Annotated in this window: 53 protein-coding genes and 2 pseudogenes (1 of these 55 only partly in view); 38 read left to right on the top strand and 17 right to left on the bottom strand. The window is 59.0% G+C overall.

The annotated features are described in order from the left end of the window. Positions 1–213 carry the 3' portion of a hypothetical protein gene (locus tag AACY18_RS06520; RefSeq protein ID WP_339434103.1) on the top strand. 333 nt of this gene lie to the left of the window's left edge, so the window shows 213 of its 546 coding nt (coding positions 334–546); its start codon lies off the left edge, out of view; it ends in the stop codon at positions 211–213. Between the two features lie 41 nt (positions 214–254). Here the strand turns inward: AACY18_RS06520 and AACY18_RS06525 are convergent, their stop codons facing one another. Further along, the gene (locus AACY18_RS06525) at positions 255–890 is read right to left on the bottom strand and encodes a hypothetical protein (protein ID WP_339434102.1); all 636 of its coding nucleotides are present in this window, start codon (positions 888–890) and stop codon (positions 255–257) included. Between the two features lie 227 nt (positions 891–1,117). Here AACY18_RS06525 and AACY18_RS06530 point away from each other — a divergent pair, with 227 nt between their 5' ends. After that, positions 1,118–1,381 (top strand): hypothetical protein, encoded by a 264-nt coding sequence (locus AACY18_RS06530; protein WP_339464582.1) that lies wholly within the window; start codon positions 1,118–1,120, stop codon positions 1,379–1,381. On the opposite strand, the gene AACY18_RS06535 is transcribed toward AACY18_RS06530, so the two are convergent. The 6 genes and pseudogenes from AACY18_RS06535 to AACY18_RS06560 all read right to left on the bottom strand — a co-directional run bounded on the left by AACY18_RS06535 (position 1,353) and on the right by AACY18_RS06560 (position 6,924). Next, entirely contained in the window at positions 1,353–1,886 is a 534-nt protein-coding gene (locus AACY18_RS06535; protein ID WP_339464576.1) for a cysteine hydrolase family protein, read from the bottom strand. The genes AACY18_RS06530 and AACY18_RS06535 overlap by 29 nt on opposite strands. Before the next feature lie 67 nt (positions 1,887–1,953). Then, on the bottom strand, positions 1,954–3,681 hold the full coding sequence (gene ggt, locus AACY18_RS06540) for a gamma-glutamyltransferase (RefSeq protein ID WP_339434099.1): 1,728 nt from the start codon (positions 3,679–3,681) through the stop codon (positions 1,954–1,956). A gap of 197 nt (positions 3,682–3,878) precedes the next feature. Continuing rightward, the gene (locus AACY18_RS06545; RefSeq protein ID WP_339434098.1) at positions 3,879–4,469 is read right to left on the bottom strand and encodes an NUDIX domain-containing protein; all 591 of its coding nucleotides are present in this window, start codon (positions 4,467–4,469) and stop codon (positions 3,879–3,881) included. 114 nt (positions 4,470–4,583) lie between these two features. Beyond that, positions 4,584–5,585, bottom strand: a pseudogene (locus AACY18_RS06550) (chitinase); the annotation flags it as partial. Positions 5,586–5,628: 43 nt separating this feature from the next. Continuing rightward, on the bottom strand, positions 5,629–6,264 hold the full coding sequence (locus AACY18_RS06555; protein ID WP_339434096.1) for a lytic polysaccharide monooxygenase auxiliary activity family 9 protein: 636 nt from the start codon (positions 6,262–6,264) through the stop codon (positions 5,629–5,631). Between the two features lie 222 nt (positions 6,265–6,486). Then, the gene (locus tag AACY18_RS06560) at positions 6,487–6,924 is read right to left on the bottom strand and encodes a hemerythrin domain-containing protein (RefSeq protein ID WP_339434095.1); all 438 of its coding nucleotides are present in this window, start codon (positions 6,922–6,924) and stop codon (positions 6,487–6,489) included. A gap of 150 nt (positions 6,925–7,074) precedes the next feature. On the opposite strand from AACY18_RS06560, the gene AACY18_RS06565 reads away from it, so the two are divergent. After that, positions 7,075–7,500 (top strand): GNAT family N-acetyltransferase, encoded by a 426-nt coding sequence (locus AACY18_RS06565; protein WP_339434094.1) that lies wholly within the window; start codon positions 7,075–7,077, stop codon positions 7,498–7,500. Positions 7,501–7,585: 85 nt separating this feature from the next. Here AACY18_RS06565 and AACY18_RS06570 read toward each other — a convergent pair whose 3' ends face one another. Then, positions 7,586–7,936: a hypothetical protein gene (locus AACY18_RS06570; RefSeq protein WP_339434093.1), complete on the bottom strand. Its 351-nt coding sequence runs from the start codon at positions 7,934–7,936 to the stop codon at positions 7,586–7,588. A gap of 135 nt (positions 7,937–8,071) precedes the next feature. Here AACY18_RS06570 and AACY18_RS06575 point away from each other — a divergent pair, with 135 nt between their 5' ends. The 8 genes from AACY18_RS06575 to AACY18_RS06610 all read left to right on the top strand — a co-directional run bounded on the left by AACY18_RS06575 (position 8,072) and on the right by AACY18_RS06610 (position 12,709). Next, a complete protein-coding gene (locus tag AACY18_RS06575) occupies positions 8,072–8,401 on the top strand; it encodes a DUF6388 family protein (RefSeq protein ID WP_221730362.1) in 330 nt (109 codons plus the stop codon). Positions 8,402–8,426: 25 nt separating this feature from the next. Next, positions 8,427–9,131: a YoaK family protein gene (locus AACY18_RS06580; RefSeq protein ID WP_339434092.1), complete on the top strand. Its 705-nt coding sequence runs from the start codon at positions 8,427–8,429 to the stop codon at positions 9,129–9,131. A 111-nt stretch (positions 9,132–9,242) separates the two neighbouring features. Then, a complete protein-coding gene (gene tusD / locus AACY18_RS06585) occupies positions 9,243–9,635 on the top strand; it encodes a sulfurtransferase complex subunit TusD (RefSeq protein WP_339464577.1) in 393 nt (130 codons plus the stop codon). Between the two features lies 1 nt (position 9,636). Next, positions 9,637–9,993 (top strand): sulfurtransferase complex subunit TusC, encoded by a 357-nt coding sequence (tusC, locus tag AACY18_RS06590; RefSeq protein ID WP_339434090.1) that lies wholly within the window; start codon positions 9,637–9,639, stop codon positions 9,991–9,993. Then, a complete protein-coding gene (gene tusB / locus AACY18_RS06595; protein ID WP_339434089.1) occupies positions 9,993–10,286 on the top strand; it encodes a sulfurtransferase complex subunit TusB in 294 nt (97 codons plus the stop codon). The genes tusC and tusB overlap by 1 nt, the downstream gene beginning before the upstream one ends. Further along, on the top strand, positions 10,283–10,618 hold the full coding sequence (locus AACY18_RS06600; RefSeq protein ID WP_339434088.1) for a TusE/DsrC/DsvC family sulfur relay protein: 336 nt from the start codon (positions 10,283–10,285) through the stop codon (positions 10,616–10,618). The genes tusB and AACY18_RS06600 overlap by 4 nt, the downstream gene beginning before the upstream one ends. After that, the gene (locus tag AACY18_RS06605; RefSeq protein WP_339464578.1) at positions 10,615–11,616 is read left to right on the top strand and encodes a glycosyl transferase family protein; all 1,002 of its coding nucleotides are present in this window, start codon (positions 10,615–10,617) and stop codon (positions 11,614–11,616) included. The genes AACY18_RS06600 and AACY18_RS06605 overlap by 4 nt, the downstream gene beginning before the upstream one ends. Positions 11,617–11,707: 91 nt before the next feature. Further along, positions 11,708–12,709, top strand: a complete 1,002-nt coding sequence (locus tag AACY18_RS06610; RefSeq protein WP_339434086.1) for a glutathione S-transferase family protein — start codon at positions 11,708–11,710, stop codon at positions 12,707–12,709. A gap of 116 nt (positions 12,710–12,825) precedes the next feature. On the opposite strand, the gene cysG is transcribed toward AACY18_RS06610, so the two are convergent. The 6 genes from cysG to AACY18_RS06640 form a co-directional block, all read right to left on the bottom strand. Beyond that, positions 12,826–14,220, bottom strand: a complete 1,395-nt coding sequence (gene cysG, locus AACY18_RS06615) for a siroheme synthase CysG (RefSeq protein ID WP_339434085.1) — start codon at positions 14,218–14,220, stop codon at positions 12,826–12,828. Then, positions 14,221–15,501: a serine--tRNA ligase gene (serS, locus tag AACY18_RS06620; RefSeq protein ID WP_221730371.1), complete on the bottom strand. Its 1,281-nt coding sequence runs from the start codon at positions 15,499–15,501 to the stop codon at positions 14,221–14,223. It lies immediately after the preceding gene. 15 nt (positions 15,502–15,516) lie between these two features. Continuing rightward, entirely contained in the window at positions 15,517–15,891 is a 375-nt protein-coding gene (gene crcB / locus AACY18_RS06625; protein ID WP_339464579.1) for a fluoride efflux transporter CrcB, read from the bottom strand. Beyond that, the gene (locus AACY18_RS06630; RefSeq protein WP_339434083.1) at positions 15,891–17,213 is read right to left on the bottom strand and encodes a replication-associated recombination protein A; all 1,323 of its coding nucleotides are present in this window, start codon (positions 17,211–17,213) and stop codon (positions 15,891–15,893) included. The genes crcB and AACY18_RS06630 overlap by 1 nt, the downstream gene beginning before the upstream one ends. A gap of 57 nt (positions 17,214–17,270) precedes the next feature. After that, entirely contained in the window at positions 17,271–17,891 is a 621-nt protein-coding gene (lolA, locus tag AACY18_RS06635) for an outer membrane lipoprotein chaperone LolA (RefSeq protein ID WP_339434082.1), read from the bottom strand. 79 nt (positions 17,892–17,970) lie between these two features. After that, positions 17,971–20,379: a DNA translocase FtsK gene (locus tag AACY18_RS06640; protein ID WP_339434081.1), complete on the bottom strand. Its 2,409-nt coding sequence runs from the start codon at positions 20,377–20,379 to the stop codon at positions 17,971–17,973. A 536-nt stretch (positions 20,380–20,915) separates the two neighbouring features. Here AACY18_RS06640 and aat point away from each other — a divergent pair. From aat to infA, 3 genes are all read left to right on the top strand, one after another. Beyond that, the gene (gene aat, locus AACY18_RS06645; protein WP_339434080.1) at positions 20,916–21,596 is read left to right on the top strand and encodes a leucyl/phenylalanyl-tRNA--protein transferase; all 681 of its coding nucleotides are present in this window, start codon (positions 20,916–20,918) and stop codon (positions 21,594–21,596) included. Between the two features lie 57 nt (positions 21,597–21,653). Then, complete coding sequence (locus AACY18_RS06650) at positions 21,654–22,361, top strand: arginyltransferase (protein WP_339434079.1); 708 nt, start codon at positions 21,654–21,656, stop codon at positions 22,359–22,361. A 112-nt stretch (positions 22,362–22,473) separates the two neighbouring features. Beyond that, positions 22,474–22,692, top strand: a complete 219-nt coding sequence (infA, locus tag AACY18_RS06655; RefSeq protein WP_002553999.1) for a translation initiation factor IF-1 — start codon at positions 22,474–22,476, stop codon at positions 22,690–22,692. A gap of 809 nt (positions 22,693–23,501) precedes the next feature. Here the strand turns inward: infA and clpA are convergent. After that, positions 23,502–25,772 (bottom strand): ATP-dependent Clp protease ATP-binding subunit ClpA, encoded by a 2,271-nt coding sequence (clpA, locus tag AACY18_RS06660; protein ID WP_339434112.1) that lies wholly within the window; start codon positions 25,770–25,772, stop codon positions 23,502–23,504. A 30-nt stretch (positions 25,773–25,802) separates the two neighbouring features. Continuing rightward, entirely contained in the window at positions 25,803–26,186 is a 384-nt protein-coding gene (gene clpS, locus AACY18_RS06665) for an ATP-dependent Clp protease adapter ClpS (RefSeq protein ID WP_016987405.1), read from the bottom strand. A 224-nt stretch (positions 26,187–26,410) separates the two neighbouring features. Here clpS and AACY18_RS06670 point away from each other — a divergent pair, with 224 nt between their 5' ends. Continuing rightward, positions 26,411–26,698: a cold shock domain-containing protein gene (locus AACY18_RS06670; RefSeq protein WP_339434113.1), complete on the top strand. Its 288-nt coding sequence runs from the start codon at positions 26,411–26,413 to the stop codon at positions 26,696–26,698. 76 nt (positions 26,699–26,774) lie between these two features. On the opposite strand, the gene icd is transcribed toward AACY18_RS06670, so the two are convergent. Continuing rightward, entirely contained in the window at positions 26,775–28,031 is a 1,257-nt protein-coding gene (icd, locus tag AACY18_RS06675; RefSeq protein WP_221730380.1) for an NADP-dependent isocitrate dehydrogenase, read from the bottom strand. 480 nt (positions 28,032–28,511) lie between these two features. On the opposite strand from icd, the gene AACY18_RS06680 reads away from it, so the two are divergent. The 23 genes and pseudogenes from AACY18_RS06680 to AACY18_RS06790 all read left to right on the top strand — a co-directional run. Further along, complete coding sequence (locus AACY18_RS06680; RefSeq protein ID WP_339434114.1) at positions 28,512–30,737, top strand: NADP-dependent isocitrate dehydrogenase; 2,226 nt, start codon at positions 28,512–28,514, stop codon at positions 30,735–30,737. Between the two features lie 213 nt (positions 30,738–30,950). Continuing rightward, positions 30,951–31,397 (top strand): NUDIX hydrolase, encoded by a 447-nt coding sequence (locus AACY18_RS06685; RefSeq protein ID WP_339434115.1) that lies wholly within the window; start codon positions 30,951–30,953, stop codon positions 31,395–31,397. A gap of 59 nt (positions 31,398–31,456) precedes the next feature. Beyond that, complete coding sequence (gene mnmA / locus AACY18_RS06690; protein WP_339464580.1) at positions 31,457–32,581, top strand: tRNA 2-thiouridine(34) synthase MnmA; 1,125 nt, start codon at positions 31,457–31,459, stop codon at positions 32,579–32,581. Further along, entirely contained in the window at positions 32,578–33,201 is a 624-nt protein-coding gene (gene hflD / locus AACY18_RS06695) for a high frequency lysogenization protein HflD (protein WP_221730384.1), read from the top strand. Before mnmA ends, hflD begins: the two co-directional genes overlap by 4 nt. A gap of 127 nt (positions 33,202–33,328) precedes the next feature. Next, positions 33,329–34,699, top strand: a complete 1,371-nt coding sequence (gene purB, locus AACY18_RS06700) for an adenylosuccinate lyase (RefSeq protein WP_339434117.1) — start codon at positions 33,329–33,331, stop codon at positions 34,697–34,699. Between the two features lie 86 nt (positions 34,700–34,785). Beyond that, positions 34,786–35,955, top strand: a complete 1,170-nt coding sequence (locus AACY18_RS06705) for a ribosomal protein uL16 3-hydroxylase (RefSeq protein ID WP_339434118.1) — start codon at positions 34,786–34,788, stop codon at positions 35,953–35,955. Further along, on the top strand, positions 35,948–36,373 hold the full coding sequence (locus AACY18_RS06710) for a GNAT family N-acetyltransferase (RefSeq protein WP_007920197.1): 426 nt from the start codon (positions 35,948–35,950) through the stop codon (positions 36,371–36,373). The genes AACY18_RS06705 and AACY18_RS06710 overlap by 8 nt, the downstream gene beginning before the upstream one ends. A 239-nt stretch (positions 36,374–36,612) precedes the next feature. Beyond that, positions 36,613–37,350: a secretin N-terminal domain-containing protein gene (locus AACY18_RS06715; RefSeq protein WP_339434119.1), complete on the top strand. Its 738-nt coding sequence runs from the start codon at positions 36,613–36,615 to the stop codon at positions 37,348–37,350. 475 nt (positions 37,351–37,825) lie between these two features. Further along, positions 37,826–39,151: an isocitrate lyase gene (aceA, locus tag AACY18_RS06720; protein WP_016775277.1), complete on the top strand. Its 1,326-nt coding sequence runs from the start codon at positions 37,826–37,828 to the stop codon at positions 39,149–39,151. 553 nt (positions 39,152–39,704) lie between these two features. After that, positions 39,705–40,118, top strand: coding sequence for an NADH-quinone oxidoreductase subunit A (locus AACY18_RS06725; RefSeq protein ID WP_003223812.1), 414 nt, complete (start codon positions 39,705–39,707; stop codon positions 40,116–40,118). A gap of 10 nt (positions 40,119–40,128) precedes the next feature. Further along, positions 40,129–40,803 carry a NuoB/complex I 20 kDa subunit family protein gene (locus AACY18_RS06730; RefSeq protein ID WP_221730388.1) on the top strand — a complete coding sequence of 225 codons (675 nt, stop codon included), beginning with the start codon at positions 40,129–40,131 and terminating at the stop codon, positions 40,801–40,803. A gap of 73 nt (positions 40,804–40,876) precedes the next feature. Then, the gene (nuoC, locus tag AACY18_RS06735) at positions 40,877–42,661 is read left to right on the top strand and encodes an NADH-quinone oxidoreductase subunit C/D (RefSeq protein ID WP_339434120.1); all 1,785 of its coding nucleotides are present in this window, start codon (positions 40,877–40,879) and stop codon (positions 42,659–42,661) included. Positions 42,662–42,663: 2 nt separating this feature from the next. Then, complete coding sequence (gene nuoE / locus AACY18_RS06740; protein ID WP_007920186.1) at positions 42,664–43,161, top strand: NADH-quinone oxidoreductase subunit NuoE; 498 nt, start codon at positions 42,664–42,666, stop codon at positions 43,159–43,161. Next, positions 43,158–44,513: an NADH-quinone oxidoreductase subunit NuoF gene (gene nuoF / locus AACY18_RS06745; RefSeq protein ID WP_339464581.1), complete on the top strand. Its 1,356-nt coding sequence runs from the start codon at positions 43,158–43,160 to the stop codon at positions 44,511–44,513. Before nuoE ends, nuoF begins: the two co-directional genes overlap by 4 nt. Positions 44,514–44,649: 136 nt before the next feature. Continuing rightward, a complete protein-coding gene (nuoG, locus tag AACY18_RS06750; RefSeq protein ID WP_339434121.1) occupies positions 44,650–47,364 on the top strand; it encodes an NADH-quinone oxidoreductase subunit NuoG in 2,715 nt (904 codons plus the stop codon). Beyond that, positions 47,361–48,368 (top strand): NADH-quinone oxidoreductase subunit NuoH, encoded by a 1,008-nt coding sequence (gene nuoH / locus AACY18_RS06755; protein WP_339434122.1) that lies wholly within the window; start codon positions 47,361–47,363, stop codon positions 48,366–48,368. The genes nuoG and nuoH overlap by 4 nt, the downstream gene beginning before the upstream one ends. An 11-nt stretch (positions 48,369–48,379) precedes the next feature. Continuing rightward, a complete protein-coding gene (gene nuoI, locus AACY18_RS06760) occupies positions 48,380–48,928 on the top strand; it encodes an NADH-quinone oxidoreductase subunit NuoI (RefSeq protein ID WP_221610035.1) in 549 nt (182 codons plus the stop codon). A gap of 9 nt (positions 48,929–48,937) precedes the next feature. Next, positions 48,938–49,438 carry an NADH-quinone oxidoreductase subunit J gene (gene nuoJ / locus AACY18_RS06765; RefSeq protein ID WP_339434123.1) on the top strand — a complete coding sequence of 167 codons (501 nt, stop codon included), beginning with the start codon at positions 48,938–48,940 and terminating at the stop codon, positions 49,436–49,438. Positions 49,439–49,441: 3 nt separating this feature from the next. Further along, entirely contained in the window at positions 49,442–49,750 is a 309-nt protein-coding gene (gene nuoK / locus AACY18_RS06770) for an NADH-quinone oxidoreductase subunit NuoK (protein ID WP_003223790.1), read from the top strand. Next, positions 49,747–51,600 carry an NADH-quinone oxidoreductase subunit L gene (nuoL, locus tag AACY18_RS06775; protein WP_339434124.1) on the top strand — a complete coding sequence of 618 codons (1,854 nt, stop codon included), beginning with the start codon at positions 49,747–49,749 and terminating at the stop codon, positions 51,598–51,600. Before nuoK ends, nuoL begins: the two co-directional genes overlap by 4 nt. 39 nt (positions 51,601–51,639) lie before the next feature. After that, positions 51,640–53,172, top strand: a complete 1,533-nt coding sequence (nuoM, locus tag AACY18_RS06780) for an NADH-quinone oxidoreductase subunit M (protein ID WP_339434125.1) — start codon at positions 51,640–51,642, stop codon at positions 53,170–53,172. Between the two features lie 7 nt (positions 53,173–53,179). Continuing rightward, entirely contained in the window at positions 53,180–54,643 is a 1,464-nt protein-coding gene (gene nuoN / locus AACY18_RS06785; protein WP_008082842.1) for an NADH-quinone oxidoreductase subunit NuoN, read from the top strand. A 116-nt stretch (positions 54,644–54,759) separates the two neighbouring features. Beyond that, positions 54,760–54,906, top strand: a pseudogene (locus tag AACY18_RS06790) (IS5/IS1182 family transposase); the annotation flags it as partial.

The raw sequence follows: 54,906 nt of genomic DNA on the forward strand, positions 1-54,906 counted from the left end.
GGCACGGGTAACGGCAAACTGGCTGCGCGTTTCACCCTGCTCAACGGCAACGATGTGGTGTACGACGCGACCAAGGATGTCAGCAGCCAATGGAGCAGCAGCTTCTTCGGGTTTATTGCGATCCCGAACGCGGTCAACGCTTACAACCCGATGCTGCGTGACCTTCTGAAGGAACTGTACAGCGATCCGCAGTTCGTTCAGGCATTGAAGTAACAGACAAAAAAAGAGCCGCAATCGCGGCTCTTTTTTTGGCTTCAGGCCCGTGGGATTTGGGCTCCAAGTGATGAGTATTTCAGGCTGTTGCGCTCGACCATTTGCTTGAGCAGTGCGTTGACCTGGCGAGTGAAGGTGTCACTCATTGCCTCTTTAGGCGTGTTGGCCATCAGCGGGATGAACCAGATACCGAACCAGGTGCCAATTGCATCGTGATTGCTCGCGGTCGTCGTCGCCTGACCTTGATCATCGAGGGTTTCCAGGCTCATGGTGTACTGATCGGTGCCATAAGCCGGGATCACCATCATGCTGAAACCGCTGATGAACGCCAGCACCATTTGCCCACCATTAGGCGGATGGTTGTACACCTTCAAACGCAGGTTGTAGTCGCCCGGCTGCTTCTGAAATTCGTCCAGAGTGACACGGCCGAACAGGCCGGAGTCGGAGAGGATTTTCTGCAGTTGTGGCTTGAGTTGATCGCGCGCCTGCGGCACTTCAGTGGCAGAGGCACTTTTCGGCTCGCCCTGATAGAAATCGAAATCAACATAAACATTTGGCTTATTGGCGTAATTGGCCATCGACGGCAGTGTCACCGGCGCCACTTCATCTTGGGTGAAACTGGCGCAACCGCCCAGCGTGATGACCAGGCCCAGCGCCAGGACTTTCCCGAATTGCATAATGTCTGTCCCTCTGTAAACAATGCCGAATGATGGCAATACGCCTCCACCTCGGAAGCCGGGCGGATTCTAGAGCGCGCGACCGTTTGGGGAAAGACTGAATGGGAAAAACTGGCAAAAAATTTGTCTTCACTGATGCCAAACGAGCTGACTGATTCCAGACCAAGGAAAACCTTTACTGCAAAGTGCTGCCGGGTTTTGTCGAACCGCTGCGGGAAGCCTCGGCGGTGCTGCGCGAAAGCGATGATCCGCTGATCGGCTTGCGCGCCTATGTGGCGGCGCGAATTCGGATCGCTCGCGAGCATCCGTGCATCGCCGAAGTGTCCAGCGCTGAACGGCTGTTCGGCAGTCAGCAGTCGCCGGCTGAATGCCGTGATTGCTGCACGCCGAATCGCAGTGCAATGTTGAATGACCCACCGTTTTCGCGAGCAAGCCCGCTCCCACATGGACGACTCGGTGTGGCTAGAACACGATATCGACGGCAGGTTTGACGTCGACCCGCGCCACCGAACCGGTCAGGTGCGCGAGGTCTTTGTTATGTTCGGCAATGATGTCTTCAGCCTTCATGTTGCCGTTATCAAGGGTGGAATGAGCGTCCGAGGCCAGCACCACGTCGTAACCCAACTGATGGGCCTGGCGCACGGTAGCGTTGACGCAGTAGTCGGTTTGCAGGCCGCAGATCACCAGGCTTTCAAAGTCTTCGATCGGCAGCAGCTTGCTCAGATCGGTCTGATAGAAAGAGTCCGGTGTGGTTTTGCGTACTCGCAGATCGTTCGCCGAGGTCTCAAGCCCTTCGGCGAGTTGCCAGCCATCGGCGCCATGGGCCAGGGGGCTGTCGTTTTCCTCATGTTGAATGAACACCACCGGAACCCCTGACTGACGCGCGCGGGCGCTGAGGTCGTTGATGGTGTCGATCACGCGGAGGACGTCGTAGCACTGGTATTGGCCCGAGCACAGGGCACGCTGGACGTCGATGATCAGTAATGCGGTTGTCATGATGAGCCTTCCTTGATCAATCCTTGAGGCGGGGACGGACGCGAGCCCGCCCCCTTTTTTACGCCTTTCAGTAACCCAGCGACAACCCGGTATTGCGACGTGGGTCGTTGGCGCCGTAGAAACGGTTTTTCCCTACCGGCTGACCGCCCAGTGACGGCGCACCCACCAGGATCGCGGCAATGTGGTTGGCATCCTGCGGCCCGGCAAACTTGTGGCCCCAGCTCTCGAGGATTTTCTTCGTGTCCGGGCTGGCGGCGAAGTCTTCGAGGTTGGTTTCTTCCGGCATCCATTGCTGGTGAAAGCGCGGCGCATCGACCGCTTCCTGCAAGCCCATGCCGTAGTCGATGACGTTGAGCATGGTCAGCAAGGTGGCCGTGATGATGCGGCTGCCGCCCGGCGTGCCGACCACCATCACCACTTTGCCGTCCTTGGTGACGATGGTCGGGCTCATCGACGACAGCGGTGCCTTGCCCGGCGCAATGGCGTTGGCTTCTCCCTGTACCAGACCGTACATATTCGGCACGCCGACCTTGGAGGTGAAGTCGTCCATTTCGTCGTTGAGGATCACCCCGGTCTTGCTCGCCATCACGCCCGCGCCAAACCAGTCATTGAGAGTGTAAGTGACCGACACCGCATTGCCCCACTTGTCGACGATCGAATAGTGCGTGGTGTTGCTACCTTCATGGGGCGCCACGCCGGGTTTCAACTCAGCCGACACGCCGGCCTTCTGCGGCTGGATCGCATTGCGCAGTTGGGTCGCATAGTTTTTGTCCAACAGGTGCCCGATCGGATTCTTCACAAAATCCGGATCGCCGAGGTAGCTGTTGCGATCCACGTAAGCGTGACGCATCGCTTCGATCTGGTAGTGCATGCCTTGGGCCGAATGGAAGCCCAGATCCTTCATCGGATAGCCTTCAAGAATGTTCATGATCTCGCAGATCACCACACCGCCGGAGCTCGGTGGTGGTGCCGAAACCACGTGATAGCCTCGGTAATCGCACTCAATGGGCGCCAGCTCGCGCGTCTTGTATTGATCGAGGTCGGCCTGAGTGATGATGCCTTTGTTGGCCTGACTGGACGTGACGATGGCGTCGGCCACCCAGCCTTTATAGAAACCGTCGGCGCCTTTTTCGGAAATGGTGCGCAGGGTCTTGCCGAGGTCCTTCTGCACCAGTTTTTGCCCGACCTGCATCGGCTCGCCGTTGCTGAGGAAAATCGAGCCGGAATCACGCATGTCCTTTTTGAACACGTCGGTGGCGTATTCGAGCAGCTCGACGTCACCCTGCTCCAGCTCGAATCCGTCCTCGGCCAATTTAATCGCCGGGGCGATCATCTCCGTGCGTGGTTTGGTCCCGTACTTGCTCAGCGCCAATTCCATACCGGACACAGTGCCGGGCACGCCGACCGCCAGGTGCCCACGGGTACTCAGGTCGGGGATGACGTTACCTTCCTTGTCGAGGTACATGTTGGCGGTCGCGGCCAGTGGGGCTTTTTCGCGGAAATCGAGGAAGGTCTTGCGCCCGTCCGCCAATTGAATGGTCATGAAGCCGCCACCACCAAGATTGCCCGCAGCGGGATAAACCACCGCCAGCGCATAACCCACCGCCACCGCCGCATCCACCGCGTTACCGCCACTTTTCAATACATCGACGCCCACATGAGTGGCCAGGTGTTGCGCGGTCACCACCATGCCGTTTTCGGCGGCAACCGGCGCCACCGACGCGGCGTGAGCCATCACGCAACTGAGTGCCAGTGAGGTCGCAATCAGCGATTTGGTCAACGGTTCGTACTTCATGAGTCGATCTCTTTTTTGTTTTAGGGGCTGTGCAAAACAGAGGGGAACGCTTCAAACGCATCAAGCAGTATGGCCGGGTTTGCGCATTGCGCCTGCCCGCTCTCGGGCACAGCGCTGGCAAAAAATTCCAAGTCACTTTGCAGCCCACCCTCGCCAATACGGGGTCGCTCTGAAGCAACAGCAGGTTCGATCCGGGTTCAGGCAGCGAACAGGTTTTTCATCGCCGCATATTGCAATAGCATGATGGTCTTGGCATCGCAGATCTCGCCGCGATAAAACGCTGCCATCGCATCATCAAAAGACCACTCCAGCACGTCCAGTTCTTCCGTCTCTTCTTCCAGGCCCCCACCTTCGCTGACCTTCGATGCTGCATCGTATTCGGCAATGAAGAAGTGCAGTTTCTCGGTCACCGAGCCAGGACTCATGTACGCCTCGAACACCTTCTTCACTTCACTGACGCGATAGCCGGTTTCTTCCTCGGCCTCGGCACGAATCCGTTGTTCAGGGGCCTCACCTTCAAGTAACCCCGCCGCCACTTCGATCAACAAACCGTCATGGCCGTTGACAAACACCGGCAAGCGGAACTGACGGGTCAATACCACCGAACGCTTCTCGCGATTGAACAGCAGAATCGCTGCGCCATTACCCCGGTCATAGACCTCGCGAGTCTGGCGCTGCCACTCGCCGTTATTTCGGTGATAGTCGAAGGTGATTTTCTTCAATAGATACCAGTCGTGGGACAACACCTGAGTGTCGATGATATTGACCCGCTCGGCTGTGGTAGACATGGCGCCTGATCCCTTTTTCATCGGTAAGCAGCCATGGTCGAATAATCTCTGCAACAAAAAAAGCCCGGCAGCGCTACCGGGCTCACTCAGTTGCAACTAACTCGCAAGGGTTCCGTGAATCAGCGGCCCATAACGCCGGCTGAACTCCCAGTTGTACGGCACGCGGTCCTTGCTCACACCGTTGTCCCAGTTAACCGACCAAGTCATGAGGCCCTTGATCGGATGCCCCTTGATGGCCAGCCGTTTGAGCACGTTGCCCACCACGGTTTTGTCGATCACATAACCGGTGGCCGCCGCATCGACGTTGGCCGGCAGACCGATGACGAATTTGTCCGCCGCGATCTTCGTGAATCCCCGAGTCCCCGTCACCAGACTTTCGGTCAGGTAATACAGGAAGTCCTCCTTGAGCGCGTCGTTGTTCTGCGCGATCCACGCACCGGCACCGTTGTTGGCCTCAGGCACCCAGACCCCGTCGCCACCCTGGTTGTAGAACTGCGGGGCGATGAAGTCGTAGTAGCCTTCCAGCGCTTGCAGGTAGCCGACGTATTTGCCGGTGCTGGTGAGATACGGGAACTCCGGGGCCATGCTGATGATGAAGTGCTTGCCTTGGCCGGCGTAGTGATCCTTGACCAGTTTCAGCGCTGCCGGCAGCACCGTCTTGTTGGCAGCGAAATCAATCGCGCTCTGTTCAAGATCGATGTCCAGCCCATCAAAACCGTAGGTTTCCACCAGACGGATGATTTCATTGGCCAGCGGTTGCTCCTGACCGCTGCGCAACTCGATGTGCGCATCGGCGCCACCCAGGGAAATCAGGACGGCCCGCCCTTGACTGTTGAGCACGCCGACCTGGCGGCGGAACTCGGCATCGGAAACGTTGAATGGCTTGAAGGTCGGGATACCGTTGCCCCTCATGAAGGCCACGGCGACCACGTTGTATTCCTTGGGTACATCCTCCAGCGCGATGCTGGCGAATCGGCCCTGACGATACCCGTCGCTCGGCCCCGCCGGCCAGTTGTGCCAGAAGCCCATGAGGATTTTTTTACCGGCAATGCTCGGCATCAGCGCAGCAGCATCGCTCGCCGCGTTTTGCACCAGAGAAAAATCAATTTTTGACATGTTCTAATCCTTCAGAACGTGTGGGTTTGGCGACGTTGCGCCGTTATTTGAAGTCGACGTCGAAGGCCTGATAGAAAGCGTTGCCGGTGTTGGCGACGATCCACATCAGTACGATGACGTGATGCCCCTTCTTGTTCGTCGGAAGCTTTACCTCGTGGTTAACCTTGGCCTTCATCTCGGCCGAATGGCTGTAATACGGCACCTGAGTGTAGAAGTCTTCGAAGAACGGTTGCGCTTCCAGTTGGGCGCGGGTAATGCGTTGGTTCGAGTCCCAGCCATCCTTGGTGATCAGCCAGCGATAACCACGCGTAGTGTGCGGCGCGGTGTATTCCCACTTGATTTCCAGGGTCTGCCCCGGTGTGACATTGAGCAGCGGCCAGGCGAACGGACGACCGAGCTTTTTGCTCATTTCGTCGTTGGTGAAGTTCACGCAGTCGCGGGGATCGGTCTTGCCGCCGCTGAGAATGTAGCCGTCAGCAGGTGGCGCGACACTGTCAGAGTCGGTTTCGTAGGGCGCCGGAAACGGCCCGGCAGCCAGTGCCGGGAAGTTCTTGCCACCTTCCATTTCATTGACCTGCCAGGCACCGAGCAGTCCTTGCTCGATAGCGACCGCACCCCGGCTCGCCGGGGAAGTGACGCGACCGTGTCGCAGTTGGGTTTGTACTTGTGGTTGATTCATGTTTTTCACTCCGTTGATTTAAGAACTCTCCTTTGCGAGGAGAGGCCTTCAAGCTAACGGAGACGGATTTTTTGTCCATCGGCGGTTTTGTCGCAGTCAGACCGGGCATCATCGGTAAAGTGACCGAAACACTGGATATAAACACAGTGCATTGTGGCGACTCGTACTCGACACATAGCCAAAGGCGTACGCGTCGAGGTTACAAAATCGTGCATCTGCGACTCAAGGCAGTTGAGCCTGGAACTCCTTTTCGTACTGCCCGGCGAGCTGCTCTTTCTGTTTCTCGTCGAGCAACTTTCCGGCCATCTGGAAGAACTTCTGCTCCTCTTCCTCAAGGTGGTGGTGGACCTTGTCCGAGAGCTTTTTAGCCGTCGCCAGCCATGCCGGACTGGACATCTCGGTCTCGTCCAGTTCTTCCATCATTTCGTCCATTTCATGGTGCTCGGAAATGGCATGACGGCTGAGATCGACACCGTTGTCGAACTCCATCAGCGGGATGTAGAAGTGTCGCTCTTCAGCCGTTTCATGAGCTTGCAGTTCGGCTTTGAGCTGTTTGTAGGCCTCGACCCGCTCGGGGCTGTCGCCACTGGTCTTGACCAAGGCTTTGGCGTAGCTGCGCTGGCGGTCGTGGCTCTCGCGAAGGGCTTCGAAAATGTTCATGGGGTGTCCTCATCAACCGCGTGCTGGAATGACGCTGTAAATGGCTAGACCCCGGCGCGGGAGCGGTGGTTCCAGCGGTTTTAAACTGACGCTTGGAACACGACCACCAGGCAGGATAGTCTGGCGCCTTACTCCACAAGGAAGTCATGCATGAACTTGCGCATCGAGTTGTCAGAGAACCCGAACGAAGAACAACGCAACGCCATCCTGGCGCCGCTGCGTGCCCACAACGTCGCCAAAGCAGGCCCCTCGACACTGGAGCCCATTGCACTTTTGGTCCGTGACGAGCATGACGCGATCCTTGGCGGCCTGTATGGCCACACGTTCTATCGGTGGATGTTCATTGAACTGTTGGCGGTGCCGGAAGAGGGCCGCGGTCAGGGCATCGGCTCAAAATTGATGCAGATGGCCGAAGAGCTTGCGCGCAAGAAAGACTGCGTGGGGATCTGGCTGGACACCTTCTCGTTTCAGGCGCCTGAGTTTTACAAGAAAGTGGGCTATAGCGAGTGTGGCGAGATTACGGATTATCCGCTGGGGCACAAGCGGCACTTTTTCCAGAAGCGCCTTGTAGATTGAATTCAGTAGCGCTTTTGTAAGCAAGCCGCCCCACATTGAAAGGCATTTCAAAGGTGGGGCGGGCTTGCGACGCTTCAACCCACGATCAGAGACAAGTCGCCAACGCCGCCAAACGCCGCTTGGCGACAAAATCGTCCTTCTGCGCGTAATAATTCAGCGTCGTGCCCGATGGCCCCGTCAGCACATCGACAAACGACTCAGCCGAACGGGTATAAACCGTCGTGCCACCCTGCTGGCGCGATTCCAGATACGCGGCGGCATCCACGCCGAAAACCGCTTCATCCTGCCAGCCGAATTGCACGCACTGAGCCACTACTTTCTCCGCCTTGTCCGAAGTCAAAACCTTGTAAGGGGTTTTGGTGCGAGCATCGTTCATCGCGGAGCCCGCGCAACCGGCCAGCAGCGTCGCCGCCAGCGCTACCATCAAAATTCGCATTGCGTTCGCCCGTTCAGAAAAAAGCGGACTGTATCATCGCAGCAGCAGAAATCGTTCTGCTTTACTGCATTTATAGCGCGACATGCGCTGTCAGCTACGGCAACCTAAGGTCATCAGCCTCACAAAGGAAAACACATGGCGCCTACCGACCAGCGACATGAACATGCCCTGAAACTATTTCTCGACGCGCGGCCTGATTTGCGCGAAACCCTCGACCACCTCAATCCATTGCTGGCCCAGGCCAAAGGCGAAACCCAAGCGCAGTTTCGCGAAGAACGTCTGCACGAAGCCTACGAAGAGGAGGCAGAAAGCCTTGGCTTGTTCGCTTGGGAACTGACCTTGAAACTGACCGCCGATTCGCCTGAGGAGTATCAGGCGCAACGTCTGGAGGTACATCGTGAAGTCGCGGAGATGGCCGGCATGGAATGGCTGGAATACTGCGATCTGTATGGCATAGAACCCTAACCGCCGCTCAAGGACACTTTCGCCGATGCTGCCATCCGCCTCGACTCACCGCGCCAGCCCCGGCCATCTGCACAAGCAAAAATGGCGCGGGCGTGTGGGCCTGGCGCTGGTTGCCAGCCTGTCGGTACTGGCCGGGATGACCGACGCTATCGGCTTCATGGCCAGCGGCGACTTCGTTTCGTTCATGAGCGGCAACACCACCCGACTGGCGGTGGCGATCAGTGATGGCGATATCGGGCTGACCGTGCGCCTGGTGATTCTTGTCGTGACGTTCATTGTCGGTAATGCCTTGGGCGTGCTCGTCGCGCGTCTCGGCGGACGCCGGGCGCTGCCGCTGCTGCTCTGCATCGCCACCCTGCTCTGCGCGTCGGCGGCCTGGCCGTTTGACACGCAACTGCCGGCGCTGCTCGCAGCGATTATTGCGATGGGCATGCTCAACGCGTCCGTCGAAGAAGTGAACGGCCTACCGGTTGGGCTCACCTATGTCACCGGCGCGTTATCGCGGTTTGGACGCGGTCTGGGCCGATGGTTGCTCGGCGAGCGGCGCAGTGGCTGGCGCGTGCAGCTCGTGCCGTGGAGCGGGATGTTTGTCGGCGCAATTGTGGGCGCGGTGCTGGAACATCATTTAGGCCTCAAGGCAATGTTCGTCAGCGGTGTGCTGGCCGCGATGATCGGGCTGCTCTCTCTGAAAATCCCCAGGCGCTGGCAATTGGGTTACATGCCGCGCTGACGACTCAGCGTTTTTTGCCTGACACTTCGCTATCGCCAGCAGGCAACATCGATTTAGCCGCCTCGCCGATAAAGCTTTATCATGGCCGCAGTTTTGCTGATCGAGTCCGTCATGAAGTTCGCCATTGCGCTGTTTTCCGCCGCCCATGCGCCCTCCTCGCGCCGTGCCCTGCTGTTTGCGCAGGCCGCACTGGCCGCCGGGCATGAGATTGTCCGGCTGTTTTTCTATCAGGACGGCGTCTACAACGCCTGCGACGCGGTGGTCACCCCGCAGGACGAACTGGACGTGCCCAAGCAGTGGCGCGCTTTCATCAGCGAGCAACAACTGGACGGCGTGGTGTGCATCGCCGCGGCCCTGCGCCGAGGGGTGCTGAACGACGAAGAAGCCAAGCGCTATCAACGCGGCGCCGTCTCCGTCAGCGCACCGTGGGAACTGTCCGGCCTCGGCCAGTTGCATGACGCGGTGCAAGACGCTGACCGCCTGATCTGTTTTGGAGGTGCGTGAGATGGCCAAATCCTTGTTGATCGTCAGCCGCCAATCACCGTGGTCCGGCCCCGGCGCCCGCGAAGCGCTGGATATCGTGCTGGCGGGCGGTGCTTTCGATCTGCCGATCGGCCTGTTGTTTCTCGATGACGGCGTGCTGCAATTGGCCGCTGGACAAAACGCCAAGGCGCTGCAACAGAAAGACCTGAGCGCCAACCTGCAAGCGTTGCCGATGTTTGGCGTCGAAGAGCTGTTCTACTGCGCCGACAGCGCCAGTTCCCGTGGCCTCGCCGATCTATCGCTGGACGAAGCACAACCGCTCGCTGCCGAGCAAATCACCGCCCTTATTGACCGTTACGACCAGGTGATCACCCTCTGATGTCGACTTTGCATGTGTTGTCTCACTCACCATTCGGCGACGATCGCCTGACCAGTTGCCTGCGCGTGATCGGCAGCGCCGATGCATTGCTGTTGTCGGGGGACGCGGTGTACGCACTACAACCGAACACCGCGCCATTCACTGCACTGCAAAACCGTCAAATCAAGCTTTTCGTCTTGGCCGAAGACGCACAGGCCCGTGCTGTGCAGGTTCCGGACTGGGCGCAAGCGATCGATTATCCGGCCTTCGTCGAACTGTCGATCCAGCACGACAAGGTCAACAGTTGGCTATGAATTCCATGACCCTCGGCGATCGCGCCATCGATCTGGACAAAGACGGCTTTCTGGTTGATCTGAGCGATTGGTCTCACGATGTCGCCGCCGCCCTCGCCGCCGCCGAAGGCATCGAGTTGACGCCTGAACACTGGGAAATCCTCGAACTGCTGCGCAGCTTCTATGCCGAATTCCAGCTCTCGCCGGCCACTCGACCGCTGATCAAATACACCGCGTTAAAACTCGGACCGGACAAAGGCAACAGCCTGTACCTGAACCGATTGTTCAAAGGCACCCCCGCCAAACTCGCCGCGAAACTGGCGGGCCTGCCCAAACCGACGAATTGCTTATGACCGACTTTCCAGCGCTCACCCTCGAAACACCCGCCGAACATCCGTTCGCTCAATTTGTGCGAATTCTGGGCAAGGGTAAACGCGGCGCCCGCGATCTGACCCGTGAGGAAGCCCGCGAAGCCATGGGCATGGTGCTCGACGACAAGGTCGAAGACACCCAGCTCGGCGCGTTTCTGATGTTGCTGCGGCACAAGGAAGAAAGCGCCGAAGAAATGGCCGGTTTCACCGAGGCCCTGCGTGAGCGATTGCAGGCGCCGGCGCTGAATGTCGACCTGGACTGGCCGACCTACGCGGGCAAGAAACGTCATCTGCCGTGGTATCTGCTGGCGGCCAAGTGCCTGGCGCAGAACGGCATACGCATCTTCATGCACGGCGGCGGCGCGCACACCGCCGGACGTCTGTACAGCGAGCAATTGCTGGGCGAACTGAATATCCCGCTGTGCCGCAACTGGCAACAGGTCGCCGTCGCACTGGACAACGGCGGGCTGGCGTTCATGCCGCTGGTGGACTGGGCGGCGCCACTGCAACAGATGATCGACCTGCGCAACACGTTGGGGCTGCGCTCACCGATCCACTCGCTGGCGCGGATTCTCAATCCGCTGGGCGCACGTTGTGGGCTGCAAAGCATTTTCCACCCGGGCTATCAGGCGGTGCACCGCGATGCCAGTGGTTTACTCGGTGACACGGCGATTGTGGTCAAGGGTGATGGCGGCGAAATCGAGATCAACCCGGATGCCACCAGTCACCTGTACGGCACCACAGGCGGCGAGAGCTGGGACGAGGAATGGCCGCAAATGTCGACGCAACGTCATGTCAAACCAGCCTCGCTGGACGTCGATCATTTGAAAGCCGTGTGGCGCGGCGACGTCGTCGACAGCTATCCGCAGATGGCGTTGATCTCGACCATGGCGCTCGCCCTGCGCGGTCTCGGCCAGAGCCGTGAGCAGGCGTTCGAAACCGCCGAGCAATACTGGACTGCGCGGGATAAATCGATTTAACCGATCATTTGCGCCTGATCTTTGCGCTTTTTGTTCGAACTCATGGGAATAGACTCGACGCCAACGATTATTGGTTTCAGGAGCCTTGGACATGGGTTTATTAGTGGATGGCCTTTGGCAGGACAAGTGGTACGAAAGCACCAAGGACGGCGCGTTCCAGCGCGAACAGGCGCAGCGCCGGCACTGGGTCACCCCTGACGGCAAGCCCGGCCCTAGCGGTGAAGGTGGTTTTGCCGCCGAAGCCGGGCGCTATCACCTCTACGTTTCCCTCGCCTGTCCATGGGCGCATCGCACGCTGATTCTGCGCAAACTCAAAGGCCTGGAAAGTCTGATCGACGTCTCGGTAGTCAGTTGGTTGATGCTGGAGAACGGCTGGACCTTCGACACGTCGCTAGGCTCGACCGGTGACAAGCTCGATCACTTCGATTTCATGCACCAGCGCTACACCGCTGACACCGCCGACTACACCGGTCGCGTCACGGTGCCGGTGTTGTGGGACAAGAAACTCAAGCGCATCGTCAGTAACGAGTCAGCGGAGATCATCCGCATGTTCAACAGCGCCTTCGATGGTTTGACCGCCAACGACCTGGACTTCTACCCAGCGCCACTGCGCGGTGAAATCGATGCGCTGAATGAACGGATCTATCCCGCCGTGAACAACGGCGTATATCGCGCCGGGTTTGCCACGTCGCAACAAGCTTATGAAGAAGCGTTCGATGAGGTGTTTGCAGAACTGGATCATCTGGAGCGCGTGCTCGGTGCCAATCGCTATCTATCCGGCGAGTACCTGACGGAAGCAGATATCCGTTTGTTCACCACGTTGATTCGCTTTGATGCGGTCTATCACGGGCACTTCAAGTGCAACCTGCGGCGGATTGCCGACTACCCGAACCTGTCGAACTGGCTACGTGAGCTGTATCAGTGGCCGGGGATTGCCGAGACGGTGGATTTTCAGCACATCAAACATCACTACTACGGCAGTCACAAGACCATCAATCCGACGGGGGTTGTGCCGAAGGGGCCAGAGCAGGACTTCACTGAGGCCCATGATCGGGCGCGGTTGGGCGGGAAAGGGGTGTGGCAGAGGGGTTAGTTGATTCGGTGTTTTTGAGGGCCTCTTCGCGAGCAAACTCGCTCCCACACTAGATCTGTGTCGTTCACAAATCCAATGCGGGAGCGAGCTTGCTCGCGAATGAGACGACGCGGTCTTCAGACCTGCGCCTGAGCGCCCTCAAACCACGCCAGTTTCTCGCGCAGTTGCACCACTTCACCGACGATCACCAATGTCGGTGCATGCACTTCATGCTCTGCCACCATTCGCGGCAAGTCAGCCAGCGTGCCGGTGAAGACGCGCTGATTGACCGTGGTGCCCTGCTGAATCAGCGCTGCCGGGGTGTCCGCCGAGCGACCGTGCTTGATCAACTGCTCGCAAATCACCGGCAACCCCACCAGGCCCATGTAGAACACCAACGTCTGCGCCGGGGCGACGAGGTCGGCCCACGGCAGATCGGTGGATCCGTCCTTCAAATGCCCGGTGACAAAGCGCACTGACTGCGCGTAATCACGATGGGTCAGCGGAATCCCGGCGTACGCCGCACAACCGCTGGCTGCCGTGATACCGGGTACGACCTGGAATGGAATGCCGTGCGCGGCCAGCTCCTCGATCTCTTCGCCGCCACGGCCGAAGATAAACGGATCACCGCCCTTCAATCGCACGACTCGCTTGCCGGCCTTGGCCAGATCGACCAATTGCTGGTTGATCTGATCCTGCGGCACAGCGTGGTCGGCGCGACGCTTACCGACGTAAACCCGCTCGGCATCGCGACGGCACAGATCAAGAATGGCCGGTGCGACCAAACGGTCATACAGCACGACGTCAGCCTGTTGCATCAGACGCAGCGCACGGAAGGTCAGCAGATCGGGATCACCCGGCCCTGCTCCCACCAGATATACCTCACCCGTGGTGACGTCGGCCTCGCCATCGATCTTCGCTTGCAGCAGCCGCTCGGCCTCGGCGCCCTGCCCGGCCAGTTGCCGGTCGGCAATCGGCCCCTGAAACACGTCTTCCCAGAACCCGCGACGCTGCTGCACATCCGGAAAAAGGCTTTTGACCTGATTACGGAAACGCGCGGCGAGACCGGCCAGTTGTCCGTAGGTCGACGGAATCCAGGTTTCGATCTTGGCGCGGATCAACCGGGCCAACACCGGCGCATCGCCGCCGCTGGAGATCGCAACGATCAGCGGCGAGCGATCGACGATCGCCGGGAAGATCACGCTGCACAAGGCCGGGGCGTCGACCACGTTGACCGGCACGCAACGCCGATGGGCATCGGTGGAGACTTGTGCGTTGAGCGCTTCGTCATCCGTGGCAGCAATGATCAGCACGCAACCGTCCAGATCCGCTTCCGCGTAACCGCGAACCCGGCATTCGCCACCGCTGGCCACGACCAGCTCACGCAGCTGTGTTTCGATTTCAGGTGCAACCACCCGCAGCTGCGCACCGGCATCGGCCAGCAGGCGGGATTTGCGCAAGGCAATTTCCCCCCCGCCGACGACCAACACACGACTGCCGCGCAGGTTGTGAAACAGCGGCAGATATTTCATTTAGCCGATGACCTCAAGGCCACCCATGTAAGGCTTCAGCACGTCCGGCACGCGGATCGAACCGTCGGCCTGCTGATAGTTTTCCAGCACGGCAACCAGCGTGCGGCCAACAGCCAGACCGGAACCGTTGAGGGTGTGTACCAGTTCAGGCTTGCCGGTTTCCGGATTGCGGAACCGCGCTTGCATACGACGGGCCTGGAAATCGCCGCAGTTGGAGCACGACGAGATTTCGCGGTATTTGTCCTGGCTCGGAATCCACACTTCCAGGTCGTAAGTCTTGACGGCGCTGAAGCCCATGTCGCCGGTGCACAACGCCAGGGTGCGATACGGCAGACCGAGCAATTGCAGGACTTTTTCGGCGTTGGCGGTCAGGCCTTCCAGCGCTTGCATCGAGGTCGACGGCTCAACGATCTGGACCATTTCAACCTTGTCGAACTGGTGCTGACGGATCATGCCGCGGGTGTCACGGCCCGACGCACCGGCTTCGCTACGGAAGCAGGGTGTATGGGCGACGAACTTGATCGGCAACAGTTTCGAATCGACGATTTCGCCGGCGACGATGTTGGTCAGCGACACTTCCGCCGTCGGGATCAGGTACAGATCGGCTTCGCCTTCGCGAGCGATCTTGAACAGGTCTTCTTCGAACTTCGGCAATTGACCGGTACCTTGCAGCGCCGGAGCCTGAACCAGATAAGGCGTGTAAGCCTCTTCATAGCCGTGCTCGTTGACGTGCAGGTTGATCATGAACTGCGCCAGTGCGCGGTGCAGACGGGCGATCGGGCCACGCAGCAGGGCAAAACGTGCGCCGGACAGTTTGGCGGCGGTTTCAAAGTCCAGCCAGCCGAACTTTTCGCCCAAGGCGACGTGGTCCTGAACCGGGAAATCGAACGCGGTCGGAGTGCCCCAGCGGCGCACTTCAACGTTGTCATCTTCGTCTTTGCCGACCGGCACGGATTCGTGCGGCAGGTTCGGGATACCGAGCAGGATCGAGTCCAGTTCGGTCTGAATTGCGTCCAGCTCGACTTTGCCGGCGCTCAGTTCGCCCGCCATGCGCTCGACGTCCGCCATCAGCGGTGCGATGTCTTCGCCACGCTGTTTGGCCTGACCGATGGATTTGGAACGCGCGTTACGCTCAGCCTGCAATGCTTCGGTGCGGGTCTGGACGGTCTTGCGCTGTTCTTCCAGCGCTTCGATGCGCGCGGTATCCAGGGCAAAGCCACGGGAAGCCAGGCGGTCCGCTACGTCCTGAAGGTTGCTACGTAACAGTTTGGAATCGAGCATGTCGGTTTCTCGTTATCAAAGTTTGGTCAAAGACAGGCCAGCCCACGTTGCGAGCAGCCCGCCGAATACGCTGAGCGCCGCATAGCCCAGGGCCAGCGGCACTTGCCCGCTTTCCAGCAGGCGCACCGTATCCAGTGAAAAGGATGAAAAAGTCGTCAGCCCACCCAGGAAGCCAACGATCAACCCGGCACGCAACTCAATCGGCACGTCCGGGCGGATCAAAAACAGGCCGTACAACGCGCCAATCAGCAGACAGCCCACGATATTAACGGCCAGCGTCGCGGTATAGAAGTGCCGCGGCCAATTGGCATTGATCCAATTGCCGGTAACAAAGCGCAACAATGTACCGGCGGCCCCGCCGATGGAGACCGCAACTATCAATGGAATCACTATTTTCTCCGCTGTCTTGGGCTTAAACGGTCGAGTTGGGCAAGGTGATTGAGCTTCTCGCCGATCTTCAATTCCAGGCCACGCGGCACCGGCTGATAGAAGGGAATCGGCTCGAGTTCTTCCGGGAAATAGTCTTCGCCGGCCGCATAGGCGTCCGGCTCGTCATGGGCATAACGGTATTCGTCGCCGTAGCCCAGTTGTTTCATCAGCTTGGTCGGTGCGTTGCGCAGATGCAGCGGCACCTCCAGCGAGCCGTTTTCAGCGGCCGCGCGCAAAGCGGTTTTGAAGCCCATGTACACCGCATTGCTTTTCGGTGCGCAGGCCAGATACGTAATGGCCTGAGCCACCGCCAACTCGCCTTCCGGACTGCCGAGGCGTTCTTGCACTTCCCACGCCGCCAGGCAAAGGCTGAGGGCACGCGGGTCGGCATTGCCGATATCTTCGCTGGCCATGCGCACCACGCGCCGGGCCAGGTACAGCGGGTCGCAACCGCCGTCGATCATCCGTGCAAACCAGTACAGCGCGCCATCCGGATTGGAACCACGCACTGATTTGTGCAGCGCGGATATCTGGTCATAGAACGCCTCACCGCCCTTGTCGAAGCGACGACGGGTGTCACCGAGCAGACTTTGCAGGAGTTCGATGCCGATCTCGCTGTCGTCTTCGGCCAGATCCGAAGCGTTCTCCAGGAGATTAAGCAGCCGCCGCCCATCGCCATCGGCGGCGGACAACAGCATCTGGAAGCCTTCATCGCTCAACGTCAGGTTGCGCTTGCCCAAGCCACGCTCTTCGCTGAGCGCGCGGTGTACAAGCTTGCGCAGCGCCGCCTCGTCGAGGCTTTTCAGCACGTAGACGCGAGCCCGCGACAACAAGGCGTTGTTCAGTTCGAACGAAGGGTTTTCGGTGGTGGCGCCGATGAAAATCAGCGTGCCGTCTTCAACGTACGGCAGAAATGCATCCTGCTGGGACTTGTTGAAGCGGTGCACTTCATCGACGAACAAAATCGTGCGCTTGCCGTACTGGCCGGCCTGCTGCTTGGCGATTTCAACAGCCTGACGGATCTCTTTGACCCCGGCGAGAACTGCCGAGACTGTTTCGAAGTGCGCGTCCGAGACTTCGGCGAGCAACCGCGCCAGCGTGGTCTTGCCCACGCCCGGCGGCCCCCAGAAGATCATCGAATGCAGGGCACCCTGCTCCAGCGCCTCACGCAGAGGCTTGCCGCGAGCGAGCACGTGCTCCTGACCGACATACTCATCCAGATTGGTCGCACGTAAACGCGCGGCCAGCGGCTGGGCAATCGGTGCACTGCGAAACAGATCCATCACGTACCGTTGAAACCTCTAGTAGATCTTGAGACCGATGATTGCTCCTGTGGGAGCTTATTCCTGAATGACGTCGGCACCTTTCGGGATGTCGAACTTGAACTTGGACGCCGGCACCGCTTCGTTGGCCTTCACCCCGGTAAACAGGATGTTGGTGCGCTGACCAACGCTGTCGATCAGTTGCATGTCATTGAGCAGACCGTTGCGGAACGACAGACGCAGGCTGTCGAACAGGGTGTCCTTGGTTTTCGGCTTGAGGGTGAAGTCGATCACGCCACCCGCCTCTTTCGCCGAGATGTCGAAGCTCTGGCTGATTTTCGACACGTCACCCGACAGCAGCAGCGCTGGAGTCTGGGTCAGACGTTCGTCGAGCTTCTTGATGGTGGCCTGTTCCAGATCCGGGTCCCACAGGGTGACTTTCTTGCCGTCGGAGACCATGGTCTGCTCGGCCGGCGCATTGGTGTGCCAGTAAAACAGGCCCGGGCGCTGCAGGGTCATGTCACCGGTGGTTTCCTGCAACTGAGTGCCGCTGCCGTCGAGGGTCAGTTGCGAGAAGTTAGCAGTCAGGGTCTTGGAGGTTTCCAGCAATTGGGTCAGACGAGCCACGTCCTTGTCATCGGCGTGGGCCGTGAGTGTGGTCAAAGCCAGTACTGGCAACAGCATGCGGATAAGACGCATGGGAGTCCTCTTGAATACTCGTTGGGAGGGGACGGCGCATCATTGCACCGTCCTTTTGTTAGTCATCAGGGGCGCTGAATCAGTCGCGTACCGGGCCCGGAGCCAGGACTTCACGCGACCCATTGGTGTTCATTGAAGTGACGACACCGGCCATTTCCATGGCCTCGATCATTCGCGCGGCGCGGTTGTAGCCGATTTTCAGCTTGCGCTGCACCGCGGAAATCGATGCGCGGCGGCTTTCGAGGACGAACTGAACCGCTTCGTCATATAGCGCATCGGCTTCCGGATCATCGCCGTCGCCACCACCGCTGCTGCCCTCAAAGCCGCTGCCCGCCTCTTCGACACCGTTGAGGATGTCGTCGTTGTACTCCGGTGCGCCGCGCAGTTTCCACGCTTCAACCACGCGGTGTACTTCATCGTCGGAAACGAACGCGCCGTGAACCCGAATAGGCAGGCTGGTGCCCGGTGGCATGTAGAGCATGTCACCGTGGCCAAGCAGTTGTTCGGCGCCGCCCTGGTCGATGATGGTCCGCGAGTCGATCTTGCTCGACACCTGGAACGCCATACGCGTCGGAATGTTGGCCTTGATCAGACCGGTGATCACGTCCACCGAAGGCCGCTGGGTCGCAAGGATCAGGTGAATACCCGCGGCACGCGCCTTCTGCGCGATCCGGGCAATCAACTCCTCAACCTTCTTGCCGACGATCATCATCATGTCGGCGAATTCATCGACGACCACGACGATGGTCGGCAGCTTGCTCAGCAGCGGCGCTTCGTCATGAATGCTTTCACGCTTGTACAGCGGATCGCTCAACGGCTCTCCGGCATCCTGCGCTTCCTTGACCTTGGCGTTGAAGCCGGACAGGTTACGCACGCCCATCTTCGCCATCAGCTTGTAGCGACGCTCCATCTCCGCGACGCTCCAGCGCAGGGCATTGGCGGCGTCCTTCATGTCGGTGACCACCGGGCAGAGCAAATGCGGAATGCCTTCGTAGATCGACAGCTCAAGCATTTTCGGGTCGATCATGATCAGTTTGGCGTCTTCCGGGCCGGACTTGAACAGGATCGACAGAATCATCGCGTTCACACCCACCGACTTACCGGAACCGGTGGTACCGGCTACCAGCAAGTGCGGCATCTTCGCCAGATCGGTAATGACCGGTTTGCCGCCGATATCGTGACCCAACGCCAACGTGACCGGCGATTTGAAGTTGTCGTACTCAGGCGTCGACAGCACTTCGGAGAAGCGCACGATCTGCCGGTCTTCGTTCGGGATCTCGATACCGACCGTGGTCTTGCCCGGAATGACTTCGACCACACGCACACTGGTCACGGCCAGGGAGCGCGCAAGGTCTTTCGCCAGGTTGGCGATGCGGCTGACCTTGACGCCGGCGGCGGGCTGAATTTCATAACGGGTAATCACCGGGCCCGGGTGAATCGAATCCACGGACACCTCGACACCGAACTCCTTGAGTTTGATCTCCAGAAGGTGGCCGACCGCAGCCAGGGACTCCGGCGAGTAATTGAGTTGTTTCTTTTCCGCCGGGTCGAGGATCGAGATTGGCGGCAAAGTGCCTTCCACGGCGCTGTCAACGAACAACGGCGCCTGCTTCTCTTTCTGCACACGCTTGCTTGGCTCCGGCGCCTTGACCGGGGCTGGCGCGATGACCGGCGGCACCTGTTTCTCGCGCTCGGACATGTGTTTGCTCAGGGCCTGCTCGCGTTCGATCAAGCGCTCTTTGACCTTGGCCTGCTCACGTTTGTCGGTGACAGTCGGAGCAACGACATCATGGACTCGGTCATCGACTTCACGCAGTTGTGCAACCAGTTGCTTGCGTTCGGTGCGCGCCGACCACCAGCGGTTGAGCGCGCCCTGAAACAGCTCGAACAGGTCGAGGGTGATCTTGCCAGTGATGTCCATCACCTTGAACCACGACAAGTCGGTGAAGACGGTCAGGCCGAACAGAAACAGCGCGATGAACAGCAGCGTGCTGCCCTGGATATTCAGCGCATTCTTCGCCAGATCGCCGAGACTCTCGCCCAAGGCACCGCCGGCACCGGCCGGCAGACCGGTCGCGGCGTGAAAATGGATGTGTGCCAGCGCAGCGCCGGACAACACCAGAAACACCAGACCGATCAGCCGCCAGGAGAACAGCCAGCCGCTCCACTGCCACTGCTCGTGGCGCTGACGGAAGATCTGATAGGCCTTGATCGCCAGTAGCAAGGGGAAGATATAGGCAAAATAACCGAGCACCATGAACAGGATATCGGCGCTGTAAGAGCCCGCCGGGCCGCCGAAATTCTGTACGTCGTCGATCTTGCTGTTGTGGCTCCAGCCCGGATCGTCCTTGCCGTAGGTCAGCAAGGCCATCATCAGGAACAGGCACAAAGCGCCGATGGCGATCAATGCACCTTCCTTGAGCCGGTAGTGCAATTGCTGGCGCCAGAGCGGAACGACTGTTTTTGGTGCTTCGGTGGATTTCTTCAAAACGCTTCTTTTCCTGCGCCCAAGGCGCGTCCATCTATTGAATGACGATAAAAAACTGCCCAATCCAGGCAGGTGAAAAGTTGACGAGCACAACTGAGACTACTTTTAACATTGCACTGATGCTTTCATAAACACAGCCATAAGCATCGCACGCAGCGAATATTCTGTAACAGCCCGGCATTGTACGGGTTTGTGCGTCTGATGCCATGCTTCAACGCCCAGGTTTGAGCATAGCCAAGCGTACAGAACCTGCGATTCAATTTGAGCATGCATTGTCTTTTGTGACAAAGGCTTATGAGGTGTATTTGATGAACATAGCGAAGCATTGCCACCCACACCTCGCAACCTGTCACTGACTGCCCGTCAAGCCTGTTGCATGCCCGACCACGCCGCTCGCTTACGACCGCATCAAGCTTGCCAAGTTGCAACACTGCAAACGTCAGGCAGGATCGGCACGACATTCGCGCCATTTAGCGGCACACTTTAGCGCGGGCTAACAGCCCACATCACCCTCCCCTTCTGCAAGCCTGGATGCCATGCTGACTTGGTTACAACGTAATTCCCTGACTTTTCCGCCGCTGGAAAAGGCCATGCGCGACCCCAATGGACTGCTCGCCGCGGGCGGCGATCTGTCCGCCGATCGCCTGATTCAGGCTTATCGTCATGGCTGCTTCCCATGGTTTTCCGAGGGCCAGCCTATTCTTTGGTGGTCACCAGACCCTCGCACCGTGCTATTTCCCGACGAACTGCATGTCTCGCGCAGCCTCGGCAAATTACTGCGCAAAGCACGCTACCAGGTCACCTTCGATCAGGACTTTGAGGCGGTGATCCACGCCTGCGCCGCCCCACGGGACTATGCCGATGGCACCTGGATCACCGAAGCCATGCAGGAGGCCTACATTGAATTGCATCGGCGCGGCTTCGCTCATTCAGTGGAAGTCCGGGATCAGGGCAAACTGGTCGGCGGCCTGTATGGCTTGGCGATGGGACAGCTGTTTTTTGGTGAATCGATGTTCAGCCGCGCGGATAACGCCTCCAAATATGGCTTTGCCACCTTGGTGCAGCACCTGAAGGACTCGGGTTTTGTGCTGATCGACTGCCAGATGCCGACCGATCATCTGCACAGCCTTGGCGCCCGGGCGATTCCCCGCCACGAATTCGCGGAATATCTGGCTCGGCATCTGGATCAGCCCAATGATGCGACCTGGGTTTGCTGAGCGACTTTTGCGCGCGTGGCTTACACTTAATTCACCAGCTTACCCCGAGGGTTGATCATGACCGAGTTGGCGCGTTTGAAGTTCTATGCCACTCAGCCCCACTCTTGCAGTTATCTGCCCGAGGAGCAGGCCACGACCCTGTTTCTCGATCCGAGCCAGCCCATGGATGTGCATGTTTACGCAGATCTGTCGGAAATGGGCTTTCGTCGCAGCGGCGATCATCTGTATCGCCCCCATTGCCAGAATTGCAATGCGTGCGTGCCTGCACGCATTCCGGTGGCGCTGTTCACCCCCAATCGTCAGCAAAAGCGCATTTTCAAGCGCAACGCCGATTTGCAGGTTCATCCGGCCAAACCCAAATTCAGCGAAGAATATTTCGACCTGTACCAGCGCTACATCGAACAGCGTCACGCTGACGGCGACATGTATCCGCCGAGCCGCGATCAATTCTCCACGTTTCTGGTTCGCGACCTGCCCTTCTCGCGCTTTTACGAATTTCGTCTCGACGGACGGTTGCTGGCGGTGGCAGTGACCGATTTGCTACCAAACGGCTTGTCAGCGGTGTACACCTTCTACGAGCCCGCCGAAGAGCGCCGCAGCCTGGGCCGCTTCGCCATCCTGTGGCAAATTGCCGAAAGCCAACGCATGGGGCTTGAGGCGGTTTACCTGGGTTACTGGATCAAGAACTGCAAAAAGATGAACTACAAGACCCAGTATCGCCCCATCGAACTGCTGATTAATCAGCGCTGGGTGATCCTGAACTAAACCCAAACCCTAAACCCCTTGGCGTAAACGCCATTTTTCGGGCACAATGCACGCCGCTTTTGCCTGGCGCAGTTGCACCGGGCCATTCATTGGATACCGAGGGCTTTACTGCATGTCGAAAGAAGACAGCTTCGAAATGGAAGGCACTGTCGTCGACACCCTGCCCAACACCATGTTTCGTGTGGAGTTGGAAAATGGGCACGTCGTAACCGCGCATATTTCCGGCAAGATGCGCAAGAACTACATTCGTATTCTTACCGGTGACAAAGTGCGCGTCGAGCTGACGCCCTATGACTTGAGCAAAGGGCGCATCACTTACCGCGCTCGCTAATCAAGTCAATACAGAACGCCCGGTTTATGCCGGGCGTTTTTGTGTCTGCACTTTAATGGTTTTGTGTGTATATCCGCTGCTGCGGATCCCTTTTTCAAACGCCGGAGTGCCGGCCCAGCAAAAAAACACCAAAAGGCTTTGCCCCTGACGCACGGCACTTCGCTGAGACTCAGTGCTCCCTCGCTACGGTTGAGCAACAGATCAAAAGATCGCAGCCTTCGGCAGCTCCTACATGGGGACTGGGTGTGTTCAGTGAAAATTCGGTGGCTGGTAAGCCGTCTTCGCCAGCAAGCTCGCCCCCACAGCTGGATTGGGCGCGATTAGTCAGAGATGGTCGGCTCGCAGGCCGCCATCGCTGGCAAGCCAGCGCCCACAAAAAACCAACAGCAAACAGCGCCCGCTTTTCACTGCTCAACAGGATGAGCGTTAGCTCGGCTGCAGTTTTTGATCTGCAAGGCGACGTCGGAAGGCTGAGTGGAGGGATTGATCCGGGGGTGGGAGCGCAGCGACCGTTTGGCGAAGCCAAACACAGCGAGAGGAGGTGCAGCGAAGCAAACCGTAGGCGCTGCGCCCGGATCGATCCCGGAGCGAAGGAACCCCGAGCCCCAGCGAGCGGGCCGAACGTAGGAGCAAGCGTTTTTTGCTTACTTTTTTTGGCGTTTGAAAAAAAGTGAGTCGCCGTAAGGGCGAAACCGTAATAAGCCATCACCGCAGCAACGGATATTCACCCAAAACCCAAAAACCCCACCCCCCCCCCAAAAAAAACAAAAAAGGCGCCCGAAGGCGCCTTCCCAATCAACACCAAGCCGTCAGGCCATCTCAGCCGTGGTTTCGAAGTCAAACGTCATTTCACCGTCCTTGATGTCGATGTGAACCACACCGCCATGCTCGGCCAGCTCGCCAAACAGAATCTCCTCCGCCAGCGGACGCTTGATCTTGTCCTGGATCAGACGCGCCATCGGACGAGCGCCCATGGCAGAGTCGTAACCACCCGCCGCCAGCCAACTGCGCGCCGCATCGGTAACTTCCAGCAGCACACGCTTGTCTTCCAACTGCGCCTGAAGCTCGGTAAGGAACTTGTCCACCACACTTTTGATGACCTCATGACTGAGGCGACCAAACTGGATAATGGTGTCCAGACGGTTGCGGAATTCCGGCGTGAAGCTCTTCTTGATCACTTCCATCGCATCGGACGAGTGGTCCTGATGGGTGAAACCAATCGAAGCACGAGCTGCCGTTTCGGCACCAGCGTTGGTGGTCATGATCACGATCACGTTGCGGAAGTCCGCTTTGCGCCCGTTGTTGTCAGTGAGCGTACCGTGGTCCATCACCTGCAGCAGCAGGTTGAAGACTTCCGGGTGCGCCTTCTCGATTTCATCGAGCAGCAATACGCAATGCGGCTGCTTGGTGATCGCTTCGGTCAACAGACCGCCCTGATCGAAGCCGACATAACCTGGAGGGGCACCGATCAGACGCGATACGGTGTGACGTTCCATGTATTCGGACATGTCGAAGCGAACCAGTTCGATCCCCAACGCCTTGGCCAGTTGCCGCGCGGCTTCGGTTTTACCGACACCGGTAGGCCCTGCGAAAAGGAACGACCCCACCGGTTTATCAGGCGACTTGAGGCCGGCACGGGACAGCTTGATCGCAGTGGACAGCGAGTCGATCGCCGCATCCTGACCAAACACCGTCAGCTTGAGGTCACGCTCCAGGTTACGCAGCAGTTCCTTATCGGAACTGGTGACGTGCTTCGGCGGAATACGCGCGATTTTCGCCACGATATCTTCAACCTGCGGCACTTCGATACGCTTGACGCGCTTCTCGACCGGTTGCAAACGCTGGTAGGCACCCGCCTCATCGATCACGTCGATGGCCTTGTCCGGCATGTGTCGATCATTGATGTAACGCGACGCCAGTTCAGCGGCGGCACGCAACGACTCATCGCTGTACTCGATGTTGTGGTGCGCCTCGAAACGACCCTTCAGGCCGCGCAGGATACCGATAGTGTCTTCCACCGACGGCTCGACGACATCGACCTTCTGGAAGCGCCGCGCCAAAGCACGATCCTTCTCGAAGATGCCGCGAAACTCCTGAAACGTGGTCGAGCCGATGCAGCGAATATCGCCAGACGACAGCAGTGGCTTGAGCAGATTCGAAGCGTCCATGACACCACCGGACGCAGCGCCAGCACCAATGATGGTGTGGATCTCGTCGATGAACAGGATCGCCTGAGGACGCTTTTTCAGCTCATTGAGCAACGCCTTGAAGCGCTTCTCGAAATCACCGCGATACTTGGTGCCCGCGAGCAGAGCACCGAGATCGAGCGAGTAAACAACGCTGCTGGCCAACAGATCAGGGACCTGGTTGTCGACAATGCGTTTGGCCAGGCCTTCGGCAATCGCGGTTTTACCCACGCCAGCCTCGCCGACCAACAGCGGATTGTTTTTGCGCCGCCGCGCCAGGATCTGCGCGACACGCTCGACTTCCGACTCACGGCCGACCAGCGGATCAATCCGCCCCTGACGCGCGAGTTCGTTGAGGTTGCTGGCATAAGCATCCAGAGGATTGCCTGAAGAAGAAGACTCACCGCCCTCGTCGTCCTGCATGTCTTGCTCACCTTCAGAGTGATCGCCATGCCCCGGCACTTTGGAAATGCCGTGAGCGATGTAGTTGACGACATCGATGCGCGCAACGCTCTGCTGTTTCAGCAGAAACACGGCCTGACTCTCTTGCTCACTGAAGATTGCAACCAGCACATTGGCGCCAGTCACTTCGCGTTTGCCCGAGCTCTGTACGTGAAAAACAGCACGCTGCAGTACACGCTGGAAGCCCAGGGTTGGCTGGGTTTCGCGATCTTCGTCATGAACGGGGATCAATGGCGTGGTGGAGTCGATGAACTCCTGCAGGTCATGCTTGAGTTTGTCGAGGTTTGCGCCGCAGGCACGCAAAACGGTGGCGGCAGCCTCATTGTCCAATAAGGCCAACAGGAGGTGTTCGACGGTCATGAACTCATGACGCTTCGAACGAGCCTCCTTGAAGGCAAGATTGAGGGTGACTTCGAGCTCGCGGTTTAACATAGCTTCACCTCATACCCAAGTGGTCGGCGATTAACCGTCCTTCTCGATTTCACAGAGTAGCGGATGCTGGCTTTCCCTGGCGTACTGGTTGACCTGCATGGCCTTTGTCTCGGCGATGTCGCGGGTAAACACTCCACATACTGCCCGCCCTTCTGTGTGGACGGCCAGCATGACCTTGGTCGCCAGCTCGCGATTCAGGTTAAAAAACACCTCGAGCACTTCGACGACGAAATCCATCGGTGTGTAGTCATCGTTGAACAAAACCACCTTGTACATCGGCGGCGCCTGTAACGCAGGCTTTGCTTCCTGAACAGCAACGCCTGCCGAATCGTCGTCGTGCTCCTCTGGAAGATCCTTTTGGAGAAGCGGGCGATCCTGATTGAATGTTAGTCGAATCTGGCTGATTGCATGCATGGAAAGAAAGGTTCGTCAGTTGTGCAAATACAGTGGTGGGGGCGGCTGTACACGTTTTCAACTCCGACTGCCCGGTCACCTTGACTATCGGGAAAACGGTGTTACAACCAATAGAGCCCACAGTGGGTAAAAAAGATCCGCGGAGTCAATCCTTTTAACGGATTAGATTGCGGATGTCCTGGATGATACTCCAGCGTTGGAGTCTGTTGCAGAGGGATTTGAGCATGGCTGTCGGCAAGGTGAAATGGTTCAACAATGCCAAGGGGTTCGGGTTCATCAATACCGACGCCCGTGAAGGTCTAGACGAGGCTGGCAAAGATATTGATTTCTTTGCGCACTACTCCGCCATTGAAATGGACGGGTATAAAACCCTCAAGGCTGGGCAGGCCGTAAGCTTCGTGATCGCTCAGGGGCCCAAAGGCCTGCACGCGGTCAATATTACAGCGGTCGTAGCCACAGAAGAAAAAGAAACAGTCCCGGACACCTTTCGAGAACAAAAAGTTACCAGTTGACGCGTCAAAACCTTCAGCCATAAAAAACCGCCCCTCTATTATCCGAGAGGGGCGGTTATTTGCATGCTTGCAGTTCTTACATATGCGAGATCAGCGCATCACCGAAGCCCGAAGACGACACCAGTTTGGCCCCATCCATCAGACGCTCGAAGTCATAAGTCACGGTCTTGGCACTGATGGCGCCGTTGGTGCCCTTGATGATCAGATCCGCCGCTTCGGTCCAGCCCATGTGACGCAGCATCATTTCCGCCGAAAGAATCAGAGAACCCGGGTTGACCTGATCCTTGCCGGCGTACTTCGGCGCAGTACCGTGGGTGGCTTCGAACATCGCTACGGTGTCGGACAGGTTAGCGCCCGGCGCGATACCGATACCGCCCACTTCCGCCGCCAGAGCGTCGGAGAGGTAGTCGCCATTGAGGTTTAGGGTGGCGATCACATCGTATTCGGCCGGGCGCAGCAGGATCTGCTGGAGCATGGCGTCGGCGATGGCATCCTTGACGATGACGTTCTTGCCGGTTTTCGGGTTCTTGAACTGCATCCACGGACCGCCGTCGAGCAGGGTCGCGCCGAACTCTTCGGCGGCCACTTCGTAGGCCCATTCCTTGAAGGCACCTTCGGTGAACTTCATGATGTTGCCTTTGTGCACGATAGTCAGCGAATCGCGGTCGTTATCGACCACATACTGCAGCGCCTTGCGCGCCAGGCGCTTGGTGCCCTCGAGGGAAACCGGCTTGACGCCGATACCGCAGTTTTCGTCGAAACGGATCTTGGTGACGCCCATTTCTTCTTTAAGGAATTTGATGACCTTGGTGGCTTCCGGCGAACCGGCCTTCCACTCGATGCCAGCGTAGATATCCTCGGAGTTCTCGCGAAAGATGGTCATGTCGACGTCGCCAGGCTTTTTCACCGGGCTTGGCACACCTTCGAACCAGCGCACCGGACGCAGGCAGACGTACAAATCGAGTTGCTGACGCAGAGCCACGTTCAGCGAGCGGATGCCGCCACCGACCGGGGTGGTCAGCGGGCCTTTGATGGAAACCACGTAATCCTTGACTGCGTCGAGCGTTTCCTGAGGCAGCCAGGTGTCCTGATCGTAAACCTGAGTGGCTTTTTCCCCGGCGAAGACTTCCATCCAGGAAATCTTGCGTTTGCCGCCGTATGCCTTTTGAACTGCAGCATCGACAACCTTGATCATCACCGGACTGATGTCAACACCAATGCCGTCACCTTCGATGAAGGGGATGATCGGGTTATCTGGAACATTGAGAGAATGGTCTGCATTGACGGTGATTTTGTCGCCGACGGCTGGAACCTGAATCTTCTTGTAACCCATGCTGAACTCCATTGTTTGGATTGAACATCTGGCTTGGTTCGAGCGTAACCCAGTTAAATCAACACGCAAACCCTCTGTTCAAGGCGCAGGCACATCTCGTTTCGTACAACCCTGAAAGCAAAGGGAAAAGCGCCAAACTCAAGCATTGCGCAAGACTCTACGCCCCACCCTGCCCTGCGACCTTTAGACCAATGGACGAGAATCGTTGCATATGAACCATCGGCAGATTGCCAGCTACCTATGTATAATGCCGCCCGCTGACCAAAGGGTCACGACGGCTGGCCTCTCTAGCACGAGACTTTCCGCCTGTTTGGTTGAACTGTTACCGCAGTCCGACTGCTTGACGCTCAACGATGCACCCAACATCACCGCGAAGAATCTCGACATTCGGTTCATGGATGACTTTGAACGAACGCGCTTACCCGGCGCCCCTCGAGTTTCTGCGCACGCTTTAGCAAAGAAGAGAGAGTTAATCCGAATATGCCCACCCGCTCGAAGATCATCTATACCTTCACCGACGAAGCTCCAGCCCTCGCCACCTATTCCCTGCTGCCGATCATCGAGGCTTACACCGCCTCGGCCGATATCGCCGTGGAAACCCGCGATATCTCTCTTGCAGCACGCATTCTGGCCAGCTTCCCCGAGCAACTGGGCGACAAAGCCGTAGCCGATCACCTCGCCGAACTGGGCGACCTGGCCGTTACGCCTGAAGCCAATATCATCAAGCTGCCGAACATCAGCGCTTCGGTTCCACAACTGCAAGCCGCGATCAAAGAGCTGCAAGCTCAGGGTTACAACCTGCCGGACTACCCGGAAACCGTAACCAGCGATGCCGACAAAGACGCCAAGGCGCGTTACGACAAAGTCAAAGGCAGCGCCGTGAACCCGGTTCTGCGTGAAGGCAACTCCGACCGCCGCGCTCCGCTGTCGGTCAAGAACTACGCTCGCAAGCACCCGCACAAAATGGGCGCATGGGCCAAAGACTCCAAGTCCCACGTTGCTCACATGAGCACCGGCGATTTCTACGGCAGCGAAAAAGCCGCCCTGATCGACGCCGCTGACGCTGTGAAAATCGAGCTGATCGCCAAAGACGGCACCACGACCGTCCTGAAAGAAAAAACCACCGTTCAGGCTGGCGAGATCCTCGACTGCGCCGTGTTGAGCAAAAACGCCCTGCGCGCGTTCATCGCCGCAGAAATCGAAAGCGCCAAGGCACAAGGCGTGCTGCTGTCGGTTCACCTCAAAGCGACCATGATGAAGGTCTCCGACCCGATCATGTTCGGCCAGATCGTTGCCGAGTTCTATAAAGACGCGCTGACCAAGCACGCTGACGTGCTGGCCCAGATCGGCTTCAACCTGAACAACGGCATCGGCGATCTGTACGCTCGTATCAAGGCCCTGCCTAGCGATCAGCAAGCGCAGATCGAAGCCGACATGGCAGCGGTCTACGCCGCTCGTCCATCGCTGGCGATGGTCAACTCCGACAAAGGCATCACCAACCTGCACGTGCCGAGCGACGTTATCGTCGACGCCTCGATGCCAGCGATGATCCGTGACTCCGGCAAGATGTGGGGCACCGACGGCCAGTTGCACGACACCAAGGCTGTGATCCCGGATCGCTGCTACGCGACCATCTACCAGGCTGTGATCGAAGACTGCAAAGCCAATGGCGCCTTCGACCCGACCACCATGGGCAGCGTGCCAAACGTCGGCCTGATGGCGAAGAAAGCCGAAGAGTACGGCTCGCATGACAAGACCTTCCAGATCAAGGCTGACGGCGTGGTTCGCGTGACCGACAGCAAAGGCACCCTGCTGATGGAACAGGCTGTTGAAGCTGGCGACATCTTCCGCATGTGCCAGACCAAAGACGCGCCGATCCAGGACTGGGTCAAACTGGCCGTCAACCGCGCTCGCGCCAGCAGCACTCCAGCCATTTTCTGGCTCGATCCGATGCGCGCTCACGACGGCGTAGTGATCGAGAAAGTTCAGGCTTACCTGAAGGATCACGACACTGCCGGTCTGGACATCCAGATCATGGCGCCGGTCGACGCGATGAAGTACACCCTGCAGCGCACCCGCGAAGGCAAGGACACCATTTCGGTGACCGGCAACGTACTGCGCGACTACCTGACCGATCTGTTCCCGATCATGGAACTGGGCACCAGTGCCAAGATGCTGTCGATCGTGCCGCTGATGAACGGCGGTGGCCTGTTCGAAACCGGCGCCGGCGGTTCGGCACCGAAGCACGTGCAGCAACTGGTTGAAGAGAACTTCCTGCGCTGGGATTCGCTGGGCGAATTCCTGGCTCTGGCGGCATCCCTCGAGCATTTGGGTGTGAACTACAACAACCCGAAAGCGCTGGTTCTGTCCAAGACTCTGGATCAGGCCACTGGCCAGTTCCTCGACAACAACAAGTCTCCATCGCGCAAAGTCGGCAACATCGACAACCGCGGCAGCCACTTCTATCTGGCGATGTACTGGGCTCAGGCCCTGGCTGCCCAGACCGAAGACGCTGCACTGCAAGCGCAGTTCGCGCCCCTGGCTAAAACCCTGACCGAGAACGAAGCAACCATCGTTGCCGAGCTCAACGCCGTGCAGGGCAAGCCAGTGGACATCGGCGGTTACTACCACGCCAATGCCGAGCTGATCAGCAAGGCCATGCGCCCAAGCGCAACCTTCAACGCGGCGGTTGCTGCGCTGGTTTAAGGTTGTAATGCTGTAAAGAAGCCCCGGCCCAGTGCCGGGGTTTCTTTTTGTGGCGCTGGCCCATTTATCCTTGAGACACGACCCCATGTGGGAGCGGGCTTGCTCGCGAATGCATTGGATCAGTCAATAAAGATGTTGAATGACAAACCGTATTTGCGAGCAAGCCTGCTCCCACAGGGGATCAGGTTTCAACCAATAGATTGAGGAAGATTTATGGAATGGCTCCCCCACATCACCGTCGCCACCATCGTCGAGAACAACGGCCGCTTCCTGATGGTCGAAGAGCACAAGGCCGGGCGCAACGTACTCAATCAGCCTGCCGGCCATCTCGACCCGAACGAAACCCTGATCGAAGCTGCCATTCGCGAAACCCTTGAGGAAACTGGCTGGGACGTCGAACCCACCGGCGTCATCGGCATTTACCTGTACACCGCACCGAGCAACGGTGTCACCTACCAACGCGTGTGCTTCAGCGCCAAAGCCGTGAAGCACCACCCGGATTGCCCGCTCGACGACGGCATCGTCGGCGCCAAGTGGCTGACCCGCGACGAATTAATCGCCCAGCGCGATAACTGGCGCAGCGAGCTGATCATCCGCTGCATCGATGATTATCTGGCCGGCCATCACTTCGGCCTCGAACTGATCCGCCCTTCTCTTTAGCCTTGAGGCCGTGAGCCTGATAGAATCGCGTCCTTTTTCAAGACACTCATTGAATCCCTATGCGTGATCCAGCCCCTTCTGACACATCCAAGAAGCGCGTCATTGTCGGCATGTCCGGCGGCGTGGACTCTTCCGTTTCCGCTCTCCTGCTGATCGAGCAGGGCTTTGAAGTGGAAGGCCTGTTCATGAAGAACTGGGAAGAAGACGACGGAACGGAATATTGCACCGCCATGGACGACCTGGCGGACGCTCAGGCCGTGTGCGACAAGATCGGCATCAAACTGCACACTGCCAACTTCGCCGCCGAGTACTGGGACAACGTGTTCGAGCACTTCCTGGCCGAATACAAGGCCGGTCGCACGCCGAACCCGGACATCCTGTGCAACCGCGAGATCAAGTTCAAGGCGTTCCTGGACTACGCCATGATGCTCGGCGCCGACCTGATTGCCACCGGCCACTACGTGCGCCGCCGTGACATCGATGGCCGCACCGAACTGCTCAAGGGCCTCGATCCGAACAAGGATCAAAGCTACTTCCTGCACGCCGTCGGCGGCGAACAGATCGCCAAGACCCTGTTCCCGGTCGGCGAGCTGGAAAAACCGGCAGTCCGCGCCATTGCCGAAAAATACGAGCTGGCGACCGCCAAGAAGAAGGATTCCACCGGGATCTGCTTCATCGGCGAGCGTCGTTTCAGCGACTTTCTCAAGCAATACCTGCCGGCACAACCGGGCGAGATCAAAACCACCGAAGGCGAAGTCATCGGCCGTCACCACGGCTTGATGTACCACACCATCGGCCAGCGCCAGGGCCTGGGCATTGGCGGTTTGAAAGATGCGGGCGATGAGCCGTGGTACGTGCTGCGCAAGGATCTGGACAACAACGAGCTGATCGTCGGCCAAGGCAACAACCACCCATGGCTGTTCTCCAGCGCCCTGCACGCCTCGGAAATCTATTGGGTCAACCCGATCGATCTGAGCCAGCCGCTGCGCCTGACCGCCAAAGTGCGTTACCGCCAAAGCGACCAGGCCTGCACCCTGGAAAAAACCGCCAGCGGTTACCGCGCAGTGTTCGACGAGCCGCAACGCGCGGTGACGCCGGGCCAGTCCGTGGTGTTCTATGACGGTGAAATCTGCCTCGGCGGCGGCGTGATCGAAGTCGCCGAGCCGTGGAGCGGCCAGGCATGAACCCGACTCAGGAGCAACTGACGGCGCTGGGCGGCGTGTTTCTCGCAGCCGTGCTGGTCGACCGGATCGCCAAGACCGGCCAGACCAACGAGGCCGGCCTGAGCTGCATGCTCGGCAGCCTGCTGGTGCGCGACCCGAAAGACACGCTGGACGTGTACGGCGGCGACGATATCAATCTGCGTGAAGGCTACCGCGCACTGATCGGCGCGCTTGAACGCGACCCGAGCACCTTGCAGCGCGAGCCATTGCGCTATGCCCTGTCGATGCTCGGTCTTGAGCGGCAACTGGCCAAGCGTGACGACATGCTCGACACCATCGGCAAGCGCCTGCCGCAGATCCAGTCGCAAGTTGAGCACTTCGGCCCGGCCCACGAAAACGTGGTTGCCGCGTGCGGCGCGCTGTACCAAGACACCCTGAGCACTTTGCGCCAGCGGATTCAGGTGCATGGCGACATGCGCAACCTGCAACAGCCGAGCAATGCCTCGAAAATCCGCGCCCTGCTCTTGGCCGGTATCCGTTCAGCACGCCTGTGGCGCCAGCTCGGCGGGCATCGCTGGCAGTTGGTGATCAGCCGGCGCAAGCTGCTCAAAGAGCTGTATCCGTTGATGCGCAGCGAGTAAATCGTCGCGCAATAAAAGCTTTGTAGTCTGTAACGCGTAATACGCCGGTCAGTTGGCGACGGACCGGCGGATTTTTTCATGTATGATACGCGCCCCATTTCGTTGCCCGACTGTCCGAGAACACCCCATGCAGCTCTCTTCGCTCACTGCGGTTTCCCCTGTAGACGGCCGCTACGCCGGCAAAACCCAGGCCCTGCGCCCGATTTTCAGCGAGTACGGCCTGATCCGTGCCCGCGTCCTGGTTGAAGTGCGCTGGCTCCAGCGCCTGGCCGCCCACGCCGGCATCCCGGAAGTGCCAGCCTTCTCCACCGAGGCCAACGCCGTTCTCAATGAACTGGCTGAAAACTTCTCGCTGGAGCACGCCGAACGCGTCAAAGAGATCGAGCGCACCACCAACCACGACGTCAAGGCGATCGAATACCTGCTCAAGGAGCAGGCGGCCAAGTTGCCGGAGCTGGCCAAAGTCAGCGAGTTCATCCACTTTGCCTGCACCAGCGAAGACATCAACAACCTGTCCCACGCGCTGATGCTGCGCGAAGGCCGTGACGACGTGATGCTGCCGCTGATGCGCCAAACCGCCAACGCCATCCGCGAACTGGCCATCCGTTTCGCTGACGTGCCGATGCTGTCGCGTACCCACGGTCAACCGGCTTCGCCGACCACGCTGGGTAAAGAACTGGCAAACGTGGTTTACCGTCTCGAGCGTCAGATCACTCAAGTCGCTGCGGTGCCACTGCTGGGCAAGATCAACGGCGCTGTCGGCAACTACAACGCCCACCTGTCGGCCTACCCGCAGATCGACTGGGAAGCCAACGCCCGCGCCTTCATCGAAGACGAGCTGGGCCTGGGTTTCAACCCGTACACCACGCAGATCGAACCGCACGACTACATCGCCGAGCTGTTCGACGCCATTGCGCGCTTCAACACCATCCTGATCGACTTCGACCGTGACATCTGGGGCTACATTTCCCTGGGTTATTTCAAACAGCGCACCATCGCTGGCGAAATCGGTTCGTCGACCATGCCGCACAAGGTCAACCCGATCGACTTCGAAAACTCCGAAGGCAATCTGGGTATCGCCAACGCACTGTTCCAGCACTTGGCGAGCAAACTGCCAATCTCTCGCTGGCAGCGCGACCTGACCGACTCCACCGTACTGCGCAATCTCGGCGTCGGCTTCGCTCACAGCGTGATCGCTTACGAAGCCAGCCTCAAAGGCATCAGCAAGCTTGAGCTCAACGAGCAGAAGATTGCTGCCGACCTCGACGCTTGCTGGGAAGTATTGGCTGAGCCGATCCAGACCGTGATGCGCCGCTACAACATCGAAAACCCGTACGAAAAGCTGAAAGAACTGACCCGCGGCAAGGGCATCAGCCCTGAAGCACTGCAGACTTTCATCGACGGTCTGGACATGCCAGCCGAAGCGAAAGCCGAGCTCAAGCAACTGACCCCGGCCAACTACATCGGTAACGCTGTAGCGCAAGCCAAACGCATCTGATCGACCGCTTGACCCGTTTGAGACGCCCGGCCGCGCCGGGCGTTTTTATTCCCGTCTGAAAAGTGCTTTTTTTCAATAGGTTACATATGAATTCCGATATTCCTCTTCAACTTCTGGGCGGCCTCACGGCGCGCGAATTCCTGCGCGACTACTGGCAGAAAAAGCCACTGCTGATCCGTCAGGCGATTCCTGATTTCGAAAGCCCGATCGACGCCGACGAACTGGCCGGCCTGGCCCTGGAAGAAGAAGTCGAGTCGCGCCTGGTGATCGAGCACGGCGAGCGCCCATGGGAACTGCGTCGCGGCCCGTTCGCTGAAGACGAATTCAGCAAGCTGCCGGAAAAAGAGTGGACCCTGCTGGTCCAAGCGGTCGACCAGTTCGTGCCAGAAGTCAGCGAACTGTTGGAAAACTTCCGCTTCCTGCCGAGCTGGCGCGTCGACGACGTGATGATCAGCTTCGCCGCGCCGGGTGGCAGCGTCGGTCCGCACTTCGATAACTACGACGTGTTCCTGCTGCAGGGTCACGGCAAGCGCAACTGGAAAATCGGCCAGATGTGCGACTCCGAGAGCCCGCTGCTGCAACACGCGGATCTGCGCATCCTCGCCGAATTCCACGAAACCGAAGAGTGGGTTCTGGAACCGGGCGACATGCTCTACCTGCCGCCGCGCCTGGCCCACTGCGGCGTGGCCGTGGATAACTGCATGACCTACTCGGTCGGCTTCCGCGCCCCAAGCGCCTCTGAAGTACTGACCCACTTCACCGACTTCCTCAGCCAGTTCCTGACTGACGAAGAGCGCTACACCGATGCCGACGCGCAGCCGGCCAGCGACCCGCACCAGATTCAACACGACGCACTGGATCGCCTGAAAGCCCTGCTCGCCGAACACATGAGCGACGAACGCCTGTTGCTGACCTGGTTCGGCCAGTACATGACCGAGCCACGCTACCCGGAACTGGTGGCCGGCCCGGAAGATGTCGAAGAAGAAGACTTCCTCAGCGCTCTGCAAGATGGCGCCGTGCTGGTCCGCAACCCAAGCGCGCGTCTGGCCTGGTCGGAAGTCGATGACGATCTGCTGCTGTTCGCCAGTGGCCAGAGCCGTTATCTGCCAGGCAAGCTGCGCGAACTGCTGAAACTGATCTGCGCCGCCGACGCCTTGCACACCGACAACCTCGGCGAGTGGCTGAGCGATGAAGACGGTCGCGGCCTGCTGTGTGAACTGGTCAAGCAAGGCAGCCTGGGGTTTGCCGATGAATAAAATTCGCGTACGTGTCGCAGACTGGCAGAAGGACATCGCCGAGATCCGGCGCATTCGTGAAACGGTGTTTATCGCCGAACAATCGGTACCACCTGAACTTGAGTGGGACGCGGATGACGCGACCGCCGTGCATTTTCTGGCATTCGAAGGCGACTTTCCGATCGGCACTGCGCGCCTGCTGCCCGATGGGCACATTGGTCGCGTGTCGGTACTCAAAGACTGGCGCGGCATGAAGGTCGGTGACGCCCTGATGCAAGCGGTCATCGCTGAAGCTGAAGAGCGCGGCCTGAAGCAGCAGATGCTCAGCGCACAGGTGCAGGCCACGGCGTTCTACGAGCGTCTTGGCTTCAACCTGGTCAGCGAGGAGTTCCTGGAAGCAGGGATTCCGCATGTCGATATGGTTCGCCACTCGGCGTGATACCGCAGCGCGGCTTTCGCGAGCAAGCCGCCCCACCGGGAATCTCCAGCGAACACAGCTTTTGTGCCCAGCAGAGATCGACTGTGTGCCGGCTTGCTCGTGAAGAGGCCCTTGAGCGCATCTCAAAACGCCCCGCCATCCACCGATGACGGGGCGTTTTGCTGTCTACGATTCAACTTGCCCCACCCCAGGCCGACAAACTGGCAATATCAAGCCTTTCAAAAGCGGAGATAACGGACATGTCCCTACGCACCCTGCTCACCACCCTGCTGCTCGGTTGCAGCTTATCGGTGATGGCGGCCACTGAAATCGTGCCCCTCAAGTACCGCACCAGCGCCGACATGCTGCCGATGGCGCAAGACTTCATGAGCAAAGACGGTCAGGTCAGCGCCTATGGCAATCAACTGATCATCAAGGCCGAGCCGGACAAGATCCAGGAACTCAAGGCACTGATCACCCAACTCGATACCGCCCCCAAACGCCTGCTGATCACTGTCGATACCAACGAAAACAACCAGCAGAACACCGGCGACCAACAGACCCGGATCATCAACTACAGCACCGCCAGCCGTGATGGCGGCATTCAGCAGATTCAGGCCAGCGAAGGTGCACCGGCACTGATCCAGGTCGGCCAGAGCGTGCCGATCACCAGCAGCCAGAGCAACTCGTACGGCGACTACAGCAGCCAGACGCAATATCGCAACGTCACACAGGGCTTTTATGTCACCGCCAGCGTCACCGGCGACATCGTTCATCTGTCAATCAGCACCAATCGTGACCGCATGAGCCAGGAACGTCCCGATGTAGTGAACGTACAAAGTACCGACACAACGGTCAGCGGTCGCCTTGGCGAATGGATCACCCTCGCCGGGATAAACCGTGAAACCCAGTCCGACAAACAGAGCCAGAGCCGCAGCTACGCGACTCAAGGCCGGGATGACATGACTTTACGGGTGAAAGTCGACGCTTTGGACTAAAGCACCGAAAATTGACTGATTAGTCGTATTAGACGAAAGATGTAGTGCTTTAAAAAAAGCACTACAAAACGTTTGACGAGGCAAAAAAGCGAAGGCATGATGGCCTCGCTCCCGCTAATCAGAGGCCCTGGCAAGGGCCTTCGAAACGATGTTCGCACCCACCCCGCGAACCGCTTCGTGTCTGTACCGCCCACAAGGTGTGTTTGACGAGGTTGCCGACTGGAACGAAGTTGTCCCGAGGGACGGAAGCGTAATTGGGTAACCCGGCATCACACTGCAGTTCGTATAAAGGCCCACGACGCCCGAATGCGCCCGCCAGTTGCGCCTTTACCTGCTCACTTCCCCTCGAGCCCATCGTTCATCCCGTCGCCTACCCCGCCGAATCCGACTTGAGCACCTAAGCTTCTGGTCAGCGAGCGCAGGAATTTTCCACCGCAGAACAACTTTTCATAAAGACGCGACGAGGTTTATCTCCATGGCACTGACACGCGAACAGCAAATTGCAGCCCTTGAAAAAGACTGGGCTGAAAACCCGCGCTGGAAAGGCGTGACACGCACTTACTCCGCTGCTGACGTCGTCCGTCTGCGTGGCTCGGTTCAACCTGAGCACACCTTTGCGAAAATGGGCGCCGAGAAGCTGTGGAACCTGGTCACCCAGGGTGCCAAGCCGTCCTTCCGCCCAGAGAAAGACTTCGTCAACTGCATGGGCGCCCTGACCGGCGGCCAGGCTGTTCAGCAGGTCAAAGCCGGCATCCAGGCGATCTACCTGTCGGGCTGGCAGGTGGCTGCGGACAACAACTCCGCCGAATCGATGTACCCGGATCAGTCGCTGTACCCGGTGGACTCGGTGCCAACCGTGGTCAAGCGCATCAACAACTCGTTCCGACGTGCTGACCAGATCCAGTGGAAAGCCGGCAAGAACCCGGGCGACGATGGCTACATCGACTACTTCGCGCCAATCGTGGCGGACGCTGAAGCCGGTTTCGGCGGCGTTCTGAACGCATACGAGCTGATGAAGAGCATGATCGAAGCAGGCGCCGCCGGCGTTCACTTCGAAGACCAACTGGCTTCCGTGAAAAAATGCGGTCACATGGGCGGCAAAGTACTGGTTCCTACCCAGGAAGCCGTGCAGAAGCTGACCGCTGCGCGTCTGGCTGCCGACGTTGCCGGTACGCCGACCATCATTCTGGCCCGTACCGACGCTAACGCTGCTGACCTGCTGACCTCCGATTGCGACCCGTATGACCAGCCGTTCGTGACTGGCGAGCGCACTCAGGAAGGCTTCTACAAGGTCCGTGCCGGTCTGGACCAGGCAATTGCCCGCGGCCTGGCTTACGCGCCGTACGCCGACCTGATCTGGTGCGAAACCGCCAAGCCGGATCTGGAAGAAGCCCGTCGTTTCGCTGAAGCGATCAAAAAGGAATACCCGGACCAACTGCTGTCGTACAACTGCTCGCCTTCCTTCAACTGGAAGAAAAACCTGGACGACGCGACCATCGCCAAGTTCCAGCGCGAACTGTCCGCCATGGGCTACAAGCACCAGTTCATCACCCTGGCCGGCATTCACAACATGTGGCACAGCATGTTCAACCTGGCGCACGACTACGCCCGCAACGACATGACTGCCTACGTGAAGCTGCAAGAGCAGGAATTCGCTGATGCTGCCAAGGGTTACACCTTCGTCGCCCACCAACAGGAAGTGGGCACCGGCTACTTCGACGACATGACCACCGTGATTCAGGGTGGCTCGTCTTCGGTAACCGCGCTGACCGGTTCGACCGAAGAAGAGCAGTTCCACTGATCTGCTTCACCTGAGCAAACGGCCGTTGCGGGCCGGATAGAAAGCTAACCGCAACGCCGCACATCTGACGCCCCGACTGGTTTGGGGCGTTTTTTTTTGCCCGCAAACATCTCAAAGGCTCCCACAGGTTTTGTGTAGGACCTTTCTGAAAAAACATTGATCCAGAGCGCTATGGACGTCAGAAAAATCGTTTAAAACGGGCGATACCGCTACTTGCAGTAACGGGCATATAAGACAACTTCCTGATTACTGCCCCGCTAAACAGTTTAAAAATCACTCCAAACGATATCAATTATCATTTCGAAGTAACTATGTTCGTTACATTTCCCACAAAACATAATTCGCAGAAACCCGGCTAATGCCCGCTATGCTTGGGCTACGGGGCATTCGAGGTGCGCTATGTCCTTATTCCAATAAATAATTTCGCTATAGGAATTTTACTTGCAGGGTGTTTAGCCATAAAATCAGCGCGATTGATTGCTGCGACATATCGTCACTGCTTTATTTCTTTATCAAGCTCAGAGACCTTTGCTCTCTGTTAAGGATTACCAGCATGCCCGAAGCGACAGGACTCATGGCCCACAACTGGGGCTTTGCCATTTTCCTTCTGGGTGTAGTCGGCCTGTGTGCCTTCATGCTCGGTGTCTCCAGCCTCCTCGGGTCAAAAGCCTGGGGCCGCAGCAAAAATGAACCGTTCGAGTCCGGCATGCTACCTACCGGTGGCGCCCGCTTGCGGCTCTCAGCCAAATTCTATCTGGTCGCGATGCTGTTCGTGATCTTCGATATCGAAGCCCTCTTTCTCTTTGCATGGTCTGTGTCCGTCCGCGAAAGCGGCTGGACCGGATTCGTCGAAGCTCTCGTTTTCATAGCAATTCTGTTGGCAGGTCTTGTCTACCTGTTCCGAGTGGGCGCCCTTGACTGGGCTCCGGAAGCTCGTCGCAAGAGGCAAGCGAAGCTGAAACAATGAGGCTTTGGCAATGCAATACAATCTCACCAGGATCGACCCCGATGCTCCTAACGAGCAGTATCCGATTGGCGAACGGGAAACCGTTTCCGATCCGTTAGAGGATCAAGTTCACAAAAACATTTTCATGGGCAAGCTGGAAGACGTGCTGAGTGGCGCGGTCAACTGGGGACGCAAGAACTCCCTGTGGCCGTACAACTTTGGCTTGTCGTGCTGCTACGTGGAAATGACCACCGCCTTCACGGCGCCCCACGACATCGCGCGCTTTGGCGCCGAAGTGATTCGGGCATCGCCGCGTCAAGCCGACTTCATGGTTATCGCCGGAACCTGCTTCATCAAGATGGCGCCGATCATCCAGCGTCTCTACGAGCAGATGCTCGAGCCGAAGTGGGTGATTTCCATGGGTTCGTGCGCCAACTCCGGCGGCATGTACGACATCTACTCTGTGGTTCAAGGGGTGGACAAGTTCCTGCCCGTGGACGTCTACGTACCTGGCTGCCCTCCTCGTCCGGAAGCATTTCTGCAAGGCTTGATGCTCTTGCAGGAATCGATTGGCAAGGAGCGTCGTCCGCTTTCCTGGGTCGTTGGCGATCAAGGCGTATATCGCGCCGACATGCCTTCGCAGAAGGATGCGCGCCGCGAACAGCGAATCGCAGTCACCAACCTGCGCAGCCCTGACGAAGTCTGATCCAGATCTGTTCTGACAAAGAAACGAGAAGCTGGCTTCATTCTTTACGTTGACCGAAAGCGAAAAAATAACCATGACTACAGGCAGCGCTCTGTACATCCCGCCTTACAAGGCAGACGACCAGGATGTGGTCGTTGAATTGAACAACCGTTTTGGCGCCGAAGCGTTCACCGCTCAGTCGACCCGCACCGGTATGCCGGTGCTGTGGGTGGCGCGCGCCAAACTCGTCGAAGTCCTGACTTTCCTGCGCAACCTGCCCAAGCCGTACGTCATGCTCTATGACCTGCACGGCGTGGACGAGCGTCTGCGCACCAAGCGTCAAGGGCTGCCTTCGGACGCCGAATTCACCGTGTTCTATCACCTCATGTCGCTTGAGCGTAATAGTGACGTGATGATCAAGGTCGCCTTGTCCGAAAGCGACCTGAGCTTGCCGACCGTCACCAGCATCTGGCCAAACGCCAACTGGTACGAGCGCGAAGTCTGGGACATGTACGGCATCGACTTCAAAGGCCACCCGCACCTGTCGCGCATCATGATGCCGCCGACCTGGGAAGGTCACCCGCTGCGCAAGGACTTCCCGGCGCGCGCCACCGAATTCGATCCGTACAGCCTGAACCTGGCCAAACAACAGCTTGAGGAAGAAGCCGCGCGCTTCCGCCCTGAAGACTGGGGCATGAAGCGTTCCGGGCCGAACGAGGACTACATGTTCCTCAACCTGGGGCCGAACCACCCTTCGGCTCACGGTGCGTTCCGCATCATCCTGCAACTGGACGGTGAAGAGATCGTCGACTGCGTGCCGGACATCGGTTACCACCACCGTGGCGCCGAGAAGATGGCCGAGCGTCAGTCCTGGCACAGCTTCATTCCTTACACCGACCGTATCGACTACCTCGGCGGTGTGATGAACAACCTGCCGTACGTGCTCTCGGTCGAGAAGCTGGCCGGCATCAAGGTGCCAGAGAAGGTCGACGTCATCCGCATCATGATGGCCGAGTTCTTCCGGATCACCAGCCACCTGCTGTTCCTGGGTACTTACATCCAGGACGTTGGTGCGATGACCCCGGTGTTCTTCACCTTCACCGACCGCCAGAAGGCTTACACGGTGATTGAAGCCATTACCGGTTTCCGTCTGCACCCGGCCTGGTACCGCATCGGCGGCGTCGCACACGACCTGCCACGCGGCTGGGAAAAACTGGTGAAAGATTTCGTTGAATGGCTGCCAAAACGCCTCGACGAATACACCAAGGCGGCACTGCAGAACAGCATCCTCAAAGGTCGTACCATCGGCGTTGCCCAGTACAACACCAAAGAAGCCCTGGAATGGGGCGTCACCGGTGCGGGCCTGCGTTCGACCGGTTGCGACTTCGACCTGCGTAAAGCGCGTCCATACTCCGGCTACGAAAACTTCGAGTTCGAAGTGCCGCTGGCGGCCAATGGCGATGCCTATGATCGCTGCATGGTCCGCGTCGAAGAGATGCGCCAAAGCATCAAGATCATCGACCAGTGCATGCGCAACATGCCGGAAGGCCCGTACAAGGCGGATCACCCGCTGACCACGCCGCCGCCCAAAGAACGCACGCTGCAGCACATCGAAACCCTGATCACGCACTTCCTGCAAGTTTCGTGGGGCCCGGTCATGCCGGCCAACGAATCCTTCCAGATGATCGAAGCGACCAAGGGCATCAACAGTTATTACCTGACGAGCGACGGCGGCACCATGAGCTACCGTACCCGGATCCGCACTCCAAGCTTCCCGCATCTGCAACAGATCCCTTCGGTGATCAAAGGCAGCATGGTCGCGGACATGATTGCGTACCTGGGTAGTATCGACTTCGTTATGGCCGACGTGGACCGCTAAGCATGAACAGCACGCTTATCCAGACAGACCGTTTCACCCTCAGTGAAACCGAGCGCTCGGCCATCGAGCACGAGCTGCATCACTACGAAGACCCGCGCGCGGCGTCGATCGAAGCCTTGAAGATCGTTCAGAAAGAACGCGGCTGGGTGCCAGATGGCGCCTTGTACGCGATCGGCGAGATCCTCGGCATTCCGGCCAGCGACGTTGAAGGTGTGGCGACGTTCTACAGCCAGATTTTCCGTCAGCCGGTCGGCCGTCACATCATTCGCGTCTGCGACAGCATGGTCTGCTACATCGGCGGCCACGAGTCGGTGGTCAGCGAAATCCAGAACAATCTGGGCATCGGCCTGGGTCAGACCACCACCGACGGTCGTTTCACCCTGCTGCCTGTCTGCTGCCTCGGCAACTGCGACAAGGCACCGGCGCTGATGATCGACGACGACACCTTTGGTGATGTGCAGCCTGCTGGCGTTGCCAAACTGCTCGAGGGCTACGTATGACCCTGACATCTTTCGGCCCGGCCAACCGCATCAAGCGTTCGGCCGAGACTCACCCGCTGACCTGGCGTCTGCGTGACGACGGCGAAGCCGTATGGCTCGACGAATACCAGGCCAAGAACGGTTACGCCGCTGCGCGCAAAGCCTTCGCCGACATGGCTCAGGACGACATCGTCCAGACCGTGAAAGACGCAGGCCTCAAAGGTCGCGGCGGTGCAGGCTTCCCCACTGGCGTGAAGTGGGGCCTGATGCCCAAAGACGAATCCATCAACATCCGCTACCTGCTGTGCAACGCGGATGAAATGGAGCCCAACACCTGGAAGGACCGCATGCTGATGGAGCAACTGCCCCATCTGCTGATCGAAGGCATGCTGATCAGTGCTCGCGCACTGAAAACCTACCGTGGCTACATCTTCCTGCGTGGCGAATACACCACCGCCGCCAAGCACCTCAACCGTGCCGTGGAAGAAGCCAAGGCAGCAGGCCTGCTGGGCAAGAACATTCTGGGCAGCGGTTTTGATTTCGAACTGTTCGTCCACACCGGCGCCGGGCGTTACATCTGCGGTGAAGAAACCGCACTGATCAACTCCCTCGAAGGCCGCCGTGCCAACCCGCGCTCCAAGCCGCCCTTCCCTGCCGCCGTGGGCGTGTGGGGCAAGCCGACGTGCGTGAACAACGTTGAAACCCTGTGCAACGTGCCGGCGATCATTGCCGACGGCGTTGACTGGTACAAATCGTTGGCCCGCGAAGGCAGCGAAGACATGGGCACCAAGCTCATGGGCTTCTCCGGCAAGGTGAAGAATCCTGGCCTGTGGGAACTGCCGTTCGGCGTGACCGGTCGCGAGCTGTTCGAAGACTACGCCGGCGGCATGCGCGACGGCTTCAAGCTCAAGGCCTGGCAGCCAGGTGGCGCCGGTACCGGTTTCCTCCTGCCAGAACACCTCGACGCACAAATGTATGCCGGCGGCATCGCCAAAGTGGGCACCCGTATGGGTACCGGCTTGGCGATGGCGGTGGACGACAGCGTCAACATGGTCTCGCTGCTGCGCAACATGGAGCAATTCTTCGCTCGCGAATCCTGCGGTTTCTGCACCCCGTGCCGTGATGGCTTGCCATGGAGCGTCAAGCTCTTGATGGCCATCGAACAAGGTCGCGGTCAGCCAGGCGACATCGAGACCCTGCTGGGTCTGGTCAACTTCCTCGGCCCGGGCAAGACCTTCTGTGCTCACGCACCGGGTGCCGTGGAACCGTTGGGCAGTGCCATCAAATACTTCCGTCCAGAGTTCGAAGCCGGTATCGCGCCAGTCAGCGCCGCCGTCCCGCCTCTGGCAAGGCCGATCGTAATCGGCGCGTAAACGCTTAAAAAGGCGAAGGGTCCGTGCCCTTCGCCTTTCGTCCGATGACGCCTTTCGGGGCTGACTGGATTCGGACGGATAACAAGATTCCATTAGCCACGCCCGCTGACACCGGGCCAACGAAGACCTTTGAACCATGGCCACTATCCACGTAGACGGCAAAGCGCTCGAAGTCGACGGGGCAGACAACCTGTTACAGGCATGTCTGTCGCTGGGCCTCGACATCCCTTATTTCTGCTGGCACCCCGCGCTTGGTAGCGTCGGGGCCTGCCGCCAGTGTGCGGTCAAGCAGTACACCGACGAGAACGACACCCGTGGTCGCATCGTCATGTCCTGCATGACACCTGCCACCGACAACACCTGGATCTCCATCGACGATGAAGAATCCAAGGCGTTCCGCGCCAGTGTTGTTGAATGGCTGATGACCAACCACCCGCACGACTGCCCTGTGTGCGAAGAAGGCGGTCATTGCCACCTGCAAGACATGACCGTGATGACCGGCCACAACGAGCGCCGTTATCGCTTCACCAAACGCACCCACCAGAACCAGCAACTGGGCCCGTTCATTTCCCACGAAATGAACCGCTGCATCGCTTGCTACCGCTGCGTGCGTTTCTACAAGGACTACGCCGGCGGCACCGACCTCGGGGTGTTCGGCGCCCACGACAACGTGTACTTCGGTCGCGTTGAAGACGGCACCCTCGAAAGCGAGTTCTCCGGCAACCTCACCGAGGTCTGCCCGACCGGTGTGTTCACCGACAAGACTCACTCCGAGCGCTACAACCGTAAATGGGACATGCAGTTCGCGCCGAGCATCTGCCATGGCTGCTCGAGCGGTTGCAACATCTCTCCGGGCGAGCGCTACGGCGAACTGCGTCGCATCGAAAACCGTTTCAACGGTTCGGTGAACCAGTACTTCCTGTGCGACCGTGGCCGTTTCGGTTATGGCTACGTCAACCGCACCGACCGTCCACGTCAGCCGCTGCTGGCCGACGGCACGAAACTGGGCCTGGATCAGGCGCTGGACAAGGCTGCCGATCTGCTGCGCGGGCGCAACATCGTCGGTATCGGTTCGCCGCGTGCCAGCCTCGAAAGCAACTACGCGCTGCGTGAACTGGTTGGCGCCGAGCACTTCTACTCCGGTATCGAAGCGTCCGAACTGGAGCGCATCCGTCTGGTTCTGCAAGTGCTCAAAGACAGCCCGTTGCCCGTGCCGAACATGCGCGACATCGAAGACCACGACGCCGTATTCGTCCTCGGTGAAGACCTGACCCAGACCGCCGCCCGTATGGCCCTGGCCCTGCGTCAGTCGGTCAAAGGCAAGGCTGAAGACATGGCCGAAGCCATGCGCGTCCAGCCATGGCTCGACGCCGCTGTGAAAAACATCGGTCAGCACGCGCTGAACCCGCTGTTCATCGCCAGCCTGGCTGAAACCAAGCTCGACGACATCGCCGAAGAGTGCGTTCACGCCGCTCCCGACGATCTGGCGCGCATCGGTTTCGCCGTGGCTCACGCTCTGGATGCCAGCGCCCCTGCCGTTGAAGGTCTGGACGCTGAAGCTCTGGAACTGGCCAAGCGCATTGCCGACGCCCTGATCAAAGCCAAGCGTCCGCTGATCATCGCCGGTACTTCGCTGGGCTCCAAAGCCCTGATCGAAGCGGCGGCAAACATCGCCAAGGCTCTGAAGCTGCGCGAGAAGAACGGCTCGATCAGCCTGATCGTGTCGGAAGCCAACAGCCTCGGTCTGGCCATGCTCGGTGGCGAATCGGTGGATGCTGCGCTGCAAGCCGTGATCGACGGCCAGGCTGACGCCATCGTCGTGCTGGAAAACGACCTGTACACCCGCACCTCGAAAGCCAAGGTCGATGCCGCACTGAACGCTGCGAAAGTGGTGATCGTTGCCGACCATCAGAAGACCGCCACCAGCGACCGCGCGCATCTGGTTCTGCCGGCGGCCAGCTTCGCTGAAGGCGACGGTACGCTGGTCAGCCAGGAAGGTCGCGCCCAGCGCTTCTTCCAGGTTTTCGACCCGCAATACATGGACGCAAGCATTCTGGTTCACGAAGGCTGGCGCTGGCTGCACGCCCTGCGCTCGACCCTGCTGAACCAGCCGATCGACTGGACGCAACTGGACCACGTCACCGCGGCCGTGGCGTCGAGCACCGAGCAACTGGCACGTATCGTCGACGCTGCACCGTCTGCTGCGTTTCGCATCAAGGGTCTGAAACTGGCGCGTGAGCCGCTGCGTTATTCCGGTCGCACCGCGATGCGCGCCGACATCAGCGTTCACGAACCGCGTACTCCGCAAGACAAAGACACCGCGTTCGCCTTCTCCATGGAAGGTTACTCGGGCTCCGTCGAACCGCGTCAGCAGGTGCCATTCGCCTGGTCGCCGGGCTGGAACTCGCCGCAGGCCTGGAACAAGTTCCAGGACGAAGTCGGTGGTCACATCCGCGCTGGCGACCCGGGTACCCGCCTGATCGAAAGCACCGGTGATTCGCTGAACTGGTTCGCTGCCGCTCCACGTGCGTTCAACCCGGCGCCGGGCACCTGGCAAGCCGTGCCGTTCTTCCACCTGTTCGGCAGCGAAGAGAACTCTTCGAAAGCCGCTCCGGTACAAGAGCGCATTCCGGCGCCATACGTTGCACTGGCCAAGTCCGAAGCCGATCGTCTGGGCGTCAACGACGGTGCCCTGCTGAGCCTGAACGTGGCCGGCCAGACCCTGCGTCTGCCATTGCGTATCAATGAAGAACTGGGCGCAGGTCTGGTGGCATTGCCTGCGGGCATCGCTGGCATTCCACCGGCATTCGCCGGCGTATCCGTCGACGGTCTGCAGGAGGCAGCGCAATGACCTGGTTCACCCCTGAAGTGATCGATGTGATCCTCTCGGTCGTCAAAGCCATCGTGATTCTGCTGGCCGTTGTGGTCGCGGGTGCGTTGCTCAGCTTTGTCGAACGTCGCCTGCTGGGCTGGTGGCAGGACCGTTACGGTCCGAACCGCGTTGGCCCGTTTGGTATGTTCCAGATCGCCGCCGACATGCTCAAGATGTTCTTCAAGGAAGACTGGACCCCGCCGTTTGCCGACAAAGTGATCTTCACTTTGGCGCCGGTGGTGGCCATGTCCGCCCTGCTGATCGCGTTTGCGATCATCCCGATCACCCCGACCTGGGGCGTGGCGGATCTGAACATCGGCCTGCTGTTCTTCTTCGCCATGGCCGGTCTGTCGGTCTACGCGGTGCTGTTCGCCGGCTGGTCGAGCAACAACAAGTTCGCCCTGCTCGGCAGCTTGCGTGCCTCGGCGCAGACCGTGTCCTACGAAGTGTTCATGGGCCTGGCCCTGATGGGCATCGTGGTTCAGGTCGGCTCGTTCAACATGCGCGACATCGTCGAGTACCAGGCGCAGAACCTGTGGTTCATCATTCCGCAGTTCTTCGGCTTCTGTACCTTCTTCATTGCTGGCGTCGCCGTGACTCACCGTCACCCATTCGACCAGCCAGAAGCGGAACAGGAACTGGCCGACGGTTACCACATTGAATACGCCGGTATGAAATGGGGCATGTTTTTCGTCGGTGAATACATCGGCATCATCCTGATCTCGGCGCTGCTGGTCACCCTGTTCTTCGGTGGCTGGCACGGTCCGTTCGGCATCCTGCCGCAACTGGCGTTCGTCTGGTTCGCACTGAAGACCGCGTTCTTCATCATGCTGTTCATCCTGCTGCGCGCTTCCATTCCGCGTCCGCGTTATGACCAGGTGATGGATTTCAGCTGGAAATTCTGCCTGCCACTGACCCTGATCAATTTGCTGATAACCGCTGCGGTTGTGTTGTGGAACACACCTGCGGTTGCGGTTCAGTGAGGATTTGACCCATGTTCAAATATATTGGCGACATCGTTAAGGGTACTGGTACCCAGTTGCGCAGCCTGGTCATGGTCTTCGGCCATGGCTTTCGCAAGCGTGACACCCTGCAATATCCGGAAGAGCAGGTCTACCTGCCGCCACGCTACCGTGGCCGCATCGTCCTGACCCGTGACCCCGATGGCGAAGAGCGTTGCGTTGCCTGCAACCTCTGCGCCGTGGCTTGCCCGGTGGGTTGCATCTCGCTGCAGAAAGCGGAAACCGAAGACGGTCGCTGGTACCCGGACTTCTTCCGTATCAACTTCTCGCGCTGCATTTTCTGCGGTCTCTGCGAGGAAGCCTGCCCGACCACCGCGATCCAGCTGACGCCGGATTTCGAGATGGCCGAGTTCAAACGTCAGGACCTGGTGTACGAGAAAGAAGATCTTTTGATCTCTGGCCCCGGCAAAAACCCTGATTACAACTTCTATCGTGTTGCAGGTATGGCAATCGCTGGCAAGCCCAAAGGCAGCGCGCAGAACGAAGCCGAACCGATCAACGTGAAGAGCTTGCTGCCTTAAGGAAGAACGATGGAATTCGCTTTCTATTTCGCATCGGGTATCGCTGTTGTGTCCACGCTACGCGTGATCACCAACACCAACCCTGTGCACGCCCTGCTCTACCTGATCATCTCGTTGATAGCCGTGGCCATGACCTTCTTCGCACTCGGCGCGCCGTTCGCCGGCGTGCTGGAAGTGATCGCCTACGCCGGCGCCATCATGGTGCTGTTCGTGTTCGTGGTGATGATGCTGAACCTGGGCCCGGCCTCGGTTCAGCAGGAACGTACCTGGCTCAAGCCCGGCATCTGGGCAGGGCCGGTGATTCTCGCAGCCTTGCTGCTGGCCGAACTGCTGTATGTGCTGTTCGCTCACCAGAGCGGTCAGGCCATCGGCCACACCACCGTCGATGCAAAAGCCGTGGGCGTCAGCCTGTTCGGCCCGTATCTGCTGGTGGTCGAACTCGCCTCGATGCTGCTGCTCGCCGCAGCCGTCACGGCGTTCCATTTGGGCCGTAACGAGGCGAAGGAGTAAGACATGCCTGCTATCCCTCTCGAACATGGATTAGCCGTCGCCGGCATCCTGTTCTGCCTTGGTCTGGTCGGCCTGATGGTCCGCCGCAACATTTTGTTCGTGTTGATGAGTCTGGAAGTAATGATGAACGCCTCGGCACTGGCGTTCATTGTTGCAGGCGCCCGTTGGGGCCAGCCGGATGGACAGATCATGTTCATCCTGGTGATCAGCCTTGCAGCCGCCGAGGCCAGTATTGGTCTGGCGATCCTGCTGCAACTGTATCGCCGCTTCCACACGCTCGATATCGACGCTGCCAGTGAGATGCGCGGATGAATCTTATCTTTCTGACTTTCGTATTCCCTCTGATCGGTTTCCTGCTGCTGTCGTTCTCCCGTGGACGCTGGTCGGAAAACCTCTCGGCGCTGATCGGCGTGGGTTCCATTGGCTTGTCGGCGATTGTCGCCGCCTACGTCATCTGGCAATTCAACGTCGCGCCACCCGAAGGCGGTCACTACACGCTGGTACTGTGGAAGTGGATGGCGGTCGAAGGCTTCAAGCCTGACTTCGCCCTCTACGTCGATGGCCTGTCGATCACCATGCTCGGCGTGGTTGTCGGTGTAGGTTTCCTGATCCACCTGTTCGCGTCCTGGTACATGCGCGGCGAAGCGGGTTACTCGCGCTTCTTCTCGTACACCAACCTGTTTATCGCCAGCATGCTGTTCCTGGTACTGGGCGATAACCTGTTGTTCCTGTACTTCGGCTGGGAAGGCGTGGGCCTGTGCTCGTACCTGTTGATCGGTTTCTACTACAGCAACCGCAACAACGGGAACGCCGCACTCAAGGCCTTCATCGTGACCCGCATCGGCGACGTGTTCATGGCCATCGGCCTGTTCATCCTGTTCCAGCAAGTGGGCACGTTGAACATCCAGGAACTGCTGGTGCTGGCACCGCAGAAATTCCAGGTCGGCGATTTCTGGATCACGTTGGCGACCCTGATGCTGCTGGGCGGTGCGGTCGGTAAATCGGCACAACTGCCACTGCAAACCTGGCTCGCGGACGCGATGGCTGGCCCGACGCCGGTTTCGGCACTGATCCACGCTGCCACCATGGTAACCGCCGGTGTCTACCTGATCGCCCGTACCCACGGTCTGTTCACCCTGGCGCCGGACATCCTGCACCTGGTTGGCATCGTGGGCGGTGTGACGCTGGTGCTGGCAGGTTTCGCAGCACTGGTGCAAACCGACATCAAACGTATCCTCGCCTACTCGACCATGAGCCAGATCGGCTACATGTTCCTGGCGTTGGGCGTCGGTGCATGGGATGGCGCGATTTTCCACCTGATGACCCACGCCTTCTTCAAGGCCCTGCTGTTCCTGGCTTCCGGTGCGGTGATCGTTGCCTGCCACCACGAGCAGAACATCTTCAAGATGGGCGGTCTGTGGAAGAAACTGCCACTGGCCTACGCCAGCTTCATCGTCGGCGGCGCGGCGTTGTCCGCCCTGCCACTGTTGACCGCAGGCTTCTACTCCAAGGACGAAATCCTCTGGGAAGCGTTCGCCAGCGGCAATCACGGCTTGCTCTATGCCGGCCTGGTCGGTGCGTTCATGACCTCGCTGTACACCTTCCGCCTGATCTTCATCACGTTCCACGGTGAAGCCAAGACCGAAGCTCACGCCGGTCACGGCATCGCTCACTGGCTGCCACTGTCGGTGCTGATCGTATTGTCGACATTCGTCGGCGCCATGATCGTGCCACCGCTGCACGGCGTACTGCCGCAAAGCGTTGGTCATGCGGGTGGCGAAGCCAAGCACAGCCTGGAAATCGCGTCGGGCGCCATCGCCCTGGCCGGTATCCTGCTGGCGGCCCTGCTGTTCCTCGGCAAGCGTCGCTTCGTGACGGCAATCGCCAACAGCGGCATCGGCCGTTTCCTTTCGGCCTGGTGGTTCGCTGCCTGGGGCTTCGACTGGATCTACGACAAACTGTTCGTCAAGCCTTACCTTGCGATCAGCCACGTACTGCGCAAAGACCCGCTCGACCAGACCATCGGTCTGATCCCGCGTATGGCCAAGGGCGGTCACACTGCCCTGAGTCGCACCGAGACCGGTCAACTGCGTTGGTATGCGGCTTCCATGGCTGCTGGTGCCGTGCTGGTAATCGGCGCCATCGTGCTGGTAGCGGTCTGATATGAACCTTGCGAATTTGCGAAAGGAAACGAGCCCGTCATGATTCTGCCTTGGCTAATCCTGATCCCCTTCATCGGCGGCCTGCTGTGCTGGATGGGTGAGCGCTTCGGCGCTACCCTGCCCCGCTGGATTGCGCTGTTGACCATGACCCTGGAACTCGCCCTCGGCCTCTGGCTGTGGGCCCACGGTGACTATTCATTTGCTCCGGCGCCTGGCGCCGATCCGACCTGGGCGCTTGAGTTCAAGCACGTCTGGATCCAGCGCTTCGGCATCAACGTGCACCTGGCCCTCGACGGCCTGTCGCTGTTGATGATCCTGCTGACCGGCCTGCTGGGTATCCTCTCGGTACTCTGCTCGTGGAAAGAGATTCAACGTCACGTTGGCTTCTTCCACTTGAACCTGATGTGGATCCTGGGCGGCGTTGTCGGCGTGTTCCTCGCCCTCGACCTGTTCATGTTTTTCTTCTTCTGGGAAATGATGCTGGTGCCGATGTACTTCCTCATCGCGCTCTGGGGTCACAGTTCTTCGGACGGCAAGAAAACCCGGATCTACGCCGCCACCAAGTTCTTCATCTTCACTCAGGCGTCCGGCCTGATCATGCTGGTGGCGATCCTTGGTCTGGTGCTGGTCAACTTCAACAACACCGGCGTGATTACCTTCAACTACGCCGACCTGTTGAAAACCAAGATGTCGATGACCACCGAGTACATCCTGATGCTCGGCTTCTTCATCGCCTTCGCGGTCAAGCTGCCGGTCGTACCGTTCCACTCGTGGTTGCCTGATGCCCACGCCCAGGCGCCGACTGCCGGTTCCGTCGACCTCGCCGGTATCTTGCTGAAAACCGCGGCCTACGGTCTGCTGCGTTTCGCCCTGCCGCTGTTCCCGAATGCCTCGGCCGAGTTCGCGCCGATCGCCATGACCCTTGGTCTGATCGGGATCTTCTACGGTGCGTTCCTCGCTTTCGCGCAAACCGACATCAAGCGTCTGATCGCCTTCTCGTCCGTTTCCCACATGGGCTTCGTGTTGATCGGCATCTACTCCGGCAGCCAACTGGCGCTGCAAGGTGCAGTGATCCAGATGCTCGCGCACGGTGTATCGGCGGCGGCACTGTTTATCCTCAGCGGTCAGTTGTACGAGCGTCTGCACACTCGTGACATGCGTGAGATGGGCGGTGTGTGGTCGCGTATCGCTTATCTGCCAGCGATCAGCCTGTTCTTCGCAGCCGCTTCGTTGGGTCTGCCGGGTACCGGTAACTTTGTCGGTGAGTTCCTGATCCTGATCGGCTCCTTCGCGAGCTGGCCGTGGATTACTGCGATTGCCACTTCCGGCCTGGTGTTCGGCTCGGTCTATTCGCTGATCATGATCCACCGTGCTTATTTCGGTCCGTCCAAATCGGATTCGATCCTGCACGGCATGGACGCTCGCGAACTGATCATGGTGCTAGGCCTTGCGGTGTTGCTGATCTACATCGGCGTCTACCCGCAACCGTTCCTCGACACTTCTGCCGCCACGATGCATGGCGTTCAGCAGTGGCTCGGCACCGCCTTCACTCAACTCGCTTCGGCCCGGTAAGAGCGCTATGGAATTTACGATTCAACACTTTATTGCGCTTGCGCCACTGTTGATCACCAGCCTCACCATTATCGTGGTGATGCTGGCAATCGCCTGGCGCCGCAACCACTCGCAGACCTTCCTGATCTCGGTGGCTGGTCTGAACCTGGCCTTGCTGTCGATCCTGCCAGCCCTGAAAGTCGCGCCTCTGGCCGTAACGCCATTGCTGCAAATCGACTCGTTCGCTTGCCTGTACATGGCGCTGATCCTGGTCGCCACCCTCGCTTGCGTCACCCTCGCCCACGCCTACCTGGGCGATGGCGGTTCGGGTTACCCGGGCAACCGTGAAGAACTGTACCTGCTGATCCTGATGGCCGCCGCCGGTGGTCTGGTTCTGGTCAGCGCGCAGCACCTGGCCGGTTTGTTCATCGGTCTGGAACTGCTCTCGGTACCGGTTTACGGTCTGGTGGCCTACGCCTTCTTCAACAAGCGTTCGCTGGAAGCCGGCATCAAATACATGGTGCTGTCGGCCGCCGGTTCCGCGTTCCTGTTGTTTGGTATGGCGCTGCTGTACGCAGACTCCGGTTCGCTGAGCTTCGTCGGTATCGGTCAAGCGCTGGCCGCGACCGGCCTGCCAAGCTCGCTGGCGCAACTGGGCCTGGGCATGATGCTGATCGGTCTGGCGTTCAAGCTGTCGCTGGTACCGTTCCACCTGTGGACGCCGGACGTGTATGAAGGTGCTCCAGCACCGGTGGCTGCGTTCCTTGCGACCGCTTCAAAAGTGGCCGTGTTTGCGGTGATGGTGCGTCTGTTCCAGATCTCCCCTGCCGCGAGCAGTGGTGTACTGAGCGACGTGCTGACCGTCATCGCGATTGCCTCGATCCTGTTCGGTAACCTGCTGGCCTTGACCCAGAGCAACCTCAAGCGTCTGCTCGGTTACTCGTCCATCGCGCACTTCGGCTACCTGCTGATTGCACTGGTGGCGAGCAAGGGTCTGGCAGTGGAAGCCATCGGCGTCTACCTGGTCACCTACGTGATCACCAGCCTCGGCGCGTTCGGCGTGATCACTCTGATGTCCTCGCCGTACAACGGCCGCGACGCCGATGCACTGTATGAGTACCGCGGCCTGTTCTGGCGCCGTCCGTACCTGACCGCCGTACTGACCGTGATGATGCTGTCCCTGGCCGGTATCCCGCTGACCGCAGGCTTCATCGGCAAGTTCTACATCATCGCCACCGGTGTCGAATCGCACCAATGGTGGCTGGTAGGTTCGCTGGTACTGGGCAGCGCCATCGGCGTGTTCTACTACCTGCGCGTGATGGTCACCCTGTACCTGATCGAGCCGAACCTGCGCCGCCACGATGCGCAATTGCACTGGGAACAGAAGGCAGGCGGCGTGATGCTGCTGGCCATCGCCCTGGTTGCGTTCTTCCTCGGCGTTTACCCGCAACCATTGCTGACACTGGTGCAGCAGGCGGGTCTGGCTGGCTGATTGTTCGGCTGGCTAGACATGAAAACGGCACCTTCGCAGACTGTGTGAAAACCTAGCAATCTGCGCAGCGCTCAATGAAAATGCTCCGTATCGAAAGATACGGAGCATTTTTCGTTATGGCCTACATCCAAGGAGTGTCCCGCAGCCAGACCAGCGTGTTCCCGGCCTCGCTGGAGGAACTGATCCCCGAGGATCACCTCGTTCGTGTGATCGACCTCTACGTCGCCAAGCTGGATCTGGTGCAACTGGGCTTTGACAAAGCG

The organism is Pseudomonas sp. EA_65y_Pfl2_P74 (assembly GCF_963970575.1).
GTDB classification, from domain to species: domain Bacteria; phylum Pseudomonadota; class Gammaproteobacteria; order Pseudomonadales; family Pseudomonadaceae; genus Aquipseudomonas; species Aquipseudomonas baetica_A.

Bases quoted from the DNA above. Each gene is read 5' to 3' on its own strand.
- AACY18_RS06525 (WP_339434102.1), bottom strand. From the start codon at position 890: ATGCAATTCGGGAAAGTCCTGGCGCTGGGCCTGGTCATCACGCTGGGC.
- AACY18_RS06535 (WP_339464576.1), bottom strand. From the start codon at position 1,886: ATGACAACCGCATTACTGATCATCGACGTCCAGCGTGCCCTGTGCTCG.
- ggt (WP_339434099.1), bottom strand. From the start codon at position 3,681: ATGAAGTACGAACCGTTGACCAAATCGCTGATTGCGACCTCACTGGCA.
- AACY18_RS06545 (WP_339434098.1), bottom strand. From the start codon at position 4,469: ATGTCTACCACAGCCGAGCGGGTCAATATCATCGACACTCAGGTGTTG.
- AACY18_RS06555 (WP_339434096.1), bottom strand. From the start codon at position 6,264: ATGAATCAACCACAAGTACAAACCCAACTGCGACACGGTCGCGTCACT.
- AACY18_RS06560 (WP_339434095.1), bottom strand. From the start codon at position 6,924: ATGAACATTTTCGAAGCCCTTCGCGAGAGCCACGACCGCCAGCGCAGC.
- AACY18_RS06565 (WP_339434094.1), top strand. From the start codon at position 7,075: ATGAACTTGCGCATCGAGTTGTCAGAGAACCCGAACGAAGAACAACGC.
- AACY18_RS06570 (WP_339434093.1), bottom strand. From the start codon at position 7,936: ATGCGAATTTTGATGGTAGCGCTGGCGGCGACGCTGCTGGCCGGTTGC.
- AACY18_RS06575 (WP_221730362.1), top strand. From the start codon at position 8,072: ATGGCGCCTACCGACCAGCGACATGAACATGCCCTGAAACTATTTCTC.
- AACY18_RS06580 (WP_339434092.1), top strand. From the start codon at position 8,427: ATGCTGCCATCCGCCTCGACTCACCGCGCCAGCCCCGGCCATCTGCAC.
- tusD (WP_339464577.1), top strand. From the start codon at position 9,243: ATGAAGTTCGCCATTGCGCTGTTTTCCGCCGCCCATGCGCCCTCCTCG.
- tusC (WP_339434090.1), top strand. From the start codon at position 9,637: ATGGCCAAATCCTTGTTGATCGTCAGCCGCCAATCACCGTGGTCCGGC.
- tusB (WP_339434089.1), top strand. From the start codon at position 9,993: ATGTCGACTTTGCATGTGTTGTCTCACTCACCATTCGGCGACGATCGC.
- AACY18_RS06600 (WP_339434088.1), top strand. From the start codon at position 10,283: ATGAATTCCATGACCCTCGGCGATCGCGCCATCGATCTGGACAAAGAC.
- AACY18_RS06605 (WP_339464578.1), top strand. From the start codon at position 10,615: ATGACCGACTTTCCAGCGCTCACCCTCGAAACACCCGCCGAACATCCG.
- AACY18_RS06610 (WP_339434086.1), top strand. From the start codon at position 11,708: ATGGGTTTATTAGTGGATGGCCTTTGGCAGGACAAGTGGTACGAAAGC.
- cysG (WP_339434085.1), bottom strand. From the start codon at position 14,220: ATGAAATATCTGCCGCTGTTTCACAACCTGCGCGGCAGTCGTGTGTTG.
- serS (WP_221730371.1), bottom strand. From the start codon at position 15,501: ATGCTCGATTCCAAACTGTTACGTAGCAACCTTCAGGACGTAGCGGAC.
- AACY18_RS06630 (WP_339434083.1), bottom strand. From the start codon at position 17,213: ATGGATCTGTTTCGCAGTGCACCGATTGCCCAGCCGCTGGCCGCGCGT.
- lolA (WP_339434082.1), bottom strand. From the start codon at position 17,891: ATGCGTCTTATCCGCATGCTGTTGCCAGTACTGGCTTTGACCACACTC.
- aat (WP_339434080.1), top strand. From the start codon at position 20,916: ATGCTGACTTGGTTACAACGTAATTCCCTGACTTTTCCGCCGCTGGAA.
- AACY18_RS06650 (WP_339434079.1), top strand. From the start codon at position 21,654: ATGACCGAGTTGGCGCGTTTGAAGTTCTATGCCACTCAGCCCCACTCT.
- infA (WP_002553999.1), top strand. From the start codon at position 22,474: ATGTCGAAAGAAGACAGCTTCGAAATGGAAGGCACTGTCGTCGACACC.
- clpA (WP_339434112.1), bottom strand. From the start codon at position 25,772: ATGTTAAACCGCGAGCTCGAAGTCACCCTCAATCTTGCCTTCAAGGAG.
- clpS (WP_016987405.1), bottom strand. From the start codon at position 26,186: ATGCATGCAATCAGCCAGATTCGACTAACATTCAATCAGGATCGCCCG.
- AACY18_RS06670 (WP_339434113.1), top strand. From the start codon at position 26,411: ATGGCTGTCGGCAAGGTGAAATGGTTCAACAATGCCAAGGGGTTCGGG.
- icd (WP_221730380.1), bottom strand. From the start codon at position 28,031: ATGGGTTACAAGAAGATTCAGGTTCCAGCCGTCGGCGACAAAATCACC.
- AACY18_RS06680 (WP_339434114.1), top strand. From the start codon at position 28,512: ATGCCCACCCGCTCGAAGATCATCTATACCTTCACCGACGAAGCTCCA.
- AACY18_RS06685 (WP_339434115.1), top strand. From the start codon at position 30,951: ATGGAATGGCTCCCCCACATCACCGTCGCCACCATCGTCGAGAACAAC.
- mnmA (WP_339464580.1), top strand. From the start codon at position 31,457: ATGCGTGATCCAGCCCCTTCTGACACATCCAAGAAGCGCGTCATTGTC.
- hflD (WP_221730384.1), top strand. From the start codon at position 32,578: ATGAACCCGACTCAGGAGCAACTGACGGCGCTGGGCGGCGTGTTTCTC.
- purB (WP_339434117.1), top strand. From the start codon at position 33,329: ATGCAGCTCTCTTCGCTCACTGCGGTTTCCCCTGTAGACGGCCGCTAC.
- AACY18_RS06705 (WP_339434118.1), top strand. From the start codon at position 34,786: ATGAATTCCGATATTCCTCTTCAACTTCTGGGCGGCCTCACGGCGCGC.
- AACY18_RS06710 (WP_007920197.1), top strand. From the start codon at position 35,948: ATGAATAAAATTCGCGTACGTGTCGCAGACTGGCAGAAGGACATCGCC.
- AACY18_RS06715 (WP_339434119.1), top strand. From the start codon at position 36,613: ATGTCCCTACGCACCCTGCTCACCACCCTGCTGCTCGGTTGCAGCTTA.
- aceA (WP_016775277.1), top strand. From the start codon at position 37,826: ATGGCACTGACACGCGAACAGCAAATTGCAGCCCTTGAAAAAGACTGG.
- AACY18_RS06725 (WP_003223812.1), top strand. From the start codon at position 39,705: ATGCCCGAAGCGACAGGACTCATGGCCCACAACTGGGGCTTTGCCATT.
- AACY18_RS06730 (WP_221730388.1), top strand. From the start codon at position 40,129: ATGCAATACAATCTCACCAGGATCGACCCCGATGCTCCTAACGAGCAG.
- nuoC (WP_339434120.1), top strand. From the start codon at position 40,877: ATGACTACAGGCAGCGCTCTGTACATCCCGCCTTACAAGGCAGACGAC.
- nuoE (WP_007920186.1), top strand. From the start codon at position 42,664: ATGAACAGCACGCTTATCCAGACAGACCGTTTCACCCTCAGTGAAACC.
- nuoF (WP_339464581.1), top strand. From the start codon at position 43,158: ATGACCCTGACATCTTTCGGCCCGGCCAACCGCATCAAGCGTTCGGCC.
- nuoG (WP_339434121.1), top strand. From the start codon at position 44,650: ATGGCCACTATCCACGTAGACGGCAAAGCGCTCGAAGTCGACGGGGCA.
- nuoH (WP_339434122.1), top strand. From the start codon at position 47,361: ATGACCTGGTTCACCCCTGAAGTGATCGATGTGATCCTCTCGGTCGTC.
- nuoI (WP_221610035.1), top strand. From the start codon at position 48,380: ATGTTCAAATATATTGGCGACATCGTTAAGGGTACTGGTACCCAGTTG.
- nuoJ (WP_339434123.1), top strand. From the start codon at position 48,938: ATGGAATTCGCTTTCTATTTCGCATCGGGTATCGCTGTTGTGTCCACG.
- nuoK (WP_003223790.1), top strand. From the start codon at position 49,442: ATGCCTGCTATCCCTCTCGAACATGGATTAGCCGTCGCCGGCATCCTG.
- nuoL (WP_339434124.1), top strand. From the start codon at position 49,747: ATGAATCTTATCTTTCTGACTTTCGTATTCCCTCTGATCGGTTTCCTG.
- nuoM (WP_339434125.1), top strand. From the start codon at position 51,640: ATGATTCTGCCTTGGCTAATCCTGATCCCCTTCATCGGCGGCCTGCTG.
- nuoN (WP_008082842.1), top strand. From the start codon at position 53,180: ATGGAATTTACGATTCAACACTTTATTGCGCTTGCGCCACTGTTGATC.